This is a genomic window from Paenibacillus violae (assembly GCF_032461945.1).
Classification (GTDB): domain Bacteria; phylum Bacillota; class Bacilli; order Paenibacillales; family NBRC-103111; genus Paenibacillus_E; species Paenibacillus_E violae.
On the sequence record NZ_JAWCUD010000022.1, the window covers coordinates 1 to 57,667 of the forward strand.

Here is a 57,667-nt window from a genome sequence, read left to right on the forward strand (position 1 = left end):
AGCGTTATGGTCGCTTTCGGTTATCGGGCAAAAGAACCGCGTGATAAAACAAGAAGAACGATGGAACAAGTATCCGAATGGATTCTGTAACGTCCGTAAAGCCATAACCATGAACAAACAATTTAATTAGTATATAAACAAAGGACGTGACGATATGTTGAAGAGAAAAATGTTTCAAACAAGTTTGATTTTGTTATTTTAACTATTATTATTTCGGGATGCACGGATCAAAATAATCAGGCACAGCAAGCAGCTCAAGACCAGCAAGCAGTGCAAATCACTGAACTTGAACAGAGATATCATAAATTAGAAGACGTTGAAGAGATCAAAGAATTGAAGGCCCGTTATTTCCGTTTTATCGATGAAAAAAAATGGTCGGAATTTGCCGAGCTTTTTACACCTGATGCCAAAATTGAAATCGATGGCAATGTATTTACCGGCGGGGAAGCATTCGCCAATGGGGCGGGAGCTGTCATCGGTGCGGCGCCTACGGTTCACCACGGACATATGCCCGAGATTGATTTGATCGATATGGATAACGCGAAGGGAATCTGGGCAATGGAGGATATGTTGACCTACCCTGCCACGAAGGACGCTCCACCAGGGCATGATGGGTATGGTTCATATCGCGAAACATATAAGCGTGTGAATGGTGTCTGGAAAATTAACAGTTTGGTTCTAACCAGATTCCGTATGGACCCTCTCGCAAACTGGGATCCTAATACAAATCCTGTAACTGGGAAGTAACTCGAAATCTTTATTATATGATCAATTCTGATCGTTAAATTTCCTAATGGGAAAGAGCATAATATCATGTGGGCTGCCAATCTGGCGGCCCTTCATTATGCATACGGGAGTTGGGAGTTATCTTAGTTGAAGTGTGATAAAGTATGGGTATATTCAAGGTTGGTTGAGATGACGACGAAGGAGAAAAATAAGGCAGAAGCGTTAAGCTAAACATTCCTGTATAGCCTAAGAAATGGGCTTTGTCAAAAAAGGAGCGCCTCGGTATGATGGTCTTGTCGACGGGTAGATAACCAACACCACGGAGGACCGAGTTCGTTCTCCAAAAGGGCACAACCCCATCCGCTAAACGCTATCGGTCTCCACACCTTGGATAGGTGTAACGAAGGAATGTTAGGGCGACGACCCGTAGAGCCTTGAGATGGTCAATCTCCGAGGGAATTGTGGAGTATGCGTGCAGTAGAGTATGATATGGGGAAATATTCCATATGTTCCTCTGTTCCCGTATGACCAAAAAGGTTAACTTTACGTTCGCTGCAACTTAATATCCTTACGGCCGCTGTATTCCAAAGTGATGAAATCCTGCGAATGAGTGAGTTTACGTGAGATAAATCCTTAATACTGAGGGACGGCGAACGTTAGTTCAACATATTATTGAGCAATTTACCTGGCGGTAGCTGCTCAATTTCTTTAAGCTATAAGCTAAAGGGTAGCATAATGATCTGTAAATTAGGGGAAAAAGGTAATATATGTGTTGCGACGAAAGGTTTAAGAGTTAGAAGACTTTATGAATTTGCTTCATGGTGACAACTAACAATAGACTAATGCGATGGATAAAAATTTTTTGCAACAATTTCAACCAATCATGCGTTTGAGGTACTGTAAGCGAAAACTAAGCTCAACGAGGGGATAGAAACTCACGTAAGTAATAGAGAAAAATTATGGGGAAACAAAAAGAGGAGGAATTTACTTGAAGAAGAAATTATTAATTGCACTTGGACTTACTGGTGTTATCGCAGCATCTGTTGCTATTGGCGCTTATGCGGCAACGGATATTAAATTATTTATAAACGGGAAAATAGTCAATGCGGATTTGCAGATCGTAGATGGATCCAGCTATGTTCCTTTGAGGGTTGTTTCTGAGTCACTTGGAGCTAATGTAAAGTGGGACGAGGACAAACGGGAGATTAGTATTACGGGACAAATGGGTCAAGTAGGCCAAACCGTCTATGAGAATACCCAATATGGCTTCCGTTTCACGCTGCCCGACAGTTGGAAAGGGTACACGATCGTAACGGACAAATGGGAAGGTCGTTCTGTAGGGGATGCGCAAGGCGATGAGGTTAGCGGCGCGAGCCTCAGTATCCGCCATCCCAAATGGACCGCTGAACAGCCTAGACAGGATATCCCTATTTTTGTCTTTACTGTCGACCAATGGAACGAGCTTCAGCAGGATAAATTCCACATTGGCGCAGCGCCTTTCGGCCCAAGCGAACTGGCGCGCAATGACAAATACGTGTTCGCACTTCCGGCGCGCTATAACTTTGCCTACCCTGATGGCTACCAAGAAGTGGAAGATATTTTGAAGAGCAATCCGATTCAACCGATAAAGTAATCAAATACTTCAATAAAAGATTACCCTTTGCCGTATACGGCCTAGAGAACTAACTCCACAATTAATTAGCGAGGACAAGCCATTGTGGGTAAGCAATATGTAGACAAATGTTGTTGAGCTAACGGAAACGTAGTGGAAAATACTAACATTAGAGCAGCCGGCCAGAATGGTCGGCTGCTTTTTCATTGAAGTAAAAGGGCTGGATACTTCCAAATATGTATGAATATAAAGTTGACTAGCTCTCAACAACGCGTTCGTTTTAGGCCGTCAGCGTCTTTTGCGTTTGCCTTGAAATGGATAGTTGAATGATGACTCTGAGGAAGTTGAAAAATTCCCTAACGTAGTTATGTACGACGGACCTGAGGCTAGAAAGATTAGACTACTTGACGTGTTCGATCGATAGACTCAGTTTATAGTTGCCATACCTCAGCACTTCCTCCAACAGCTTGTTCAGCTCAGAACTGCCGTTTGTTAGAATGCGCAACCAATAGCATCCTTCTCCGCCTACGCGATATACTTCCTTCACAGACTCCGTCAACTGGACGAAGCTCCGGAAGGCTTGATGAGATTGGTTTGAATAAATGAACACGGTTAGAAAGGCATGAATGTTAAGTTCGATCTTTTCAGGATTCCAACGCAGCGTATATCCATCGATAACTCCGAAGTCTTGCAATTTGCGAATTCGCGCACCAACCGCCTGCCCTGTGAGGTGGACGCTCTCTCCAATCTCCTTGTGGGTAAGGAGCGCATTGTCGAGGAGCGTATATAGAATCCTCAGATCAATATCATCAATAGCTTGGTTGACCATTCGGGTCTTCTCCTTTCACTGTGTAAGTAAACCCGTCTAAACACATTCATTAAGTTATATACCAAGCTCACGCGTTAGCGTTATCATTGATATTATTACAAATTAATCATAAGGAGGAATGCACATCAATTTATTCGTCATGCGGCTTTTTGGTTGAATATGCAGGGAGTAACTTTTCTGATAAACCAGATGTTCAGTGATAAGTTGGCAAAGGAGATTCAAACCTCCATTATCTTTCTGACATAACCATTATTGCCATGTCAGACGAAACATATTACGGACAAAGCTTGCCATAAACCTATCAAGTCGACATTCCCGGAAAACGGTGATTGTGTATGAAGTAGATGGCTACCTTATGGATGCGCGGGGCAAGCAAAGCATGTGCTTGTGGTGTCTTCGTTAGGCGGAAGCATATGCTTTCGGTTCTTCAATAGAGGAACTTGCTAATTCGTTTTGCCTTTTTGTTTATGCGGTAAGAAAAATTATATATATCAAAATGAATAGCCCAAGGGAACAACTCCTTACGAGGCAAGTAGCTATAATAAACTTATCAGCCGGTTAGCAAGTTAAGATTCATCAAGAATTCTCACTAAGAAGGAGCCTACAAAAGATGAGTAATCAAAGCAAAGCAAATGTGATGTACAGAAATAATAACAATAAAATACATTCCTATTTCTTAGTGACGTAAATTCAATATTGGTAAGTGGGGACGATACGAACGGAGAGTTTTGCGTCGTGCATTGTGCTGTCAAGAAAGATGATGGACCTCCACTGCATTTGCATGAAAAAGAAGATGAATCTTTTTACGTTCTGGATGGAGAAATAGAGATGACGCTAGGTACGGAGACTATTTTGGTGAAAAGTGGAGAATATGTTTTCGCACCGCGCGGCATTCCACACACTTTCAAAGTAAAAATCAGATACAGCTAAGTTTCTGGTTACCGCGTACCCTGCAGGATTTGATTCTTTTGTGAAGGAACTTGGTGTTCCTTATGTTGAAGGGATGGAAGCTCATATAGAGCCACCTACTCCTGAGGCTATGCAAAATTTGTTATCAGTTTCCAAAAAGTATCATATTACTTATCCCGGTCTTTAATTTAGAGATAATATCCCAAATAAATGGCAGTTTTACGGCCAATAACCGAAAATAAAATGTAATCGGCCTGTGAGGCTATTGGTTATCTAGTGGAAACAATAGGCTACAGGTCGATGATTTTTGAGTAGTCCGGATCAAGCGGTAGGCTGGGGAGTTGCAGTTATTGACCGGTACATCAATGTCTGCATATTCGCTAAATGTTTCGTCATAAGCAAAGGTCGAATATTTTCACGAAGTATAGGTGTTTAAGCGTCCAGTGCTTTCTATACGAAGATGTGTAAACAAAGAAATGTAATATGAAATACGTACGGCTATTTTGTTTTTAAAAATGAACTGAAAGAGAGAATTTACATGACTTCATCTAATTTTCAAGCCTCCATTGATACACCAGTTATGCACGAGCTCGTCATTAATGGTATACGACAAGTTTATCATATTGCAGGAGAAGGTCCGATTTGTCTTGTTCATGCAGGAGGCCCTGGTTTTCATTGGGGCTATATGCGTATGCCATTGCTAGAAAAATCCATGACCGTTATCTATTTGGAGGCAGTAGGCACAGGAAATTCCGATAACCTTCCAGACGGAGACTACACGATGCCGAAATACGCTTACTTCGCTCATAAAGTAGCAGAACATATTGGAGCGCAACAGCCATTTTTCCTAGGTCACTCGCATGGCGGTTTCGTAGGCTTACAATATGCACTTGATTTTCCGGACGAACTCGGCGGCCTCATCCTCTACAGCTCGGCTCCGTGTATGAATCAAGATCTTGGAATGGAGCAGGTTCAACAACTCGAGAATTTCATCCAGCGTTGGGCGGATCTTCCGGAAGCTCAGGATGCAAAGCAAGCATGGATGGACATGATTACGGGAAAAGCGCAGGATAGAGAAGCCATATTGAAGGTTTTGGGGCGCTTGATGCCTGCTTTCTTCGGTAACTATTGGAAACTTACGGAAGGTATCGACGAGTGGCAAGCAAGTATGGATTTCTCTGTTGATCCGAATCGCAAGCCGTATATGTGGGATGTTCGTGCAACCTTAGAAACAATTCAAACCAGAACCCTGATTTTAGTTGGAGAGTACGATTTTAACTGCGGGCCGCGTTGGGCCAAAGAGATGGATGAGAAAATCCCAGCTTCGCAGCTCGTAATGTTCGAACAAGGTGGGCATTTGAACCATGTGGAGATGCCCCAAGAGTTTGTAAAAGCAGTGATTGATTTTGTTTCACAAGCCTCTAAATAATAAACATATAACTCTTAATTATAAACTTTGCTCATTTCCATAAACTCCTGAAAGTACTTAGGGTAGAAGAAGGATCTGCAGGAAGAACTAGCTATCCTAAAAAAGGCGCTGCACATCTTCAGGAATTAAGGACCATAAATAGCTAACTCTATACCAAAAGCTGCCGGAATTGTGCCAGCAGAAGTGGAGTGTTAAAAATAATCTTATTTAAAAAATGAAAAGAACAATATATTGTCGAGTGACAAGAATATAGACCCATTAATCTTCCGCTGAAAATGCGGATATTTTATTTTATCGGAACCACTGATTGTCAGATTCTGGTTGAACTAACTGAATGGGAAGCTAAATAACAACACCGGTGTGCAACGGAGCCGCGTCACGCTAAAGGGCATAATAAACGAAGTATATTATAATCTTTCTGCGAGGGAGATGTTACTATATCTAGTGCATAATGGTATATTGAAAAGATACCATAACAAAGCGAGCGCAAAGCCTGTGGTCCTCTGTCCCAGAGCACGTTCGGCAAGTCGCCCTGCCCGAGTTGCCGCAAATGCTCCAGCAACACCTGCGAGACCAAATGCCCAATCGCGGTATGTGAAAGAGATACTGGAGGCGAACTCAGGGGTAACACAGGGATGTCCAAAATGTACTAAAAGCAGTAAACAAAAGCAAGCGAAAATGGCTCGGATACGTTAAACTATTGCGGTATTTATCCGGATGAAGGCCCGACAGCAGTTCGCGAAGAGGTAGGGGAATACGGTCCTTATAAACAAACCGAACGAGCGAGCGTTTACCATGTCTTTATTAAGAATCTAGTCGCGCGGGGATTAGCATATCCTTGCTTCTGAGATGCGGAAGAGCTGCCAGCAAATCTGTGCTAAACAGCAAGCAGTGAAGCTCAATCCGGGCTATTATGGCAAATGGGCCGCTCCGGCGACAGGAAAGCCGTTGTCCAATGACATAAATGTGCCTACATAAACCAGAGCGAAAAAGCATGAGAAATCAAGCTTTTATTTTTTTATGTAGGTGAATTTGTGTCATCCAACTTCATACCATTGATATGTTATCTGCTTAAAAGTATTGAAGGTCAAAAATGAGAAAACGAGAGCATTTAAGAGCAAAGCGTTTCTCCATAGAGGGAGTTATGTAACGGAGTAAAAAGGATTATTTTCCTTGATGTCGAAATAACACTTATTCCTGCTGGACTACAATTGAATGTTATATAAAAAGGCATAGGATGGGTTAAACAATGATGTTGGATGAGGTAGACATAAATGATTTGCGTGTGACGCTATGAATATTACAATTTTATCGACGAAACTGTATAAGCCCTTGTCACGGACTAGAGTTGTCCAAAGGTCGCGCCTGATCGAGCAGCTGAATGAGGGCCTGGACCGTAAGCTGACCCTTATCTCTGCCTCTGCCGGCTTTGGTAAGACTACGTTAATCAGCCAGTGGGTTACCGATTGTGAACGTCTCGTCGCATGGTTGTCGCTGGATGAAGGAGATAACGATTCTGTACGCTTCCTGGCTTACCTTGTCGCTGCTCTGCAGACGATTGAGGAGAACATTGGAGAAGGTGTGGTTCGTGCACTCCAATCCCCGAGCTCGCCGTTAACCGAATCGATTCTAACGGTTCTACTCAATGAAATCTCAGCACTCCCGTACAAATTCGTTCTCGTCCTTGACGACTACCATGTTATTAGTGCCAAACAAATCGATGATTGGCTCCTCTTCCTGCTCGAGCATCTCCCACCGCAGATGCACCTCGTCATCGCCACCCGTGAAAATCCGCAACTTCCGCTGAGCCGGTTACGCGCACGGGGCCATCTTACCGAGTTGCGTAATGCCAACCTACGCTTTTCGCCAGGGGAAGCGGCCGAGTTCCTAAACCAGGTGATGGGTCTGGATATGACGCCGGGCGAAATTACTGCGCTAGAGACCCGTACCGAAGGCTGGATTACAGGGCTTCAGCTTGCAGCGCTTTCGATGCAGGGGCGCGGGGATATACCCGCGTTTATTCGGGAATTCGCTGGAGATAATCGGTACATCGTGGACTACCTGGTCGAAGAGGTCCTGCAGCTTCAGCCCGATTATGTCCGGAACTTCTTACTTCAGACTTCCATTCTCGACAGTCTGCATGGCTCGCTTTGCGATGCCGTCACCGGTCAGGAGGGAGGTGCCTTGCGATTAGAGTATCTGGAGCAAGGGAACTTCTTTGTCATTCCGCTGGATTACAGGCGCCAATGGTATCGCTATCATCAACTGTTTGCAGAGGTACTTGTTATGCATTTAAAGGCGGATCAACCTGATCACGTAGCTGAGCTGCATCGGCGCGCGAGCACATGGTTCGAGCAGCATGGCTCGGTGGCCGACGCGATCCGCCACTCGTTGTCCGCCGAGGATTTTACGCGAGCGGCGAACCTGATTGAAAAGGCGATTTCGGTTCTCAAGAGGAGCAGACAAGAGGCTGTGATGCTGGGCTGGATGAAGGCGCTCCCGGATGAGCTGGTCCGTTACAGGCCTGTGCTCAGTGTGTGGTATGCCGGGGCATTACTGGCAGGCGGCGAATTAGAGACCGTTGAGGACCGGCTGCGAGACGCCGAACAGTGGCTGGAAACAACGGCAGACATACGTGAGCGGCAGGAAAACCAACCGGCTCAGAAGGTCGTCATGGACGAAGAGGAATTTCACCGGCTCCCAGGTTTGATTGCCGTGTACCGAGCCGGACTGTCCTTGGTTCTCAGCGACGTACCCACCGCTATTATGCAAGCAAGATTGGCGCTCAGCCTCTTGCATAAGGACGACCGACTCCTTAATGGAGCGGCAATTGCGCTATTGGGACTTGCATGCTGGAGGAATGGGGAGCTTGAGGAAGCGAGTCGGATGTTCGGCGAGGGCTTATCCAGTGTGCAGCAGGCCGGGGCTATATCTGACGCGATCAACGGTGCGATCGCTCTGGCTGAAATATTGATAGTGCAAGGCCGGCTCCGCGAGGCGATGCATACTTATGAGCGGGGCTTGCAGCTTGCGGCGGATCAAGGCGAGCCTAATCTGCGGGGAACGGGAGACATTTATGTGGGTATGAGCGAGCTCTACCGTGAGTATAACGATCTGCATGCCGCTGAGCAGGTTCTACTGAGAAGCAAGGAGCAGGGCGAACACACCGGGTTCCCGCAATATAATTACCGTTGGCGCGTCGCAATGGCCCGAATTCGGGAGGCCCTAGGAGATCGGAACGGCGCGCTCGAGTTGCTCCAGGAGGCTGAGCACTTGTATATGAGCGATTTTTTCCTGGATGTGCGTCCTGTTTCGGCGTTGAAGGTACGGGTGTGGATCACGCAAGACAGGCTGGGCGAAGCGCTCGACTGGGCACGGGAGCAGGGGCTGTCCGTCAATGAAGACCTTAGCTACCCACGCGAATTCGAACATATCACCCTAGCCAGGGTGCTCCTGGCCCGGAATATGAGCGACCGTGAGGGCCGCTTCATGCTTGAAGCCGTGAGACTTCTAGAGCGTCTCCTTCAGGCAGCGGTGGAAGGTGGGAGGACAGGAAGCGCAATCGAAATCCTAATCGTCCAAGCCGTCGCTCACCATATGCAAGGCAACACTTCTGAGGCACTTGTACCGCTGGAACGTGCCCTGAATCTGGCAGAGGCGAGGGGGTACGTCCGAAGCTTCGTGGGCGAAGGGCAGCCTATGGCGGTTCTTCTGGAAGCGGCTGCGAAAAAGGGGATCACCCCAAACTATGTCCGGCGACTTCTGTCAGTCTTTTACAAGGATGAAGGCGGAGCTCCCTGTAAACAAATTGTGAGCAAGCGGCCGGTTCAACCTTTGAGTGAGCCGCTGAGCGAACGTGAACGCGGCGTGCTTCGGCTTCTCGAAACCGACATGAGCGGTCCGGACATTGCTCGCGAGCTTAGGGTATCCGTCAACACCCTGCGTACTCATACCAAGAATATTTACGACAAGCTTCAAGTGAACAGCCGCCGGGCGGCAGTCCGTCGTGCTGAGGAGCTCGATTTGTTATAGCGATTCTAATACGTTCCCACTTAGCCTAAGCTGGATTGCTTGGGCTTTTTTTTGCAAAACTTCCTATAAAAATCACCACATATGGTGATGCCGGCTCACCAAATGAAGCTGTATCTTAGGAATACGAAAGGAGTGCATGAATTTCAGTGAAGATGTAGCCATTGAAGCCGATGAAGGAGGTTAAGCATGAGTGAAACACAAGAATTAACGAAAGAACACCCCGAGCCTGAGCGCTACGAAATTCAGCTCAAGGGCTATCTGGATGCCGGATGGCACTGCTGGTTTGACTGGCTAAGCCTCACCCATGAAAGCGACGGAACAACTGTCCTCATTGTTCAGATAGCCGATCAACCCCCATTAAACGGCTTGTTTAGAAAGGTGCGCGATCTCGGCCTGCCCTTATGTCAGTCATCCCAAACAGGCGAACGGGCTGGGTGGCTCCGCGAGCATGAATCACAATTATTCGAGTAAAGAGGGACCAAACACATGAACACGAATCGAGAAACTTCAAAAGTGAAAGGCAGTCGCAGCGTGCACGCCAAGCGGCGAGCTGCAATAACAGTCCAACAGCTCATTCGCAGCTCCGGCTTAGTAGCTATGGCATCTGGAATGCTGTTCATCGTCATTCAGACGATCCATCCAGCCGATATTCTTTCGTCAGTCACCACTGGGCGGTGGGCCATCGTCCACTGTTTAGGCGTCGCCATGTGCTTCCTTGGCCTGATCGGCATTGCGGGAATCTACGCTAGGCAAGTGGAAGAAACCGGTTGGCTGGGTTTGGCGGGTTATCTCCTGCTAAGCCTATTCTATGTGCTCACCATGGCCTTTCAATTCGTGGAAGCCTTTATCTCGCCGGTGTTGGCGACCCATGCACCGAAGCTTGAGGAGAGCATCTTGGGAATCGTGATCGGGACCGTCAGCGAGGTGAACCTTGGGGCCATCGCAAAGGTATTTATGCTGACAGGAATCATGTATTTACTCGGCGGACTACTGTTTGGAATCGCTGTAATACGTGCCGGCATCCTATCGCGTTGGGGGGGTGGACTGCTTGTGTTCAGTACCGTTTTACCCCTCTTATTGTCTTCGTTGGTTCATCACCCATACGATCGGCTTTTTGCAGTGCCGATGGGAATAAGTTTGGTTTGGATGGGATATTCTCTCTGGCGCGAGCGGCTTGAGATAGGCTGATATGCAAACGAATGTCTGCACAGAAAATCAAGACCCCGGCGTGCCTCGGCAAAAGAAGGCTCGACAAAGCGGCTTAACGCCTCACTTCTCCTTCTAAGCGTCATTCCGCTCTCCGCGGGAGTTGGCGTATTCCAGTTTGCACCGGGTTTCCGGCGGCGCAGTCAGGGCTGGCACCGCACGGCCGGGCAACTCCTTGTTGTATGCGGCCTGTTGGTTGGGCTTACAGGGCTGTGGATGACGCTGTTCTTATGTTCGGCCCACCGGGTGAACTCGGCAAGGGCTTATGCCAATTCGAGTGTGACGTGTTCCGGACTCATTGAGTCGCAACTTTCTCCGGTTCGATCAAATAGAGAGACCCCTAGATCCTCCTCCACGCGCTTAGTGTCAATTGAGTAAGATGAAGACTTCCTGCAGCTTTGGTCACATGCTGCATACGGGCAACGGCGAGAAAATACTGCAGCTGAAGCAGTTCCATATCGTCCATCTCGATCATTACTTTAAGTGAATGAAGTTATAGTATAAAATGCGTTGGAGTATTTGAACGGGTTCAATTATGATTTATTTAGACAACACAAGGAGGGAGTCCAAAATAAATGCTCGGAGTAGATGGTTGATGATATCCGTGGGCCTTGGGATACTCTTGAACCATTTAAATTCTTCGATGGTTGCTGTTGCGATAGCCAGACTGCAAAATGTGTACCGCCTTGATTTTTTAACGTTGTTTCTTGGATTATTTTTTCATTCTACATTTCGAGCGCGATCGCTCAACCCATGATGGGTAAGGTCAGTGATTTATTCGGCCGCAGGAGGATATTTCTTGCCTGTCTTGCAGTTTCCTTTGTTGCATCATTACTAGCTCCGTTATCACCCAATTTTGGATGGCTTATCGCAGCGTGCGTTATGCAGTCGATCGGAACGAGCATGTTGGTTGCGGTCGGAATGGCGATCGTACGAATTCATATTTCGGAGAATCAACTGGCCGAGTTTAATCGAAGATATTCCATAAGCAATACCAATCTATTTACTTTCGACGGCAAACAAGGGTTCGACCTCTCTACACAAGATTTTGCGCCGGCTGTACGCTTTATGTAACCACCCAATCGATGGAACAGGATATCGTTATTCAAGTTGGGGGTTACGCACATGTAACTCTTGAAGGCGTGCTGCGATTACCGCAAAGCTGAATCTAAAAACAATGTTTGGAGTGAGTCCTATAATTGAGCTGATTAAAGACGTAATGGAAGACATGAATAAGCAACTCAGCCGAATCGAACGAAGTCTGAATCTGCTAAACGAAGAGCTAATCTGGAAACGATTGAATGATTCCACAAATAGTATCGGGAACATCTGTCTCCATTTGGCGGGAAACGAATATCAAAATTTTGTCAGCGCAATCGGAAACGAACCGTTCATCCGAGAGCGTTCGCGCGAATTTACGACGGATGAGGGGATATCAAAGGAAGAACTGACGGGTCTTCTACGCGAAACTCGATCCAAGTCGGAAAGCGTATTGTACGCCCTGCATAATGATGATCTATCACGGGAAGTTACCATCCGTTACGATCTCGAGGACTGGAAGCGAATGCACCGAATCGAGACACCTGTCCATGAAGCCAGCGATACAAAAGTAATCCGCCGACTACTTGTTCAGGTTTCCACACACTATGGATACCATGTGGGGCAGATCGTCTTGCTAACCAAGATCTTAACTCTTACGAATGAGCATATCACGGGGCAATACCACTAAAGTCAGTTAATTAGAAACATAGAGGGAATGATATTAGTGATCAAACTTGAACCTTTCGAACGTAATGATATTATTCAACTTATGGAATGGATCGATTCGCCAACGCTATTATTCCAATGGGGAGGCCAAACGTTCAGCTTTCCTTTAAATGAGCAACAACTAGAGAATTACATCAAAGAGTCCAATACCAATGCGGTCCAATCTCTAATCTATAGAGTGGTACATGAATCCAATAATGAGACCATTGGGCATATCAATTTACAAATTGATTGGATAAATAGATCGGCAAGGATAGGTAAGGTATTGATTGGAAACAAAAGCTCTAGAGGATTAGGCATAGGACAATTAATAGTAAAAAAGGTTTTAACCATTGCGTTCGAAGAATTAAAATTACATAGAGTGAGTCTGGGCGTGTTAGATTTTAATCATTCCGCAATTGCATGTTACGAGAAAGCAGGGTTTGTAAAAGAAGGACTTACCCGAGACAAACGAAAGATGGGCAACGAATTCTGGAGCGTGTGGGAAATGAGCATTTTAGAGAATGAATGGCTTGAAAAAGAACAATCAATAACGATTCAACCTTAAAAGATATAGAATAAAATGCTTAAGCCAAAAAATTATTTTACTTGGGATATTATTATCATTTAATTTCGGATCGCATCTGGTGGTTAGAGTAGTTGAAAAACATCTCATATGAAGCTGCCACCAAAAAATAAATATCCCAAAAGCCCAAAAGCGCTATTTTGCCCTGCCTTTGGGGCTTTTTGTTTTTAGAACGATATGAAAAAGATTAGAGTTGCCATCATAGGACAAGGGCGCAGCGGTCGTGATATACATGCCAATTCTTTAAGTCAGATGAAGGAGCAATATGAAATTGTTGCAGTAGCTGACATGCTGGAAGAGCGGCTGGAAAGAGCCAAAAAAGAGCTGAATTGTGATGTGTACCGTGACTACAAAGATCTGTTTAAGAGAAATGATCGAGGATTTCATGTATTGTCTGAGAAACCGCTTGCCAGAACGGCACATGAGGTTGATATTTTAATTGATAAGGCGATGAAAACAGGGAAATTGCTTGCTATTTTTCAGCAGTCCAGGTACGCACCCGCTTATCGCCAAGTGCAGGAAAATATCAAATCCGGCGTGATTGGACAAGTGGTTCAGGTCAATATTGCCTACAACAATTTTGCAAGAAGATCATGGATCGCGCGAATACGGCTGGAGATGCCGAGGACTACGTAAAGGTCATCCTGTATGGCCATGGGTGTTCTGTCATTGATATAGAAATTTCTTCCTGCTGCGCATATCTGAGTTTCACTTATAATGTCCAAGGGACTAGAGGCGGAATCAAAGGGAGCACAATACATCTGGACATTTCAATCAGGAGGAAGCGGGAGAACTGAAATTAGTGACAACGCCTATGGTCAAAAAATGGTACGAAGAGATCTGGGACATCCCCGCCGAACAGGGGAAAGATGTATTCCCTTCGATGGCAGTTGTCACATATTTCCATCGAATTTCATGGGATAATTTATCTTGTAAACACTTACAAAATAGTATAAGGAGTTGAAAAAACATTGGCTCATAAACTTGCGGCTGGAATCGTGATTATAGAAAATGAAAAGGTACTTTTGGTAAAAGATAAATCTGGGTGGAGTTTGTCGAAAGGCTCAAGTGGAATGGGTGAAACATTCTTAATGGCCGCAGAACGAGAAGCATATGTTTGCCAAAGCTTCGGCTGCCATTTTTTATACTTAATTTATCAATATCAATAAAAATACAAAAAATGGAATTTAGTAAAACTTAAATATCAACACTTACCAAATTTTATTTTATATTGAATTTGAATCGACAAAAAACGATCAATTAGAACAAGAAGAATCTATTAGGTATATGTGTGAACAATATGCAGGGCTCACATGGTCACCCGAGAGAAATCAATGCTTGCTTTAGATATATCCTATGATTTCAGAACAGATATGAAGGAGAAAAAGGTCGAATTTAGATGGAAAATATATCCATAAAAATGATTGACAAATATTCCCTCCAGTTTTAAGATTTGTATCAAGACACTTTGTTAGTCATCTTAACTATCAAAGGGGGTGAGTAAAGTGCTTGGACGCGGTCAAACTGGAAATGCCAAGTTAGTTAAACAAATGAATCGACATGTGCTTATAAGTCGGCTTAGGGAAAATAAGCGAGTATCCCGGGCGGATTTGGCTAAGCTTACTGAATTAAGTCGACCATGTGTGTCCTCTTTAGTGGATGAAATGATACGAGAAGGCCTCATCAACGAGGTCGGCATTGGTGAGTCCAAGGGAGGAAGAAAACCGATTTTACTTGAGTATAATTTTAAAGCTAAAGGTGTGATTGGCGCTGTATTTGAGGGTAGTACCCTACATATGTCCATAGCAGATCTTAGTGGTGAATTGCTTTATAATTACGAGACCCGTTTATCCCAGCCGACCAATGGGGAGACGGCGATTCACGCGCTGGAAGTTGGTGTGAAGTCCCTTCTGAAGCAAAGTGGATTTGATAAAGAACGTCTTCTAGGAATTGGGGTCGGACTTCCGGGTATCACGCAACGTACGGATGGAACGATTAGTTATGCGCCAAGCACAGGTTGGATGGGGCTGCCTGTTCAGCAAGAAATGGAAGAAAGATTGCGTATTCCAGTATTCATTGAAAATGACGTAAATTTAATGACCATTGGTGAATTTCATCAGGGGATTGGCTTTGGTATTCGTAACCAAGTTCATATGTATGTAGGTACAGGAATCGGTGCAGGAATTATTATTGACGGTCAATTTTATCGAGGCTTTCGTGAAGCTGCTGGTGAGATTGGTTATATGATGATTGGACCTGTAGGACGAACCCGACGCGGTGAATATGGCATTTTCGAAAGAAATTATTCGGTTTCTGGCATCATTGAAAAAGCAAGGTTGATTCTTACAGGCTGGAATGAAGATACGAGTGTAATCATCGAACTTATGAGGCAATCGGATTGCGGGAATCGGGAAGCGGAGCAGCTTTTGGAAGACATATACGTTCACTGGGCTCATGGCATGGTTAATATGATTAGTGTGTTGGATCCAGAGTTGTTAATCATTAACGGAGAAATGGTCAACATCGGCGAAAAGGGGATAAAGAAGTTAAACAGGCTTCTCGCTGAATGGGTTCCCTTTGTACCACCTGTCAAAGTTGCAGCATTAGGTATAAAAGCAGGAATTATTGGAGCGATTCAAATTGTTTTGGAAGCCCTTACATAAACCTACATAACGAATCACCAAAAATAATTTACTGGAGGAATTTAAACGATGAGAATGACAAAGGGGAACGTATCGAAATGGGTTACCAGCATACTTCTTTGCACTGTTATGACAGCAGTTACAGCGTGTGGGAGCGCGGTTCCTAGTGGTGGGCAAGCAACCAAGCAGCCGGATAAACCGGCGGAATCGGCTAAATCTGCCGAAACTCCAAAGGCCTCAGAGAAGCAAAAACTCGTCATTTACACAGCTAGAGATAAAAACGTTGTGGATGAGATTGTTCCAAAGTTTAAAGAGAAGAATCCCAATGTTGATGTTGAAGTGCTTACGATGGGCGCTCAGCAAATTATGGAACGTGTCCGTGGAGAGAAAGCTAATCCGCAAGCGGATTTCTGGTGGGGTGGAACCCAATCCTCGCTCATGACAGCGGCAGACGAAGGACTCCTGGAAAGCTTCAAACCTAGCTTCGGCGACAGCATACCGGCGCTCTATAAGGATGCGAAGGACCGTTGGTACGGCGAAATGCTGCTGCCTGAGGTTATTATGTATAACTCTAAAGCGCTGAAAAAGGAAGATGCACCTCAGGATTGGGATGATCTGCTTGATGCTAAATATAAGGGGAAAATTATCATTCGCGGTGTTCTTGCATCCGGTACGATGAGAACAATCTACTCAGCAATGGTTTTTAAAGAAGGTGGAGCTACAGATCCGAAGAAAGGCTACGACTGGCTGAAAAAGCTGGATGCAAACACGAAAGAATATGCGCAGGATCCTACAAACTTATATTTGAAGCTAGCGCGTGAAGAAGGAACTCTGTCTCTGTGGAATATGCAAGATATTATGATTCAGAAGGAATTGCAGAAGCAGCCATTTGACTTTATTTATCCGAAAAGCGGTGCGCCGATTCTGGTAGATGGTGTAGGTATTGTTAAAGGTGCAAAAAACATGGACGCAGCTAAAAAGTTTTATGAATTTCTATTTGACTCCAAGTTGCGAGTGGAATTAGCCGAGAAACTATTCCAAATTCCTACCAGAACGGATATTAGCAAAGATACGCTTCCTGCTTGGTTGAAGGGCGTTGAATTAAAGCCTATGCAACTGGATTGGACAGTTATGGCGAATAAGGAAAAAGACTGGATGCAGTACTGGGATGAAAACATCAGAGGTAAAGGCGGTAAATAAGTCAAATTGGATGGCGGAGGATCCCCTCCGCCACGATTACAACAAGGGAGGTGGCCTGCTTGATTGATGTGGCTTTGGAACAGGTAAGTAAAGAATTCGGCAAAGTAAAAGGTGTTCAAAATGTAGATGTCAGAATTAAACCAGGAGAATTTTTCACTTTTCTTGGTCCGAGCGGATGCGGGAAAACAACGACGCTTCGGATGATCGCCGGATTCTATTATCCGAGCGCAGGACGCATTGTTTTCGGGCATGAAGATGTTACGGTCCTGCCTCCGAATAAACGTAATACGGGGATGGTATTTCAAAACTATGCACTTTTCCCGCATTTGACTGTATTTGAAAACGTAGCGTTCGGCCTGGAGGTTAGAAAAAAGTCGAAACTGGAAATCGCCGAGAAGGTAGAGCGAGCCTTAAGACAGGTACATCTGGGTGATTTCGCACATAGAAGAATTGACCAATTGTCAGGCGGTCAGCAGCAGCGTGTTGCTCTAGCGAGAGCCCTTGTGATTGAACCCAAAATATTACTTTTGGATGAACCCCTATCTAATCTAGACGCTAAGCTCAGAGAAGAAACACGTTTAGAGATTAAGCGTCTACAGATTGAGCTTGGAATAACTACGATCTACGTTACTCATGATCAAGCGGAAGCGATGTCGATGTCAGACCGCATTATGGTCATGCATGGCGGCGTCGTTCAGCAAATTGGGACACCCGAGGAAGTATATCACCACCCGGTTAATCGGTTCGTAGCTTCGTTCATCGGTGAGTCGAATTTGTGGGAGGGCGTTATTGAGGAAATCCGTGGGGAGGAAGTCAATGTCCGAGTTGCCCCTGGCCTCGTGCTAACGGCTTTAGCACGTAATTGTTCACCTAACACAACATTGACAGTTGGCACAAAAATTACCTTATCCATACGTCCTGAGTCAGTTCGTGAAGCACTGCCGGAGGAGCAGCTTCGAACGAATGCGGTGATTGGTAAGGTGATGATTTCAGAATTTACGGGCATCAGCGTCAATTATTTGCTACAGGTGCAGGGGCTCTCGCTGAAAGCTATGTTTGTCAATCACAAAACACATGTCCAGCAGCGTGGGGACGAGTTATCTATCTATATTCCCAAAGAAAGTGTATACCTGCTGGGGTAGACGAGGGATCCGACAATGAAATCTGAAATGCAATCCTACACGCAGCCTGTCACTCGTAGACGTTCAATCGTACATTCACCTAATTTCGTTTATATACTAGTAGCACCTCTATTTCTTGTATTACTGGCATACGTGCTATTTCCCTTATGTCAGACCTTTCTACAAAGTGCCTTAGTGGATGGGCAGTTTTCGATGAAAAGCTACTCCAAGTTCTTTAGCTTGGAGCATACTGCAAATCTGGAAGCTCTTTGGACGAGTATTTATTTATCGGTTCTTAGTGTGATAACGTGCGCACTCGTTGGGATCACCATGGCTTTCTTGCTTGAGCGTTATGAATTCCCAGGGCGGAAAATATTAACCGTACTCGTTATGGTTCCAATGGCTTTGCCCCCGTTAATCGGTGTGCTGTCCTTTACGTTTTTATATAGTGAGAGCGGGATCATTCCCCGAGCCCTGAAACTTCTGCTTCATCTGGATCACGTCCCTTTTTCGCTTAAAGGTGTGTGGGGAGTGCTCGTTGTTCATACGTTTACCATGTATACGTATTTCTACATGACAGCTTCGTCCGCAATCAAAGGCTTGGATCCATCCCTGGAGGAAGCGGCGTCCAGTCTTGGAGCCGGAAGATTATATATTTGGCGGCGAGTTATTATTCCGATGCTGACACCAGCTATTATTGCTTCATCTCTATTGGTTTTTATGGTTTCTATGGCCTCTTATACGGCACCTCTCATCTTTGGAATAGAACGGACTATGACAATGCAAATTTACTTGTCGCGTACAAATGGCAATCTGGATATGGCTGCGACGCAATCGACGATTTTATCGTTCGTCTCTATTCTATTTTTGATTTTAATGCGATGGTACCAAAGTCTCCGTAATTATCAAAATTTGAGTAAAGGCGTCTCTGTGCACAGGACAGAGGTGAAAACGGTATGGGGTCGATATCTGGCGATGCTGCTTTCCTTCCTGGGTGTCATTGTCCTGCTTCTGCCGATTTTCGTCATTATTATAATCTCTTTTTCAGTTGATGGAAAATGGACTACGCAAATATTACCGCCAGAGTACACTTTTAAGCACTATGTGGAGCTTTTTACGGATAGCAAAACGTGGCGTCCGGTCGTTAACAGTTTCAAAATGAGCTCCATTGCCACATTAGGCAATGTCATATTTGGCGTAGCGGCTGCTTACGCGATGGTTCGTTTGAAATTCAGAGGAAAATCGGTAATGGACATTTTTATTATGCTTCCATGGGCGCTGCCGGGTACAGTTGTAGGTATTAATCTGATAGCTGCATTCAGTACACCGTCAGTATTCAGCTTTAACCAAGTACTGGTAGGAACCTTCTGGATTTTGCCTATCGCCTATTTTGTTCGCCATTTACCTCTGGTTTTCCGCTCGACATCCGCTACCTTGATACAAATGGACCCTTCTACGGAAGAGGCGGCACGCAATTTGGGGGCTACCTGGTGGTACAGCTTCCGGCGCGTGGTTTTCCCAATGGCGCTTAGCGGCATACTGGCCGGGACACTGCTTGCGTTCGTGGATGGCATTGGAGAATTTGTGGCTTCAATTTTGCTTTTTAAAACAAGTACCGTTCCCATCTCGGTAGAAATATTTCAGAGAATGTACTCTTTCGAATTCGGCACAGCTTGTGCATATGGCGTTTTACAGATCGTTCTGATTATCATTGTTCTCTTTATTTCGCGTAAGATTACAGGGGATAAAGCAGGTAGCGCATTCTGACCATCACTGATGATCTTCAAGCAGGCTCGGTCATATCGTGGGAACACCTAGGAGTTCACAACCACGTCATGATATACAGCGGGAAATTGGCCATTTCTTGCCGTGTGAGATAGGAATGATCAAAGGAGGAGTTCAATTGAGTGGTAAGTCGAAATCAAGCCCCAAATTAGTATCTATGATAACGAGCGTTGCGATCGCAGGAAGTATGCTCTTACCTGCAATAGCAAGTCCTGCTTATGCAGAACGAGGCGTAGTAGATCTATGGAAATCGATCAAGCCGTTAGCGACCATTGCAAGTGCCATGAATACCGGTGCCCATCCAGATGACGAGCACAGTGCTGTTCTTGCTTATCTATCTCTTGGCAAAGGCGTCAATACGTTCAGCGTTATTGCAAACCGTGGCGAGGGTGGACAAAATGAAATCGGCAGCGAACTGGGGAATCCCCTGGGAATCATCAGGACTCGCGAACTGCAGGAAGCCTCTAAAATCACTAACGTAACACTAGGTATGCTTAGTGAACAAATTAATGATCCGATTTTTGATTTTGGATTTTCTAAAAGTGTAGAAGAAACGCTCCAACATTGGGGAGAGTCCGTTGCGTACGAACGTTTGATACGTAAGATCCGTGAGGATCGTCCGGATGTCATCATTCCATCATTCCTTAATGAAGATTCGACGCATGGCCATCATAGAACGATTAACGTTCTTACTGTTCGGGCTTACAAAGATGCCGCTGACCCGAATGTATTCCCTGAGCAGCTAAAGAATGGTCTGCAGCCTTGGCAGGTTAAGAAGTTATATTTGCCAGCAGACGCCAAGAAATATAACGTCATGGTTCCAGTAGGCGATTATGATAACATCTACGGCGCTTCTTATGTGCAGTTGGGTGAGGAATCGCGCTTTATGCATAAGAGTCAAGGTATGGGCAGAGTCGTAGATGAAGGTCCCTCAGGTAATTACTATACGCTAGAATCAAGTACGGTAAAAACGAATGATAAGGAAGCAAGTTTCTTCGATGGAATTGCCTTCACTTTTGCCGACCTGGCTAAAGAGGTTGAAACCAAAGGCAAAGATAATAAAATAACGAAGGACTTACAGCTGCTGCAAAAAGACAGTGAAGAGGTTATTAAGGCGTATCCAAACTTTACGGAAGTGGCCCGGGAAGTTCACGAAATGAAAAAGGATGTCCAAAACGCCTTAGCAGATGTGAAGTCTTCCAGTCTTGATCAAGCCGTGAAGGATGATTTGTTCTATCGATTGAATGTGAAAGACGCACAATTGAACAAAGCTAGCATGGAAGCCACTTCGTTGGTTGTTAAAGTGAAACCAGAAACGGGAGAGTTAGTAGCGGGGCAAACGGCCAAGGTCGTGGTTTCTGCTTTCAACGGTGGCGATGTGGACCTGAAAAGCATTCAATTAAACTTGAATGTTCCGCAAGGGTGGGAAGCGAAGGCCGCAGGGCCGGTTACATTCGATTCGATTGGCAGGAACCAAACGGTTTCCGTTACGTACAATGTGACCGTACCTAAGGATGCTGCTGAGTTCAAGCCTTATGCCGCACCGAATCTAACGGCTGATGTTACATACAAGGCGTTTGATACATCAAGTACGGTTAGAGCAGTTCCGCAAAATGCGGTTGCCGTTCTTCCAGCGTATGCGATGTCTCTTAGCCCTAGTGCAACTGTATTTAATACATTGAAATCGGATGAGGCGATTCCGGTTAAAGTTACAGTACGTAACTATACGCCAGGAGCTTCCAAGGCATCTATTTCTTTGAACTTGCCGGAGGGCTGGACGACTGAGCCGTCTGTAGAAGATATAAGTTTTGCTACTAAAGGCGAAACAAAATCCGTATCCTTCACGGTCAAAGGCTCCTCCAAAGTGGCCACAGGTAAGTACTCAATTACGGCGGTAGCTAAGAATGAAAATGTTCAAAGCAATGAAGGCGTTCAAGTGATTTCATATCCGCATATCGGTACAACGTATTTAATTCAGCCTGCCGAACTGAAAATTCAAGCGTTTGATTTGGTTGTTCCACAAAACTTAAAAGTTGGATATGTATCAAGTGGTTTTGACAACATAGATGAATATTTGCGTCAAGTAGGTGTTAATGTTGTGAAGTTGGATGACAAGGCTATCCAATTCGGCGATCTCTCGCAGTATGACACGATTGTTCTTGGCATTCGTGCATATGCTTTCCGTCCGGAGCTGATTCCGAGTAATCAACGTCTGTTGGATTATGTGAAGAACGGCGGAAACCTTGTGGTTCAATATCACAAGCCCGAAGATAAATGGAAGCCTGAGCTTGCGCCTTATCCGATTAAGATTGGTGAGCCGCTAATTAAATGGCGGGTAACCGATGAAAATTCCAAGGTTACGATGCTGGCCCCGGATCACCCGATCTTCAATTACCCAAATAAGATTACAAGTGCAGATTGGGATTCGTGGATTCAGGACCGTTCCGCTTATAATCCTGCAGAATGGGGTAATGCGTACACGGAGTTGATTTCTAACGGAGATCCGGGTGAAAAAGAATTCACAGGTACTTTCTTATCAGCTCCTTACGGAAAAGGTGTTTACACCTACAGCTCACTGGTTTGGTATCGTGAAATTCCAAATTTGGTTCCGGGCGCAATTCGTGTGTTCGTTAATATGATTAGCCAAAAACAGTAATATAGCAATGAGCTAACCAATTACATATGGAGGTCACGATCAGTGTCCTCCATATGTATCATGATTTGGAGGTTGTTCAGGGAATATGAATGTAATGAATGTTCATGGGCGAGAGATAGATGAAGTTAAGAATACAGCGCAATTTGCTGTGGTTCCACTGGGTTCTTTAGAATATCATGGACCACATTCACCGTTGGGTACGGATGTTATCTTGGCTGAGGGCTTTGCACAAAAGGTAGATTTTGCTCTTAAGCCCTTAATCTATCCTGTAATATCATATACGCCTTGTCCAGGCAAAACCAAAGATTATTCTGGTACGGTTTCGGTCCGCCCCTCTGTTTTTATTGATTACTTATCAGACATCGTAGACGGAATTTGTCAGTTGGGCATTCGAAATATCGTCTTACTCAATGCTCACGATGGCAATATGGGTCCTTCCAGGACCGTAGCCGAATCCATCACCGGTATCTATCAAGACGCGAGCTTCTTGTTAATCAACTGGTGGCAAATGGTTGAGACTGGCTTTCCTGAGCAAATGGGGTTATTTCAAGGGACTGCGGGCAGAGGCCATGGGGGTCCATACGAAATGTCTGCCGTTAAGGCTTTTCGACCGGACTTGGTTTCCGTACAGGATTCAGATTTGGAATTAGATTCATATTCACCTTTAATTTCAATACCCTATGTTTTAGTGGAGGGCACACCCCAAGGATGGGATGGATATACAGGTAAAATTAGGCAAACTTCCTATGAAGCTGGGGATACGATCGTGGAAGAAGCCGTCCGGAATATGAATCAATTAATCGCGAATTGGCTTGAGATGAGAGCAAAACAATGATAGGAAAGGACGAATTGCATAATGAGATATCGTGAACAATTGCTGCAATCGGAAGGATCTTCTTTTCCGGGAAAAACGTATACGGAGGTTGTACTGGAGCCAGCTTTCAATGAAGCCAAAGAAAATCTGCTTAGCCCCATGATGGCAATCAATAAAGCACATCTGATCATGCTAAGTGAGCAAAAACTGATCACGGAAGAAGAAACCAAACAAATAGCTAAAGCCATTCAGAGTCTTGATACGGAGGCTTTGCGACGTAGCACCTATACCGGAGAGTTCGAAGATTTATTTTTTCAGGTCGAGCATCAGCTGCTGGTACATGCTGGGGATATTGCTGGAAATTTGCATCTTGCGAGAAGCCGCAATGATATGGGAATTGCGATCTATCGAATGGTGCTCAGAGAGAAATTAGCGGTAACACTGTCGTCTGCACTTCTGTTGAAGGACCATTTACTGGATTTTGCAGAGGAACATTTGGGCACAGTGATGATTGGCTATACACATACGCAGCAGGCTCAGCCAACGACTCTCGCTCATTACATGACGGCTGTTATCGATTCCTTAAATCGTGATATTCGACGCATGAAGGCGGCTTATGCCAACTGTAACCGAAGCAGTATGGGAGCAGCGGCATTGACGACATCAGGATTTGCTATCAGCCGGGAACGTATGATGGAACTGCTTGCTTTTGATGAACTTATCGAAAATTCATACGATGCAATAGGCGGAGCTGATTACTTAGGAGAAATCGCGACAGCCATTCAGCTGGCGGCTATTAATTTAGGGCGGGTTGTGCAAGATCTTCTCTTGTGGTGTACGCAAGAGTTTGCGGTGCTTAAGGTAGGAGCTCCTTACGTACAAATCAGCTCCATCATGCCACAGAAACGCAACCCCGTCTCACTCGAACATATGCGGGCGTTATTGTCGAGCTGTGTCGGTAATACGAATACGATTCTTTCCATGATTCATAACACGCCTTTCGGAGATATTGTAGATACCGAGGATGATATGCAGCCGTATGCTTGGAAAAGTTTAGATATATTGGATAAAATGTATAGATTGTTAGCCGCCGTTATGGGCACAATGGAGGTCAACAAGGAAGTGCTTCGCCAGAGGACGGAAGGAAGCTTCGCAACAGTCACCGAGCTGGCGGATACATTAGTAAGATCGGATGCGCTGTCATTCAGAAAAGCCCATCATATTGTCAGCGATGTGGTGAAAAAAGCGCTTGCTAATGGTTTAAACGCGAATCAAATCACGCTTCAATTGGTGAATGACGCTGCAAGACAAATCATTGGGCGGGTTGTGTCCCTGAATGAGGAAGACTTGCGCAGAGCGATGGATCCCGTTCATTTTGTGGACATCCGTACGTTGCCGGGAGGCCCAAATCCTAAAGAAATGAAAAGAATCATAAATGACCGCAGGCTTCAATACTCGTCACATTTTCAATGGCTGCAAGAGGCGCGGGAGAAGAGCCGGTGTGCCATTCAGCATCTAGATGAAGTCATTCTTCAATGGAGTGAAGCCTTATGAAGAAATTAAGAGTTCCACTACTTGCTTTTGATGGAGGAGGTACCAAAAGCATTGTCGTTCTCACGGATAGGGAAGGAAACGTTTTAGGACAAGGAAAAGCAGGTCCATGTAATTATCAAGGGGTTGGCAAGAAAAAGGCGGTGCGGGAAATCGCTCATGGTATTCGCGAGGCGATACTGGATCTTGGTATAAGCGAGGATCTCGCATTACTCCCTTCAATCGAGATCGACTGCGCTGTTTTTGGAATCGCCGGCTTGGATACGGAATATGACAGGAAAGTGATTATGGAAATGGTGCAGGAAACCCTCTCCCTTCTGACTATCCAAGTAGGGCACTTATTGGTTCATAATGACGGATTAGCCGCATTATTAGGCGCAACCGAAGGCCAGCCCGGAGTGCTTGTCATTGCAGGTACAGGCTCGATCGTATTTGGTATCAACGAGTTCGGTCAAACGGGTAGGACTGGCGGATGGGGGCATCGGGTAGGGGACGAAGGAAGCGGCTATTGGATCGGCAAACAGGCCGTGACAGCAATCCTTCGGATGAATGATGGTCGGGGCGAAGCAACTAAACTACAAGAATGGGTGCTGCCGCATATGGGTTTTAACCATGTGGAAGAACTGTTCAATTGGGTCTATAGTGCGGACTACTCCGTGGATAAATTAGGAGAATTATCTCAGTTGGTTAGTTTAGCGGCGATAGCCGGTGATCATGAGGCTAAACGCATTTTATCCGCAGCCAGCGAGGAATTGTTTGTGAGTGTACGTGCTATCATTCAGCAATTAATGCTAACGGATAAACCGTTTAAGCTAATCCTGCAGGGCGGCGTTCTGCGTAATATTAGCCTCGTTCGGAAACAGTTGATTTCCCAAATCGAGGAATATGCACCCCAAGCTCAAATTGTTGACATGCAGGGGGAACCGATAAACAGCATTATTTCGATGGGGCTAGTTTATCTAAAGTCTTCGATCAGCGAATTGAATTGAAGGAAGGAGTTGAATGATGTGAGTAAGAAATTATTATTCGTGTTTGCTCATCCTGATGACGAATCCTTTGCAGCCGGAGGAACCATGGCTAAAGCCCATAACCAGGGGCACGAGGTGTTTTTAATATGCGTCACTTCGGGCTGTAAAGGGAAGTCCGGTGAATTTCAATTTAGCTCGCGAGAACAGTTAGCATTGCACCGCGAGGAAGAATTACGGAAGGCATGCTCCATACTTGGCGTTACCGATTTAATTTTATATAGATATCCAGACGGGACTCTCAAGGATCAAGATCCGGATATACTGGCCGAGCGAATTAGTCAAACGATTATTGCTTTAAAGCCAGATGTAATCTTATCGTTTCCGCTCGACGGGGTCACCGGACATCCGGATCATATTGCCGTTTCACACGCATCAAAAAAGGCCGTAATCTTATCGGAGGCCTATTATCCCCCAGATCAGCTGCCCAAATTTTATTATATATCCGTTCCTCACTATTATGATCATTGCAAGGATGTAGGACCACTGAGTACATGCATCATTACAGGAAAAGTAGATATCAGTGAATTCAGATCATTGAAGGGGCAGGCACTGCAATCTTATAAGAGCCAAATCTACTCGGTAAACCGGGCCTACCCGGGTGTGATGCAGAACGATTTTTCGGTTATTGGGCCTTATGAATACTACACCTTAATACGTGCCAACGGTAATCAGGTCGACCTGACGGCAGAAAAGTTCTCAAACAAATTAATGATTATCGATTTATTTGATAAATCTAGCTTTTAAAAGGATTATTAAATGCATATCAATCAAGCAAAAAACGAAAAGGAGCTCACTATGAAAGCACTCGTCACTGGAGCAAATAAAGGAATCGGTTTCGAAATCGCTCGAAGTCTTGGTAAGCGTGGCTATGACATTCTCGTTGGAGCGCGTGATGAAGCCCGTGGGCAGGCAGCAGTCGAAAAACTTGCCGCAGAAGGCATATCAGCAACGTTCATCAAGATTGATTTGAATAATCTTGACAGCTTGCACGCAGCGGCTAAAATGGTTAATTCGCTCGATATTTTGGTCAATAATGCTGGAATTCCTGATAGTGTCAAGCCTGGGCGCGCGGCGCTCGACCTCGTAAAGCGCACATTTGACTATACAACTGAGGATTTACGTACGACGATGGAAACGAATTTTCTCGGCACACATGAGCTCATCAAAAGTCTGCTGTCATCTCTGACAGACAACGCGAAAATCGTCAATATCACCGTTCCGATTTCGCCGACCGACTTTTGGCACCCGCTCGCTTACATTACGAGCAAAGCAGCACTCAACGTGATGACACTGACTTACGCTTACGAGTTTGAAAAAATGGGCAGCCATCGCCAGATTTTCGGCATCATGCCTGGCGCAGTCGCAACCGACTTGAACGGCATGGAAGCTGGTGCGCACGGCGGATTCGTCAAGTCTCCCGAAGCCGCTGGGCAGATAAGTACCGACATTATCCTGTCTGATAAGAATCAAAATGGTCAAATTATTCAGTACGATGGAAAGATTGTTACAGATTATGAGATTCAACTGAGAGGTTAGAAACATCAAGTTCTGTCAGTGGTACTACTTCGACTGGCACTTTAGTTACTTAGGGCTAGCTTAATGGTTTACACAGCCTCTCCGATAGGACAAAATTTCGTTTCAATCGTCACGTTCGAGCACTTCAATGGGGATATAAGTTTATCCCAAGCATCACGGCCTCTAGCTCCACGAAGGGACCAATCCTTTCATGGCGCATTTTTATGAATGTCTTCCCTAGATTGGTGAACTGAACGACTTTTTCATTGATGGAGATACCATTTGTTTCTGGATTTCTTCTTGGGCCTTCCGACTCTTAACTAAAAGTGAAATGGTAGTTTTATTCATAATGGTGTCATTTCAATTCCCTTCTTCAATGTATAACTAGACAGTCATTAACTTATTATAAATTTCAAAAAAGCATTCTCCAAAAGGCTTCGAATCCAGCCATACAAAGTCTGTCAGCGTTAGCCGAGTCACAGATCATGAAGTCGGTCGTTACTTCCGCTAATGGATAACGAAAGCGGAAAAGGTAGGGAGCAGCACGCCACGCGGCAGATGTTCCTTGTTTTCGTTAAGCAAAAGGGCAGGATTCCTAAATAGACAAAAGAATTTATTACTTCTGATATATTTAGAAAGAATATAAAAAGGGGTTGTACATTTGAGAAACGATATATTGGATATGGTTAACTCATTTCCATTTAAAGAGGTTTCTGTCGGTTACCGAACAGTGACTTTATTTTCATCTGACGAATTAGAAAAAGCACAAATTGGATATTGCATTGATACAAACGGACAGTCCCTTACTGGTAATGGTGATGGAGATTGGCTGCAATCATGGCTTGTCATTGGTTATGAAGACGAAACAGGAGACCCCATTTTCATAGATATTTTTTAACAACAAAACCGCTACAGAGTAAAAAAACAACTTATTATTTTTTTTCAGAAAAGAAATGGCATATGGTGTTTTGACATGTCGGTTGTCAAGAACATTGTCCGAATGAGGTCCGCATAAACCGCGGGCTTTTTTAGTTATCAGATCAAGTTCTTGTCATTTGGCGATGACAAGAACTTGATCCGATTACCGATTCGTGACAAGAACATTGTCCGATTGCCGACAAGCAATACGCCTGTAACTTACTAAACTAACGAGGAACTTTTGTTCAATAAACACAGCAATAGGAGGCTGCCAGTATGAACGGCAGCCTCCATTACATTAACGGGCAGTTTAGCGTGGTGATTGGCTCAAAAAGTGAAGTAAACTATTGGTACTAAGGGTACTAAGAACCAAAAATGGGGTGTCGTTTCACTCGAATGTTCTCATATCGAAACGAATTTATATTAGAAGGAGGAGAGTAATTGGATAATTATCCAAAGTACGTAACGAAGGAAGCCATTGAAAGTCTTGTTGAAAAAGTTAAGTTTACCTGAACCAGGGCCATTTACCCAAGATTGGGAATACGAAGTGGCAGATGATACAAGAATAAATGAATTTCTTTCCTTTTATGAAAGCTCAAGTCTTAATGAAGAGGAAAAATTTGCTTTGATGATCATAATTATTGGTTCGATCAATGATGCTATTGAAAAGACGGATGTTGATGAATCACTATTGAGAAAAGCGAAAGAGCTACTATTAAAAGATATAGTTATCCATACAAATACAATATTATATTGGTCATTAGAAAATCAGGATTTAGAGGATTGTTTTGCTATAACTCCATTCATTAGGTGTGTTAAAGAGATGATATAAACCGTACCGGTTGGAATGAAGGATGTGCAAGCATAGAGAAGGAGAAATTGGTCCGAGGCAGTCTAAGTTGAGCTAAAGAAGAACGACAGCATAATAAACAGGGAGCAAACTGCCGTGACAAGCTGCTCCCTGTTTTCATTCAAGTAACGGGCAGTTTAGTTCCAATATGTGTTAAAATGAGCGGGACTAAAATTTGGAGTTGAAGTAATGACAATTAGCAAAAAGGGTCAAGAAAGATTATTGTCGGGCAAGAGCCATTCAGATGGGTAATCACTCCATCAGCAAGAGGTATTATTACGTTAACCGTTCAGCATGATGAAGTGAAAGGGCAATTGCTCCGAGTTGATATAGAGTCAGACATCTACGAATTCTGGGTGGAGTTTCCGAATGTTGAATCACTCAATAATAAAATCGTGATGCCTGCTGAAATAGCTTTAATTATTTCGGAGGCAATCATACAAGGTTGGAAACCTAGGGAGAAAGGTGCGTTATTAAGTTTCAAACATTCAGAAAACAAGCTGTTATCGTTGAAATAATGGGAGAGCTTAGTTCCAAAACGAGATAACGACAGCAGGCCAGTCAGCTTAGTCCAACCAAATTGGATATGTAACTTTTAATGAGGAGAATTAATACTATTGAAGCTTTTTACAAAGGAATTCAAGAAAATTGTAGTCGACGATTATCCATTTCTTTGTGTAATCGACCAAAGGTCTGAAAACGAGCGCATTAGTTTTAAGATTTATCCATCCAGTACGAAAACATCATATTTCTTGAATTTCTTCTCTTGGAAAAAAAATCAATTGGCAACGAATCTTTGCCAACCAATGATTTGTGCTAAGTTAATTCATTACGCCATTAGCAGTGGCTGGGACTATAAATCTGAACGCGCTGTGCTCAAACTCCAAGATGGAGACATTCTGGTAGAACGGCTCAGTTTGGATGAATTAATTCGGTAAAGGTACGCGTTTTGGCTATCGTCTAAACTAACGCAGAACGATATCTCAATAAACACGAAGAAACGGCAGCCGCATAAGGACTGCCGTTTTCTCAACTAAACGGGCGGGATAGATTAAGATTATACGTAGGGAAACGTACTATAAGTAAGGGCAAGTTATATATCTTCCGCGCCTTGATTATAGCCGCTGTCGATCGCGACGTGCTGAATGGACGCGATCAAGGCCACTTCTCCGAAGTCGCCTCTCACTCGGACGGAAGCGGTGACTGCCCGACATTAATAGTGGGGGGCATATGGGAAGGAATCGTTCCTTCCGGCATCTCGCCGTCAATGCCCAAGAAATAATGCCGGATCGGCGATAATTGCTCGTTCAATTCGTACACGAGCGGGATGCCGGTCGGTATGTTCAGATCGGCGATCCCGTCGGCAGGGACTCGATCCAGATGCTTCACCAACGCCCGTAACGTATTGCCGTGAGCCGCAATGAGAATGTGCTTGCCGGACGAGAGAGCGGGGGCGATTATCTCCTCCCAGTACTTTAACACTCTGCACTCCGTATCATCGAGATTTTCCGTTAACGGAAATTCCCCTTCTTTTAAATTCCGGTAGCGTGGCGCGGACGCTTCGTATCGGGCATCGTTTTGATCCAATGCAGGCGGGCGAACGTCGACGGACCTGCGCCACAAGTGAACTTGTTCTTCTCCGTATTTCTCGGCCGTCTCGGCTTTGTTCAATCCTTGCAGGGCGCCGTAATGTCGCTCGTTCAGCATCCAGCTTTTGAATTCCGGAATCCACGTCAAATCCATTTCTTGAAGAATGATCCACATCGTCCTAATCGCACGCTTCAGAACGGATGTATGTGCTGCGTCGAAAACGTAACCCTGCTTTCTCAGGATGATTCCGGCTTGTCTTGCTTCTTCGAGACCGTTCGGAGACAAATCCACGTCTGTCCAGCCCGTAAATCGGTTCTCGAGATTCCATTCGCTCTGTCCGTGGCGGATCATTACTACTTTGATCATGCGGAATTCTCCTTGTATTAGGATAAGTTGCCCAACTCCATCATAGTTGTCAGCTTTGGCGAAAGCAAATGACCATAAAAATGGTCAGTATATAGTAATAGCGTCTACTTCCGAAGATTTAGTGCGAGTGGATACGAGAGATTTTATTAGAACTATTATAATTAATGATTCTTGTTGCCGTTTCCTGGCTACGAACGAACGTTCAGAAGGTGTGCTCATCAATCAATATAGTTATCTAAGGGCACAAAAGTAAGACATTTGTGCCGCGAGCAAACGACACAAATATGGGCACATTGTATGTATATGACACAAAAGATGGGACATTGCAGTGACTTTACGGATAATCGTCAAGAATTGATACTAAACTATTCCAGCTAATAGCTTGTCAATATTTAATTATAAAATGCAGAATCATACGGTGGTATACTGAGAAAAGGGCATAGGAAAGAGCCGTCCTACATAGCACGGAAACACATTCCATATACTTCCATTATACACTGTTTACTCTAAACGGAATGTTTCCTTAGTAGTCAAAATAGCAAAAATCCAGTGGATGAGTTTATTCACACAAGCAATTATTGCTACTTTGAACAGCTTTCCCTCAGCACGCTTTTTATCATAATAAGCTCTTAGTTTTTTGTTTCTATTACTACGGATACCACATCGTACCGCTTGATATAGGGCAGTACGAAGCCTTCTGGACCCGTGTTTAGTTATTTTATTTATGGTTGCTGTAAACTTGCCTGAAGAAAAGACACTAGGATCTATACCAGCAAAGGTAACAAGTTTCTTTGCATGATTAAACCGATCGATTTCCCCAATTTCAGCTAAAATTGTTGCAGCAATTTTAGTACCAATACCGGATATCGATTGGATTAAATCATACTCAATCAACTCTTCAGCCAGGGCTTCTACCGATTTATTAAGGTCTGTCTGCTAGATGGTCCTGGTATTGAAGAAGCAATTTGATGAGCAGCTGCATGGAGATTAGATGACTTGGAAAAGCTGTCTGTTTAAAGGGATTTCGCTTTGCAGCAGCTACCAAGATTTGAGCTCGCTCCAGACACCATAAAGCCGATTTGCCGCGTCCCGTAAGGTATCCTATAGTCGCAGCAATCTCTTTCTCATCCAGTTCCAAAACCTCTCTAGACGTTGGGTGTAAGTCTAGAAGTCGAAGGGAAACTTTTGAATAAAGGTCACCAAACACGCCATGATATTCCGGGAAAACTTGATCCAATATGGCCTGAAATTGTAGTTTAGCTTGGACATACATACCTGTTAATGATTCATATTGGCGAGTTAAGTAGCGTAATTTCATGAGGTGCTGACCCCGTTTTTTGTAGGGTTCAAACTCTTCTTTATAAAACAACGCCCCTAAAAGAAGGGCATCAGCGGCATCCGTTTTCAATCGTCACAAATTGGTTTTCTTGGCGTTATGTGAGATTAAAGGATTAATGACGATATTTAGATACTGATGCTCATCAAGAAACTGAACAACTGGACTATGATAATGGCCTGTTGCTTCCATCACAATCGAATGACGTATTCCTGCAGCTGATTCCACCATTCTTATATAATTCAGAAAAGATGCTAGTCCATCAACATCATGATTAAACCTAAAAATCTTTCCATGAGGTACTCCACGATCTAAAAAAGCCTGTGCATGGCTTTCTCCCTTGGACACATCCAAACCAATTACTGGATTCATTTGATCAACTCCCATAACATTTTAACCGGAAACCCCTAACCCTCTTGTCTTCCACACTATCGCATGTGATACGGGATCAACCGTCCCAACCAGCCTAGCCATGGTTGAACAAGTAGGGGGGATGAACTGAATAGCTCTCGGGATCCAAGTCCCACGGGCAGAAACGTTCGATCCCCGGCTACTGCTATCTTACGACCTTACAAAAAAGAGGTCGACCAGAAAGATCTGGTGACCTCATAATACGAACGGGCAGGATAGTTACAATATATGGTAGAATGGGATGAGTAAATTGAATGGAAGTTTGGAGGGAGAAGAAGCGTCAACTATCATGAGTAAAATAAATTCAAAGCATATCTTCATTCTGTATTTATTCGGCTTAGTTAACTTTGTGATTGTAAAATTCTTCGTTGATATAAAAAGGGTAATCGATAGGGTTGCTAGTAATAAAGCACAGAAAGCTATGGTTTATTGGAATTTAGAATTGATTCCCTTTAGGACGATATTTTCATCTATTGATTCTTACATCCGAGTAGGAATGGTGCCTTCATCGATCAATCTAATCGCGAATATTGCTTTATTTGTTCCTATGGGGTATTTAATTCCGATCGTTGATTCAATTTGCAACCTATTTGGGATCAGCGGATATTGATGATGTGCTACTAAATATAGTTGGCTGTGTAATGGGATATGCTGTTTATATGATTTCTAGAGCACTTCAGAATAAACTGACTAAGGGTATCGCAACTAACGGGGAACGATAGCTCATACACCAACCAAAGATACTTGATTAACCGGAAGCCTTGCTGCACATGAAAGTTAATGAAAGTATATGTGAAAAAGGTTTATTATTACTTATGTGGAGGAATGCATTTGAACCTAGAAAATCAGGAATTGCTTTTCAGTATTTTCCACGATGGTGGTGTAGAAGACATCAGGAATACCGTTGACGGCATTGAATGTACCATCGACATTATGTATCTTGCTGAACTAATTAAGCCACAATTTCGAGGCATTATTATAAAACTTATTTATCCTGCTGAGTTGTACTTAGAAGACGTTGACACGAGTGAGACGATTCGGGACTTTAAGGAACTAAACAAACTTCATATTGAAATCTTGAAGGCACAAGTAATTGAGGATAAGGTAAAGGCTTTTTGCAGTATCAACGAAGGGCAGTCCTTTGGATATCTTAACGTTAAAGCAAGTGAAATCTACATTTATGACCCCGAGCGTAATTTAATTTCACTTGAAGACTTAAAAACAATTTGTAATCAATATTGGGATGACTTTAGCAACCGAGCCTGATGATTATCTAATATAGTGCAACCCCTACGCGGATGCTGCAAGTCGGCGACCGTCGTTGAGCTAACGGCGAACGAGAGTTCAATTAAGAGATAGACTTCACAGGTTATTAAAGGGCTTTCGGAGATAGATAAGAACAATAAAATTAGGAGTAAGTACTATGACAATGTTAGATTACATTAAGAAATTCAAATCACTAATAAGAGGCTCTTACATCAACCAGGCTAATGAACTTGATGAAAATGAAGGAGTATTTTTAAAGGAGATTACATTCGAAGTTAAAGCCAATAAAGAGGATTTAGATACTTTCCCTAATGGACTAATCTCTTGGATCAGTATAGAATCACCTGAAGATGAACTTGCACGATTGAGGAAAAAGAACGAAGTAGTTTTAAATTATAAAAGCATCTATATAGTCATAGACTACCCATTAAAAAAGCCCAAAGTATTTGAAATAAATAATTCCAGATTATTAAGATCAGACTTAATCAATCAGATCAGTAAAATATATCATAATATTTATCAGTAAGAAGAAGATACGTCCAGCATTAAAACAATTCCAGTGATGGAGAGAGGGAAACTTAAAAACAGGAATGAAACAAACGGCAAATACGGTATCTGGGGTCATGATCTTCGAGATCTAGATTTAGGTTCAGTCAATGTCGTTAAGAAAAATAATGGAGAAATTTATTTATACCTTAATATCGAATCTTAAAGAAAAAATTAATTGTGAATGCTTTTTTTTAGAGCATTAATTATCATAACCGATACGCCATTGAGCTAACGAGGAACTATAGTCCAATCATAAAATGACGGCAGCTGGCACAAGAACCGCTGCAGTTTTCCGTTGGAGTAACGTAAGTATAGTTAAGCATTCTTGTGGGAAATTATAGTACAATGGCACTCATTGAAGGGAATGATATTAATAAGCCAATGGAGGATGAGAGATATACATAAACCAAATATGGGACTAAGAATTGCTTATATCATTCCAAATGTCTTTATGTATATTTTAATCTTTGGTCTCTCAGTGTTTGTGTTTACGAGTGTAGAAGAGCTAAAAGATGTCAATCGACTGGAAATATGGCTTTTTAACCTTGTTATTTTATTGTTAGCTGCACTTTTTGGTTCTTACCGAATTTGGTCTTGGGTAAAGCGGGGAAAGCTGTAGTATGAATTCTAAACAAAGGATAAGTATTTACTAATTAGATCGTACTTTTAGTTAAGCCTTTGCACTAAAGAGAGAACACTAGCACAACTCACAACTTATGCGTTAAGGTTAAACCCTCCCAATTCTAGTGTAGAACATTTATGACACAAACATGACTAGTTGAGAAATCGATATTGCGATAAGTGAACATTATTGGAAAACTTTCCATTTAAGGCGTGTTAAGATTGATGGATAAGGCTTCTTGTCATGTCGGGCCCCAGTTCAATCAACTGACAGAAAAGCAAATAAACGCGCTGTTGGTGCGAGTTGTGCAGGTTATGGTATTAACATCGCAGCAGCTATGTTGGTGCTTGTGAATTTGTACCATCTTATAACACCCAGAAAAATAACCACGAATTCCCACTATGTGCCCACGCATTATTTTACAGCTTGAATATTATATTTTAACCCGTCACAGCCACTCATCTTATATTTCACCTTAAAAAGGTCATCTTGAGATTAAGATGGGTGATTTTTTTATGATAAAAGACAACGAGAAGAAACGAACGGTCCGCATTCTATTTAGCGGCCGCATTTTCTCGTTGTTCTTTGTGTTGGTTAAGGAATTACCATACAAAAGCTGATGTGATGATAACCAAAAGAATAAAAAGAATCAAACTAGCTGCGGCGCTTGAACCGTAACCTGCTAATAAAGCGAGAAACTTGAATTGGTTCTTCGAAATGTAAAAAGCATTAGATAAAGAAAAAAGCAGTCCGTTCCACGTCAAATGGCGGGCTGCTTTGATCTATCAACTTGACCATTTGCTTCACATTCATTTGTTCCTTAAACAAGAGGTGCTTGAATCAATGTAGCGAAGTTAAATTGGTGAACATGACCATCATTTAGTGTAGTTTGGCCTGTAACAAAATGTACATGTTTACCATTCCCTACTGAAATAGCTGGTCCCGTTCTAATTCTTTTCAGATTATGAAAATGGTTTAAGAAATCGGTCTTCGTGAGATCAATTTCATGGACATGACTATTTCCAACGCGAATCGCTTGCCCTGTAACACCTGCAAAGCGATGGTTGTGGCGGTCTGAGCCTCGTTCAGCCAGTTTCGTACTACCTTCAAACTCATGAACGTGCCTCTGCACTATGGCCGCTATTTTCATTTTTATTTTTATTGTAGGTTTTTTCTTCTGCATCGTTTACATTGCCTCCTTTTGGGATGTTGACTTCACAACATCCTATTAAGGTATATCTATATAAGTGCTAGGCAAACATAAACGTTCTTCAGATTTTTTTGTTTTGTCATTCCTATTTCAGAAACAAACCAGCAAACCCTTGAGTTTACTGGTTTGTTTCACTTCAAAACCAATCAATTTGTCACCATACAATTCTTATTGGTTTACAAATAAGTCTTGAAGTGTAGACAATAAAGTTTTGATGTATAGAATATGACGTATCTGGGATCTTTTTTAGAAACAATCCGATTGATGTCGGTTAAAAATAGCGTATCTTCGATATCTTACACTAGACAAGCAATAAAAGAAATTCTGAGCAGTACATAACCTAGCCTAGACGGAGGCAGATGCGGAGCCGGTTAAGTCGACTGGGGGGAGTGTTAGGGGCAACCCGACCATTGGGCGGTTGGGGATCGTCTTCAAATGCTTCAAAAGCGACGGAGAGGTTGCGTCGAGTCCGGGTTCCACGTTTCACAATTATTTTTTGTCCTAGTTTTAAAAATCAAAAATATCGTCCCTTGAAGTAAATAATTACAAGGACTGTTAGTAATTAAGTGGGTTCAAGTTGAATTGATTCAGGTATTTTCTTGTCTTGATTTTCTACGGTTTTTATGATTTCAGGGACGGACTTGGGTATTTTCTTGTCGTTGTACTGACTTGTCGGGTGACAAGAACATTGTCTCATTAAATGCCGCTTAAATAGCGGCTTTTTGTGTTTATCTTGTCAAAACCAAATGACAAGAACTTTATCCAATTCCCGACGGGGGGAGGGTAGAGGTGATGAAATTGTAATCATTCTGGACATATTCATTGAACTAACGGGCAGTAGAGCGTGGTGGGATGGCTATTTAATATCACCGTCTATTAGTGATACGGGTCACCGTAATGTATCTAAGTGCAAAGTTCATTTTGACCACAATATATATATCAGCATATAAAGACAAAACCACTCCTGCCAATGGAGTAGTTTCTTTGGATAGAACTTCTCTTTTATTTAAGAACTAACTTACCTAAATTAATACATCGGTAAAAGAGTAAAGTCAAACTTAGAGTAAATAAATAAATTGGGATTGAAAATATTATTGAATATCCATTCTTGTATGTGATCATTTTAAAAACAACACTGATCCATTCGACTCCTAGAGATAAAATACACCAAACAACTACGTATAATACGACACTTTTCGTTTTTATTCCAAACAATTCATAAAAATAAATAAAGAAATAGGAAAATGGAGAATAAAGAAAGTAAGAAACTAAGTCAAACATGTCGTAATGAGGCGAATCGTTTACTTCATAAAAGTCAAACACCCCTCCTCCGATCGTAAAATCCCAAAACTTCGCTACAGTGAACCCCCACAAAAAAAGCAGAAAGCTAATTTCTGGTTTTAATTTCCTTGGCAGAAAGTACGAGAAAGTATACGTACAAACTATAGCAATGGTGATAAACCACTCGTTCATATCAAAATGTTCATATGGAGTCAGATTCATTGAGCACCCCATCTTTTTTTTGTCCAAAAGTATGGCGATACCAAGCAAGCATCACGTATGCAATAACCATTAAAATAATGTAACAAATAGACGAGTAGCTTAAAAACCAATTGATATATGTAATGATTTTATAATGCAGAAGTAACGATTCAAGCAAAAGGAGCAAAATTACATATCCCGAGCCAACTAATACTTTACTAAAAGGCGTTCGGTAAGCAAGGAGCAAGCGGAGAAAAAATAATACTACAAAGGGAATTGTGACACTGCGATATAACAAAAATGCGATATATTCAGGGATCTTCTGAGATATTACAATCAACTTCATCTCTTCAGTCATAATCCATGTAGCATCAATGATGACGTTGAGGATAATCATAAACAAAAAAAATTCCTCTTTCTTTTTAAGTTTTCTAGAAAAAATAAAATATGATGTAACAAATAACCCAGTTATTAATATAAAAATGATTATTCCAACCAACTTTAGCATTCCTCATCTCCTAAATACTTTAAGGACTCAGATCCATTCAAAGAATTTCGTAATAATTTTCATTCTCGCCATTATCCCTGGTATTATTCAACTGAATGCATGCGGTGATAAATTCCAAACGGTACAAATTCTTTTAACTCGACACTCGTCTAAAATTATTGACCACATCCGAGATAGATCGGGATGTTTTAACCGTAGGGGTAAACCTCTGTGTTTTTTGTGTAGTAAAAAGTGAGATATGAAGAAACTAAAACCAACGGAAGTGTAGCAGTGATCAGTCATGTTGTATTGTTAGAATTAATCTTCATTTTTCTTGCCTTGTTTACAATGTGGTACGCGGTGACTAACTTCACTAATTTCAAGCGGTGTCAAAAAAAGCCACTCCCTAGAGGGTGGCTTTTTCATGCTATCTTTGTGACGGTATTTTAAATTGCAATAAATGCTGGGCTAGTCAAAGCCTTATTGTGGTTTCGCCAACATTTTAACGAAAAATATATGCTAAGCCAATCGCGACTGACTTAGCGCTGAGTCGTAAATGGGTTTTTGAAATAGGCAAATACCTAAAACAAAAATAAGCAGAGTGAATGTATATGAAAATAAGGGGCGAAGAATAATAACTCCCCCTTTGAATCGAATCATACACAATGTCTTTGTGAATGATTGGCTTGAGATAACGCGCGTTTCATTAACGGAGAATGATAGCTGAATAAAGACACCGCGGCAGCCGGCCATGATTGATCGGCTGCCTTTCCACGCTAACGGGCAGAGTAGCGCAATGCCATTCCGTGATTGCACCTTTAGTAAAACTAAGAAATTAGTTTAGCTATTAGAAAAGCAAAGCCTGCCGCTAGCCCCCCTACTAATGTTGTTTGCCAGGCACTTTTGATTTGTTTGGATCCGGTGAATTTTCCCTTAATAAAGCCAAATATAAAAAGAGCAATTAGTGTGACAAAAGCAGAAACGACCAGTGCAGATTGGGGCTTTTGAATGAAAATATAAGGAGATAAAGGAATGATGCCGCCTACAATGTAAGACAATCCGATCGTTAATGAACTATTTCGAGCTCTTTTAGGTTCGGGTTCCTCCAGTCCCAGTTCGTGTTTCATCATGAAATTAACCCATACTTCCGAATCTTCGCTAATCGCTTTTACTACAGCGGTAACTGTTGGCTCAGGAAGGTTCCATTCGCGCAAGATGTCTGCTACCTCTTCCCGTTCCCGTTCGGGTAATTCAATAATTTCTCTTCGTTCACGTTCCAATTCGGATAAATAATGTTCCTGATCCGTACGCGCAGCAAGATATCCACCTAGTCCCATAGCAATAGATCCTGCCGAGATTTCTGCCACTCCCGCAATCACAACTAGACTTGTGTTAGAAATGGTTCCGGATAATCCGGCAGCAAGGGCAAATGGGACGGTCAATCCATCCGCCATTCCGATCACAATATCCCGAATAAGGTCTGAAGCCAAAAAGTGTTTTTCTTCATGCCTCTCTTTTTGCATAACATTCTCTTTTTGTTGCATAACTTTCTCCCTTCGTTTAGTTCGAGGCATTTGCAAGCTCGCTTTGTTATTATGTAAATAAAGGGATAATTTTATTTTTAAGGCTGATTGGCTGTCGTTGGAAAGGTGGATGAAGAGGTTTTCATTGGACAGATTTTGTTAACGAGGAACGTTAGTTGAGCGAATCAGGAGGAGCAGTTTCCGCGGCTGCTGCTCCTTTTGTCATTAAGCTATAGGGCAGTATAGCGTGGTAGAAGGACTATTTATCATCGCTCCTATTGTGATACGGCTCACCGTGATATAACCGATTGTTCCAATTATGGCTCAGATAAACATTGGAACTGCTAAATTTAATAGATGCTCGGCATAAACCTAATTATCGTAAGAGGTTTAATAACAAATTGGGAAGTCATGTGGAGATTACTATTGAAGGAGCATTTAATTTGTGGTAGAGGCTAACTATTTTATTACTGTTGGGTTATTGGGTAGATGGGTCCTATATAGAAAAAAGGAAAGTGCGGACCAACTTTTGTTGATGCTTTTTTTACTGTAATAGTTCCCTAGTTGGTTTGTTTTTTAGGTGTGGCTTATAGTTTGTGGATTTATAAGATTAATTATTTCACTGTGCGAGGTTAGCAAGGAAATGCACCCTAAATGCAGGAATTGCAAGTACAATATCCACATTTGCAATGGGGGTTGACGAAATATAAAAAAATTATTATAGTATTAACATACCCCTACGGGTATAAGTATATATCAAAAGTGGGGTGACTAATGGCACTAGTTCATGCCACAGATTATTATTACACTCCATGAAGCTAATTCTTTCTGCAAACTTACTCAAGCTCAATGGGTGACTATGCAAAAAAACAAATTGAGAAATGGCAATTTTTTTTGCTCAAAAATATACCCTATGGGGTATATGGGATTGGGTCATTTGAGCATGATAAATAGGAAATATTGTAGAAAGGCAGGAGTCTATGGATATAACGTGGATATTAACCATTTTCGTGATTGGCTTCCTTGGTTCATTTATCTCGGGTATGGTGGGTATCGGCGGATCAATCATCAACTACCCGATGCTGCTATTTATCCCTCCGGCATTAGGCTACGCAGCGTTTTCGCCTCAGGAGGTATCGGCCATCAGTGCGGTTCAGGTTTTCTTCGCAAGCTTTTTGGGGATGCTTGTTTTCCGCAAAGGAGGACTTTTACACAAACAATTAGTTGCCTACATGGGTATTTCCATCATTATTGGCAGCTTTTTGGGAAGCTTTGTTTCAAATTCCTTGTCAAGCGCAGTTATCAATATGGTTTATGCGGTATTAGCACTAATTGCAGCAATCATGATGTTTTTACCGAAAGAAGGCAGCGATTCACAGGATGTTAGCAAAGTTACGTTTAACAAGCCCTTAGCTGTTAGTCTCGCGTTAATTATTGGAACCGTGTCAGGGATTGTGGGTGCCGCGGGGGCTTTTATTACCGTGCCGGTTATGCTCGTTGTACTTAAGATTCCGACAAGAATAGCGATTGCATCGTCGTTAGCTATTACTTTTATATCATCCATTGGTTCAACCACAGGTAAGCTAATGGGAGGGCATATGCTATTAATTCCTTCCATCGTACTTGTATCTGCTAGCCTAATTGCTTCGCCAATAGGAGCCAAGTTAAGTAAAAAAATCAACACCAAAATGCTTCAATGGATTTTGGCTCTGCTCATAACAGCAACTGTGGTTAAAATTTGGATTTCAATCTTATTTTAGGAGGAATATAAACATGGTGAATCAAGTTCAATTGCAAGGGATGAGCGCGGCAGAATTAGCGAAAAAGGTTTTAAATAACGAGTCGATTTTTATCTTAGATGTACGTAATGAAAGCGACTTTAATGATTGGAAGATCGAAGGTAAAAATGTTCATGTATATAACACGCCATATTTTGATTTGATCGACGGGGTAGAGGCTGTGTTAGATCAAATTCCAGATGATAAGGAAATCTTGGTCGTTTGTGCCAAAGAAAACTCATCGAAATTTGTTGCGGAACAATTGATCGAACAAGGTAAACAACATATTTCTTACCTGGTTGGAGGCATGAAATCCTGGAGTGAACATTTGGAACTCGTTAAAATCGGTGATTTGAAAGATGGAGGAGAAATTTTTCAATTTGTCCGTATTGGTAAAGGTTGCTTATCCTACATGGTGATCTCGAACGGTGAAGCTGCCGTCATTGACGGCGTTCGGATGACAGAAGTTTTTGAAAACTTTGCAAAAGATAAAAACGTAAAAATTAAACATACGATCGATACGCATCTTCACGCTGACCACATATCTGGGGGGCGGCAATTAGCTGAAAAAACAGGAGGTACGTATTGGTTGCCGCCCAAAGATGCAGATGAAGTGGTGTTTCACTTTGAGGGGCTTGAAGAAGGAAACAGTCTTGTCGTGGGCGATACCGAAATTAAAATACAGCCTATTTATTCCCCGGGGCATACGATCGGAAGCACATCTTTAATCGTTGATAATCAATTCTTACTGTCTGGTGACATTTTATTTGTAAAGTCAATTGGTCGCCCTGACTTGGCGGGTAAAGCGGTGGATTGGGTAACAGATCTTAGAACAACGTTGTATGAACGCTATAAGCAGTTGTCAAATGACTTAATCGTGCTTCCTGCCCATTTTGGCAAGGTAACAGAGCTAGGCGAAGGAGGCAAGGTATCTGGACGTCTCGGTGATCTGTATAAGGCAAATCCAGGATTGAATATAGAAGATGAATCGGCATTCCGTCGGACTGTTACAGAGAATTTACCGCCACAGCCTAATGCTTACCAAGAAATACGGCAGACCAATATGGGCAAGATTACGCCAACTAACGAGGAACAAAGAGAGATGGAGATTGGACCCAACCGTTGTGCAGTTCATGATGCTTAAAAAGTAAATCATTATAGAGGAGGAACAATGGCGATGTATAAAGAGCAGCTCCCGGAAGAAGTTTTAGGAAGAATCAACAGGAAAGAAAATGTAGTTATTCTTGATGTGCGGGAACATGATGAGTGGGAGTCCGGTCACATTCCAGGTGCCAAACATATTCCGTTAGGGCAAATCGCAAGAGCGCTAAACGAAATCGACAAGAAGCAAGAAACGGTCGTCGTCTGCCGTAGCGGTAACCGAAGTGGGCAAGCGTGTGATTTCCTCTCTTCAATGGGCTATAACGTGCTCAATATGCCAGGCGGCATGTCGAAGTGGACTGGGGAAATAGCTTACGGTAAATAAGCATTTTATATAAACGGAGGTTATGATCATGACAACGCTACAAGTGAATCGCCTGTTAGAATGTGAAGGGCTTGCCTGTCCGCTGCCCGTAGTTAGAACTAAAAAGGCGATGGATGAAATGAACGCAGGCGAAGTATTGGAAGTGCGTGCAACAGATAAAGGATCGATTGCCGACCTTAAGAGTTGGTCCAGCCGTACAGGACATCAGTACCTAGGGTTAAAAGAAGAAAACGGCGTGTTTCACCAATTTATTCGCAAAGCTGAACTAGCGGATACGAAAGCAGAAAAAAAATACCCGCATACTGCTACAAATGAAGAAGTTCACACAAAAATTTCTTCAGGAGAAGCAATCCAAATCATTGATGTGCGGGAACCCGCTGAATATGCGTTTGGACGTATCCCAGGAGCCATTTCAATTCCTTTAGGTCAGTTTGAAGAAAAATTAAACGGGCTTGATCCGAGCAAAGCCTATTATGTTGTATGTCGTACCGGAAATAGAAGTGATATGGCCTGCCAAATCCTATCAGACAAGGGATTCCAGAATGTTAAAAATGTAACTCCTGGTATGACTGAGTGGAGTTATGATCAAGAGCAAGATTAAAAATAAAAATAAAAAGGAGACGAATAAACATGACAAATAAAAAAGTAGCTCTTATTGCATCAACGGGTGGCCTGGAGACGGCATATAAAGTTTTGAATATAGCTACAGCGGCAGCGGCATTGGATGCGGAGGTAGCCATCTTCTTCACTTTTGAAGGCTTGTCCATCATTCATAAAGAATCTGAACAATTGCTACAGCTTAAACCAGGCAACGAAGGACTGGAAGAAGGCTTTAAGAAAGCCAATGTTCCATCGGTTAAAGAACTTATTGAAATTGCCAAAGATTCGGGAGTGCGTCTTATTGGTTGTCAGATGACGATCGATGTAATGGGGTTGGATAAAGAGCATTTTATCGAAGGAATTGAACTCGGAGGCGCTGCGACATTCCTAGACTTTGCTTTTGATGCCCAAGTGAGCTTGAACTTCTAGGAGGAAATTATCGCTATTAATCGCGGTAAATTCATGTCGAACCTTGAACATGCAGTAGAACTAGGACTGAATCGCTGTGAAGTTCATTATCTTGAATGATTAGACAAGGAGAGATCATATAATGTCAAACTTAGTTGTAGATGCAAAAGGACTTGCTTGTCCTATGCCGATTGTTAAAGCGAAAAAAGGGATTGATTCCCTGGAACCTGGACAAATTATGGAGTTGCAAACAACCGATAAAGGTTCTATGAAGGATTTTCAGGCTTGGGTAAACCAAACCAAACATGAACTCATTGAATCCAAAGAAGAGAATGGCGTATTCACCTTTATTGTTAAAAAGGGATAAAGAAAGTTGAAAAAGGCTACCACTTTAATCAGTGGTAGCTTTTTAAAAATCTCAAGAAATGAGGCTATGGTCATGAACAGAAGTCGAATGATCTACTTTGTTACATTGAGCCTCAAACGCATCAATCGTTTTGAAGCAAGCTATTGATCAATCTTCACAAAATGAAGTCTTTATTTTTTTGATTTAGATGGCTCCAGGGTTTTGGATAAACGTTATCTTCATGAACTTAAAGAAAAAGAGGCAATTGATTTTAGCGACTTGCTGCATAAAGCATTAGATAAAGGAGTCAAGCTGTACAGATGTCAGATGAACATTATGTTTCAAAATGGTTTGGAGTGTATAGATGGAGTAGAACTCGCTGTTGTTGCTACATTTCTAGATCTAGCCTATGACGCGGATGCCGTTTTAAGTTACTAGAGGGAGTGGAATGAAATGGATCCTAAAAAAGTAATTGTTTTCGCACTGCATAACGAATTAGAGTCCGTATATCCACCTTTGAATATATCTATAGGTGCTGCGGCAACAGGTGCTGATGTCCTTTTAGCCTTCTCTAGAAGCGGTGTAAATATTTTGGATCACCATTATATCCCTATACCTTCAAGGGGCAAAGAATATCTAGCCAATGCTATACACGATTTTAAGGCTTCTTCTATTGGAGATCTTTTATCGATAGCTGTTAATTTAGGAGTTCGTTTTGTTGTTCCAGATAGTGACGATCCAGATAGTAAGATTGTATCTGAGCTGCCTTTTGAAAAAGTACCTTTAAAATGGCTATTAAACGAAGCTGCTACCGCAAATTTATTTGTACATTTTTAAAATTGTTTATTTCCAAAACTGCTATCATACATTCATTGTGCATATACCTATAGGGGTATATAATTCATCTTGTGAATATAGTAAATGGAATAGGAGGCTACTAATTGATTAAATATTTTATATTATCGATCTTCTTCGTTTATTTTATTCAACGATTAAGACCTGTAAAAGGTCTAAAAAAAATAAAAGCAATATCGTTTTCTTATCTTCTAAAGGACATACCGGCTAATTTGAAAATACTTGATGTTAGGGATCAGGTTGATTTCTATGCTGGTCATATTGAAGGAGCATTCAATATCTCTCTTGGAAGATTACCTTTTGTTAAGAAACAGGAAATACATGTTGATGATGAAATCATAATCATTGCGGACTCGAAGTACCAATCTAAGAGAGCAGCAAGAACTTTGAAAAAAAGTGGGCACCACCATTTAACATATCTACAGAATGGTATGTCGGCTTATAAAAAATTTCAGAAGAATCAACAGAGCTATAGTAAGCTTCAAACATGTGTGTGCATGTAAATTTTTTTGCTTTGTTTAATACCCATACTAGTATAAGTAGTAATGAGAGGATGAATTTCATGTTAGAAACCAAAGTAAAATCAACGATCGTACTTTTTATGGTGAATTAGATAAGGCTATTGCAGCATTTATTATTGCAAACGGTGCAGCTGCTTATGACCACGAAGTTACAATCTTCTTTACCTTTTGGGGACTTAAATGCGCTGCGTAAGGATGAATCAGTTCTTATCAAAAAAGGATGGTTGGAGTCCATGTTCGCTAAAATGATGCCACGTGGTGCGAACAAGCTGGGATTATCCAAAATGAATTTCGGGGGGCTAGGTCCCCAAATGATCAAGCATGTTATGAAAAAGCATAATACTCCAACATTACCGCAACTAACTGAATTAGCTCAAGAGCAAGGGGTTAAAATGGTGGCATGTACGATGACGATGGACCTGCTTGGATTGCAAAAGGAAGAACTTCTCGATGGTATCGAGTATGCAGGGGTTGCTGCTTATTTAGGTGATGCGGCAGATGCAAAAGTGAATTTATTTAATTAAACTTTTTACTTCTTATATAAATGAGAGGGAGGACATTCAATGCAATACGATGATGATGTGAAAAAAAGATTAAAAAGAGTAGAAGGTCAAATTCGTGGTGTTTTAAAGATGATGGAAGAAGAGCAGCCTTGTAAGGATGTTGTAAGCCAATTGTCTGCTGTAAGAAGTGCTGCTGATAAAGTTATTGCCTATATCGTTGCCGTAAATTTAGAACAATGCATTTTAGAAGAAAAAGAAGCAGGAAGAGACTCGAGTAAAATGGTCAAACAAGCAATCGATTTGCTAGTGAAAAGCCGTTAAGTACGAAGAAAAGAGCCTGAAATGAATTGTTCTCCTCGTCTGGTTTGTTTATTCTAGATTTGGCGGAGTAAAAGGTCTTAAGAATTTAAAGCCCGATCAATTTCAAGGTGAATTGAAGGGAAACCGTTATAGAGTATTAATTGATGTCCGTGAACATGGTGAAGTAAAACAAGGTTATATTGCGGGAGCGATAAATATTATCTCAAATAAAACAACGACATGGAGAGATCCCAGTAGATAAAATTGTTTATTTATATTGCCGAAGCGGTATGAGAAGCAAACAAGCAGTACGAATTCTTCAAAAAATGGATTTCGAGAGCATGCACACTTGCAAGGCGGAATTATGTCTTGGAGAGGGAAATTAACAAAATGAATAAAAAATCATTAGCTCATGGAGATGATGCTAATGATTTTTTTTGTGCTCTACATATATTTCAACCGTTTGCAAATACTTATGTTGTTACAACCTTATAATGCTCTACGTAGCCCTCTAAGGATGGTATGAATTCCTTTTCGTAATGATCTTTTGGGCAGGACTTAATAATATGCGAAAGTAATGCATTTGATTTATGGGTGAGAAGTGTATCTTTGCAAATAGGGCACTTTTCTTTAGTGAACTTAATTATAAATCCCATTCAACATACCTCCAAATTCCGATTAGTATACTATGAATTATACTATGGAGCCGGATTAATTGTAAATAAAGAAATTGAAAGGGAGTTAAAACGAATATGTTTCATTACACCGTTGAAACAAGAAAGACAGTAGAACAAGTCATTGAAAGTCTCGAACTTAATTTAAAGGAAGAAAAATTCGGTGTTTTATGGCACTTAGATATGCAGGAGAAGTTAAAGGAAAAAGGAGTTGAGTTCAATCGGAGATACCACATTCTTGAAGTCTGCAATCCAATTGAAGCGAAACGTGTCCTAAGTGAAAATGCAATTGTTGGATATTTTTTACCATGTAAAATAACTGTATACGAGGATGAAGGAAAAACAAAAATTGGATTTCCCAAACCAACAGCATTAATTGGAATGGTCGATAGCGAAAAGCTTCAAAGTATTGCGGAGGATGTTGAAAAGCGATTAATTTCTTGTATTGATAAAACCATATAGTCTAAGTAGCCAAAGAGACCGATAATGTAGTTAATTTATGAATTAAACGAATGTTCCATTACACGGTCGAAAAAAATAAAACGGTAGAAGATGAAGTAATTGCAAAACATGGAAGGGTCTCGATTTTAATCTAAGTTATCACATACTTGAAGTATGGAACCCCCTTGAAGCAAAACGTGTATAAACTGAAAATGCCATTGTGGGATTTTTCATATCTTGTAGAATCACTGTATCCGCTTTTTATCATTGTAGTGAAGATAAATGCCAGCAAGGATACATAAAATAATGACACCCATCTGAGGCTTATCCCCGACAATGTGCTTAGTACAAGATGAAGACGGGATGTGTCCAATGACACAAATGTGCCAACATAAACCAGGGTGAAAAAGCTTGAGAAATCAAGCTTTTATTTTTTTATGTAGGGAAATTTGTGTCATTTAAAAATGCACAAATTTCCCTATATTGTAGTCTTGTGACACAAAACTACCTACATTCTAGCTCCAACCTCCTAGAAGGTAGAAGACTCGATTAAAGGTGTTTCAGAGAGTAGGCTTTAAACTAATGTGCAGACTTGCGTGGTAGCAGCATAAGCAAAAAGTGCAGGATACATTGGGACAACCGACTGAACATTGTACAATTGATGTACAAGACAATTTGTTAAGGGCCTAAGGACGAGTATCGAACTATGGTTCAGATTTATTAATCGATGCTGTCAAACAGTTTAATTTATAAAAGTCCGGGAGTACCTTTTTAGAGGTGTTCCCGGACTTGTCTTTTAATATGCTCTAGAATTAATAGACTTCAAGTTCGAACAAGGAGTAGCCGTATTGTGTGGTCCGCTCAGTTCCCGTTACTTTGACGTAACGAGCTTCTGTTCGTTTGATAAGTAGATTAGCAATACCCTCGTGACCATTATTTGTCGCATATACTGTCGTCCAAGTTGCGCCGTCTGAAGATACCTCTACTTTGTAAGATTTAGCGGCAGCGTTCTCCCAGTTTAGTACAACACGTTTAATTTCAGTTGCTTCACCAAGATCAACGGTGATCCATTGTGGATCAATGCCGTGCTGGGACTCCCAACGTGTATCTTTCTTACCATCTACTGCAAAGCTGCTGTTCTGCAAAGAACTTTCAGACGTTGTTGTTGATTTGTTTAACGCCAGGTTTTGCGATGATCCTAGTGTTAGAGATTGTACAACCGAGTCATTTTTATAACCTGTTGCGCCAATTGTAATTGTATAAGGTTTAGAGTCGATGAACAGGGAGGCATCCAATGTAAGTTTGCTTGCTTCCAATTGATATTGGGAAGGGCTCAATGCTACGCCATCCAATTCGATGGAGTTAACGGCATTTCTCCACGCCGCGTTATCTGCGAAAGTAAGTTCGACAGGTTCTCCAATCGTAGCAGTCGTACTAACCGCCAGAGTTGGACTTTCAATTAAGTCAGCAGTGCCAGCATATACTTCGAACTCCCACAAGGAGAAGCCGTAAGGTGTACCGCGTTTAATACCGTTCATTTTCACATATCTAGCTTCTACGGGCGAGAAGGAGATGTCGTCAATGTCACCATTTCCGTTGTCAGTAGAGTAAACCGTATGCCATGTTTCACCATCGATTGATACATCAATCGTGTAGGCTTTGCCGTAAGCATTCTCCCAGTTAAGAAGAACACGGTTAATGGTTTGCTTGGCGCCAAGGTCTACGGTCATCCATTGGTTATCCGCGAATGCAGATTCCCAGCGGCGATCCAATCTGCCATCAACTGCGTCAGCACTAGAACGATGGTAATCAGGTGAAGATGCAGTCTGCTTATTCAAAGCAAGATTGCTGCCAGGGTTCGCTGGTGGACTCGTCGGGTCTGTAGGCGGATTTGTCGGGTTTGTAGGTGGATTTGTCGGATCCGTGGGCGGATTCGTTGGTACACCAGGGTTACCTTTAGGAAGAACCGTTTGGTATACGACTGTATTTCTAAATCCTGTAGCCTGGACAGAAATCCAGTAGGTCTGTGCTTCCGGAAACAATGAGCTGTTAAGTGTCAATTGACCTGCTTTAATTTGATATTGAGAAGGACTGATGACCGTGTTGTTTACTTTTACTTCGCTAATCGTGCTTCTCCATTCCGCATCATCTGCAAACGTGATATCAATCGGTTGACCGGCTTCATCGGCTGTAGTATCTGCATATAATACAGGTGCCGACTCTATTCCGGAGAACGCGTCACCGTATACTTCCATTTCCCGTAACGAGAAGCCGTAGTCTGTTGTCCGTGTATGACCGTTCATCCTTACGTATCTTGCTTTAGTGGGCTCAAAATATACGTTATCCAATAGGCCAGGTTCTCCTTGGTTGGTCGTATAAACGGTCGTCCATGTCGAACCATCTACAGATAATTGAACATCGTAGCTTTTGCCGGAAGCATTTTCCCAGTTAAGAACGACGTGGGTAATATCATCGTACACCGCACCTAGATCGACTGTGAGAAATTGGTTGTCAGCAAATTTCGATTCCCATCTTGTTGCAGGATTTCCATCTACGGCATTATTGCCTGCTTGCAGCGCATTGTCTGATGTGAACACTGGTTTATTCAACGCAAGGTTTTGTGAATAGAACGATAGGATAGGCTGCATAACGTCCGTACTCGAATAGCCCGCTGCTTCAATGCTTATGTTGCGTACAGACTCACTGCCGAAATAGATGCCATGCACTGTGATTTTACCTGGTGTTATCGAATAACCGGATGGATCTTGAAGCGAATACCCGTCTATTTTGACGGCAGTGATCGCAGCCCTCCATGCGGGATCATCTGGAAACTCAATGTCAATATCCCGTCCAACCATATTCCTCGTGCTATCCGGAATCAACTTCGGCGGATTCAGTAGCAATTGCGCACTATTTGCGCTGCTTACGATCGGCGAAGCCTTGTAGGATTGCATGTTGGATGCTTCGGCAGCCTCTGAGACAGACGCCATGTTTAAGGTACTCAGTAGCACGGATAAAGCGAGCGATGTTGAAGTAACGATGAGTGCTTTTTTTCGTGTAATACTTGGCAATTCTTTCATTCCTAATTTCCTCCTAAAATAATTATCTAAATTAATCACGAAATCCTAAAAGTTAACTTGAAACTATTGGAAATGAGATTGGGGCTATTATATATTGTCGAAATAATAATGAACAATAGGACTTATCTCCTGTGCAAACACAATGTTTAGGTCATGGTGGATATGTTGAACATCACTTTTAAAATGCATTATGAATCTTTTGAACTATTAGATTTTTCGCAAGTTAGCTAGGAAAATAAAGGCAAGAAAACCAGATGAATAAGAAAAAAACGTCTATTTTATTAGCGAAAAGCCATGTTTGGTAACTATAGTGCGTATTTCCTAAGAAGAGAACGGCACGAGGCAGGGGTGAGTGAAATCTTAATTTATTGTAAACATATGAAAATACACAGTGGCGTCAATGTAAAATATTGGGGGATGGATTTCTTTTTCACCTAAATTGACTCTAATCTATCCGGATGCGAATCACAGCTTGTTGTACTAATACCCGCGTAAAAGAGGCTAGTGTGCTTCGTTCGCATTTTAGAAATTGGAGCTAGGTGAATTCTTTTTATGGGAATGAATGGTTTGAAAATATTCTTTACTATTCGTTCCCGAAATGCTATTATGTCGTCGGGAGGTGAACGTGAATGGCAAGAAACAAGGAATATGACGAGAAAAGGCAACTCCTGCTTGTTCGGAAGTCCTGCTCTAGATGGATTGTAATCTTGTCGGGTGTTCACGATACGTAAGACTTACGTGCAGATATAGAACTATCAACAATCCTGTCAAGGTATTCACTATATATCCTGGCAGTTTGATAATAAGAAAGTTTCTTATGATCTTATGAGAATGATAATTCTCATAAACCGAGTTGGTTAGACTTATCACTTTAATTATTACCCATTCATGAATATAAATAATTAAATCAATTATTATTATCAATTAGAAATATCGTTAATGTAGGGGTATGCTAATACTTGTGATCGAAAATAATTATTTTTTACCGTGAAAACGGGAGGAGAGATCTAAATTGTCAGCGACTCAGAAACTAATTTTTGAAAATATGGTCCGCGCTTACGAGAAATTGAGTCAGCTTAGCCAAGTTTTCACATTCGTGGAGACGAATCGCACGCAACGATTTGAGTCCGAAATCCCATATGGACTATTCAATAGCGTTTTTACATACAAACGTTCTGAAGAGATCAATCCCGAGGATGAGATGGCATCAATCAAGTCCTTTTACCATAATCGCGGCCATAAATTGGCCTGGTTGACCACCTCGCACGATCAGGATGAAGTCATTAACCAAGCGCTTGCGACTAATCATTTTCATCAGGTTGGCGTCATTTCGGGTATGGGGCTTTCACTGAAAGACTGGCGTTCGGAATTGCCGGAATTGCCGGGGCTGGAAGTCCGAGCTGTACGTGAAACTCAAGAGATTGAAGAGTTCCGAAGGGTCATACTAGCAGGGTATAACGTTCCAGAGCCAATGGCCGATATTTTTTGTAAAGTGTTTGTGGATGGCCCCAATCAAGATATCACCACGGTTCAACATTATCTTGCTTATATGGATGGAGTACCTGTAACTACACTTACGACCTTTACCGAGGGCGATGTCGCAGGCTTTTATAGCATAGCAACCTTAGAAGCCTATCGTTCGAGAGGAATAGCCCGTACTATGCTTGCTCATGTATTGCACATTGTGCAGCAAAAAGGTGTGAATTTAGCTGTTATTCACGCAACTCCAATGGGACGAAGTGTTTATCCGAAAGTTGGATTTAAAGAAGAACTGAGCATAAATATTTTCTCCAGCTAATGCGGATTCGTTTCATTAAAGTTCTTGTCATTTGTTTTTAATAATCGACACGATAAAGGGCTGCCACACGGCAGCCCTTTATTATTCTTATGAACGGCGTTAAGCATTGGACAATTATTTTCATGAAAACTTGAGACAAATCCTTGCCTTAATACAACAGAGGCTTAGTCTATTAAATTGCTTTCTCTATAAGCGCCACTAATCAAACCGCCATATATTGACGCCCAGGAAGTTCAACACGGAACGCCCCTTCAAAAAATGGCTCAAAGAGGGGTATATGGAGGAAGGGAAGTACCACGAGGATTCTGGAACGCCGCAAGGCGGCGTCATTTCTCCTCTTCTGGCAAATCTGTATCTCAATGAACTAGACTTGAAGCTTGAAGAACATGGAGTCCGATTTGTGCGCTACGCAGATTTCTGCTGTTCGCCAAAACCGAAGAGGCGATACATAAAGCCGCTGAGATTACCAAGGAAACGTTGAAAAGGTCAAAGCAAAGACGCGGAAGACGCTCACGTTAAACAAGAAAGCATGGCTTGAAAAAAACGAAAAGTATCGAATTATTAGAAGATTTATTTTGCAGTTACTCAGAATAGAAAAATCAATAAAAGATTATTCCGTCAAGAATATATATAGAAATTGTCGGGTGACAAGAACATTGTCTCATTAAGTGCCGCGAAAATATCGGCTTTTTTTGTTTTATGGGATAAAGTTCTTGTCAAAACCAAATGACAAGAACTTTATCCCTTCCCGATTATGACAAGAACTTTATCTCATTCCCGACGGAAGACCAAGGGAGTATTTTCCAAATGATTAAACTAACGGGCAGCATTCCTATTATGAGGAAATATGAGGTTTGAGAAATAAAAAGACTCCTTGGTATGATGTTTATGGGTCCCAGATGCTGGCCAGCGTCGGATCCAAAAACAAAACCAAGGAGACTACAACATGCATTCTACTCAAAATGAACGAATTAATCAAATTACTTTTTCTACTTTAATTATCGGAGTCGACATCGCAAAATTTAGGCATGTGGCGAGAGCCCAAGACTTCCGCGGGGTCGAGTTCGGGAAGCCACTTACGTTTGAAAACAATCGAGAAGGCTTTGAATTATTCGTTAGCTGGTTCAGGAAGATTGCGACGGAGCAGGGGTTCAAGGACGCCATAGTTGGTATGGAACCAACGGGTCACTACTGGCTAAACCTAGCTCATTTTCTAAAAGAAAAGCAAGTGAAATATGGTGTAGTAAATCCACTGCATGTTAAGAAAAGCAAAGAACTCGATGACAACTCGCCAACGAAGAATGACATGAAGGACGCAAAAGTGATTGCACAGTTGGTCAAAGACGGGAGATACGCTGTACCGAGCCTTCCTCAAGGCGTTTATGCCGAACTGAGGGAAGCCATGAAAATTCGCGAGCACCTGACAACTGACCTTTGTGTTGTGCAATTACGTGTCCATAATTGGCTAGATCGGTATTTTCCAGAGTTTTTGACGGTATTTAAGGACTGGGAGTGCAATTCTGCCATCCAAATGCTAAGCCTTCATCTACTGCCACATGAGCTTGTTTCTGTGCCTGACGAGACGTTGCTGCAGCATTTAAGAGAAGCTGCAAAACATGGGCTTGGTCTAGGTCGAATACAGAATCTGAAGGCAGCAGCCGGCTGTTCTGTTGGCATCAGGCAAGGTTCTGAGTTGGCTAAAATGGAGCTAAAGTTGTTGCTGACACAGTACGAATGGCTTAAGAACAAGCTTGAGGAATTGGAAGCAAAGTTAGATGAACTGCTAGCGCAGATCCCTCATGTAAAGCAAGTATTGGCCATGAAAGGAATTGGGAGGGATACGATCGCTGGCTTTTTAGCCGAGGTAGGTAACATTGACCAATACCGACATCCAAAACAGATCAAAACTTGCTGGACTGAATTTGAAAACAAATTCATCCGGCACACATATAGGACAAACCAGGATCACAAAGAGAGGCAGGAAACGCCTTCGTGCTCTGCTCTTTAGAGTGATGATGCCGCTAGTCGCTAAAAATTCAGCCTTTCGAACCCTATACGAGTATTACACCAAACGGCCTGTGAATCCATTAAAAAAGATGCAGTCTCTCATCGCGTTATGTAACAAGCTTATACGCATCCTTTTTGGTATCTTACAGAAGGGTCATGAGTTTAGTGAAGAAAAAATGATCAAGGATATCCCTCGATTTACGGAGATACCACAAGCAGCTTAATTTTCGCTTTTATATGATGATGATCTAGGTAGACAAGATAACAACAAGAAGCACGGATGAGTCGGAAAGGCACTAAACTTACGGACAAAGATCCTGTCGGGCAGCATATCTGACCTCCACCTCATGGTAGGTTGAATGAAGGAATGTGGGAGCGTAGACTCTGCGAGATGTGGGAGGGTTGACCACCATGAGCTCATGTGGAGATCCAAAGGTGCAACCATACATTACAATGCCATCCGTTATTTACAAAAGATGGTTTAGGTAGAGAGTCTTTTGTCCCTCAGCATATCCATAAATTTCTTCCTCTACAACTTCATACCATTGAATGTTATCTGCTAAAAAGTATTTAAAGGTCAAAAGCTGAGAAAACGAGAGTATTTGAGAGCAAAGTGATTCTCCAAAGAGGCAGTTTAGTTCCAATTATGGTATTATTAAGAAAATATTTTTTTGGCAGGATTACAATAGATCTGGTTAACAATGCGCTAGTTATACTAATGCCAAAGGGGAAAATCTTTAATGCAAAGGAATGCTCAATTAGACATAAGGGGAACTGTTTCTGACTTGAACGATATCATAGAAAAAATAAATGGTAAGGTGGACGAAATTAGTTCTCGTACTATTGCTTATGGTTTAATTACAGTAAAAACCAATGAAGCTCGGGAAGGGTATCAGGAGTTACTTAAAATGCTTGAGGAACGTAATCTCGAGTATACTTTTGCAGAAGGACGGAAATACACAAAAAAAGAAATGGACTCAAGTTATTTCTTTCATGTGAATGTTCCATTTCCATGGGAACATGAACCGTTAAAAAATGCAGCCTATTATGGCACAGTCTATGAAACATTAGAAGTAGACTGTGAATGTCAATTACAGCAGATATCTGAGTTGAGACTGGATGTAAAGAAGATGAAAAAGAGTCATCTTATCACGATCTACCCTCAGTTGATCGTTACTGAGCATGCTAAAAATATCATTATTCAGAATGAATTAACAGGCTGTGAGTTTCTCCCAGCCAATGATTATAAAGAACGTGAATTAGGTCAAGTGTTTGAAATGAGAGTAATTAATATTCTCCCTCTATTAAGTGAGAGAACTAGACTGGAAAAAGTAAAGCTTAAACATTGTTCCCGGTGTATTGCCGGTGCTGTTTTGAGATCAGAATTGATTTATGAAAAAGCAGATCTTAAATTGGTGTTGGATTTCAATTTGACAACTGAACGGTTAAACGCGTATGATGCTAGGCAATTGGTAGTTAGCAAGAAAGTCAGAGATGTTTTTAATGAGAACAAAATAAAAGTTTATGGTTATGAACCAGTAGCCTTTCACGAGACGTGTTAAGCTATCGGGACACGTTAGTTGAACGGATATTGGAGTAGTTTGCCGCGTCAGCTGCTCCATTTTTCAATACGTCTAATGAGAAACGATAGTTGAGGAGCGTGCTACGGGGCAGCTCCTTTTTCGTTTTTTTAGTAACGGTTAGTGAAATAGATTGTGTTAAAATATTGTTGATAATATCTTTTGGATTGGGTAGGGGGAAATTTAGAGATTATATGGAATGCTTAATCATGAGCATCCCTATATTAAGTATACTGCAGCTATTTACTTGCTTTCTAGGAGAATCGATCTTTGTATGAAATCCATTGGTATTTATTATTCTTAATGATAAAGATATTGCGAACTCGATTGAGCCTAAATTTGAAAGGACAATGATAAGGCCTGTGAGCCTAATATTGATTAGTAAAGGATGAATTAAACAAATACAATGGGAATGGTGATAACATGGAGAAGGAAAACACAAAAGATTTAAAAGAATACGCAGGACGAATTCAACAATTGGTTGAAAATTTTCAAAGCAATATACATGACCATTTAAATGAAGATTATGCAAAATCAACAAAATGGTCAGATAAACTTGCTGATAATGTAGCGGAGTTTGTTGGAAGTTGGAAATTTATTAATATCTTCATTGTATTTTTGGCAGCTTGGGTTATCTTAAACACATTGGCGATCACTAAGGTCATTCATTTTGATGAACCACCTTTTATTTTATTAAATCTTTTATTATCCTTTCTTGCTGGATTCCAAGCTCCAATTATCATGATGAGTCAGAATAGACAGTCAGCAAGAGACAAACAAGAAGCTATAATTGATTTTGCAATCAATTATAAAGCGGAGCAAGAAATTGATGATATGCAGGGTCATCTGCATAGACTTGAGGCAGATTTTGCTGAGTTTAGGAATGAAGTGAAAGAAGATTTGGCGGAGATTAAAAAGCTTTTACAGGGGAAATAAAAAGACTTTTTTAAGAAGAGAAATTATCGAAAATTTCAATTCTCCTATAGCCCTGATTTAGTTAGGTTGGGGTTTAATCTCGGAAATCTTGTGAAAAACAGAGAACGGCTCTTACGCTCGCTCTTGATGCGAACGGAGCCGTTCTTTTATCATTGTTCTACGGAAGTAAAATCGGCTTCCACTGCGGGATTGGGCGAATAGCAGGCTTGAAAACGCAGAGAGGATTGAACTAACGGGCAGCATTCCTATTATGAGGAAATACGAGATTTGAGAAATAAAAAGACTCCTTGGTATGATGTTTATGGTTCCCTGATGCTGGCCAGCGTCGGATCCAAAAACAAAACCAAAGGAGACTAC

Annotated in this window: 52 protein-coding genes and 8 pseudogenes; 51 read left to right on the forward strand and 9 right to left on the reverse strand. The window is 42.1% G+C overall.

The genetic code is table 11. The features are described 5' to 3' along the window. From RQP52_RS34880 to RQP52_RS34890, 3 genes and pseudogenes are all read left to right on the forward strand, one after another. A pseudogene (locus RQP52_RS34880) lies at nt 1-90 on the forward strand (NAD(P)H-dependent oxidoreductase); the annotation flags it as partial. Between the two features lie 180 nt (nt 91-270). Beyond that, complete coding sequence (locus RQP52_RS34885; protein ID WP_315956056.1) at nt 271-747, forward strand: nuclear transport factor 2 family protein; 477 nt, start codon at nt 271-273, stop codon at nt 745-747. 967 nt (nt 748-1,714) lie between these two features. Next, nucleotides 1,715-2,359 (forward strand): copper amine oxidase N-terminal domain-containing protein, encoded by a 645-nt coding sequence (locus RQP52_RS34890; protein WP_315956057.1) that lies wholly within the window; start codon nt 1,715-1,717, stop codon nt 2,357-2,359. Nucleotides 2,360-2,738: 379 nt separating this feature from the next. Here the strand turns inward: RQP52_RS34890 and RQP52_RS34895 are convergent, their stop codons facing one another. After that, nucleotides 2,739-3,167, reverse strand: coding sequence for an Lrp/AsnC family transcriptional regulator (locus tag RQP52_RS34895; RefSeq protein ID WP_315956058.1), 429 nt, complete (start codon nt 3,165-3,167; stop codon nt 2,739-2,741). A gap of 735 nt (nt 3,168-3,902) precedes the next feature. Here RQP52_RS34895 and RQP52_RS34900 point away from each other — a divergent pair. Beyond that, entirely contained in the window at nt 3,903-4,097 is a 195-nt protein-coding gene (locus RQP52_RS34900) for a cupin domain-containing protein (RefSeq protein ID WP_315956059.1), read from the forward strand. 517 nt (nt 4,098-4,614) lie between these two features. Next, on the forward strand, nt 4,615-5,505 hold the full coding sequence (locus RQP52_RS34905; RefSeq protein ID WP_315956060.1) for an alpha/beta fold hydrolase: 891 nt from the start codon (nt 4,615-4,617) through the stop codon (nt 5,503-5,505). Between the two features lie 422 nt (nt 5,506-5,927). On the opposite strand, the pseudogene RQP52_RS34910 reads toward RQP52_RS34905, so the two are convergent. Continuing rightward, nucleotides 5,928-6,177 (reverse strand): annotated as a pseudogene (locus RQP52_RS34910) (MFS transporter); the annotation flags it as partial. Nucleotides 6,178-6,212: 35 nt separating this feature from the next. Here RQP52_RS34910 and RQP52_RS36575 point away from each other — a divergent pair. The 5 genes and pseudogenes from RQP52_RS36575 to RQP52_RS36580 form a co-directional block, all read left to right on the forward strand. Beyond that, nucleotides 6,213-6,353 carry a hypothetical protein gene (locus RQP52_RS36575; RefSeq protein WP_379175087.1) on the forward strand — a complete coding sequence of 47 codons (141 nt, stop codon included), beginning with the start codon at nt 6,213-6,215 and terminating at the stop codon, nt 6,351-6,353. Nucleotides 6,354-6,798: 445 nt separating this feature from the next. Continuing rightward, nucleotides 6,799-9,537 (forward strand): LuxR C-terminal-related transcriptional regulator, encoded by a 2,739-nt coding sequence (locus RQP52_RS34915; RefSeq protein WP_315956061.1) that lies wholly within the window; start codon nt 6,799-6,801, stop codon nt 9,535-9,537. 186 nt (nt 9,538-9,723) lie between these two features. Further along, the gene (locus RQP52_RS34920) at nt 9,724-10,008 is read left to right on the forward strand and encodes a hypothetical protein (protein ID WP_315956062.1); all 285 of its coding nucleotides are present in this window, start codon (nt 9,724-9,726) and stop codon (nt 10,006-10,008) included. 15 nt (nt 10,009-10,023) lie between these two features. Beyond that, nucleotides 10,024-10,725 (forward strand): hypothetical protein, encoded by a 702-nt coding sequence (locus RQP52_RS34925; protein WP_315956063.1) that lies wholly within the window; start codon nt 10,024-10,026, stop codon nt 10,723-10,725. A gap of 102 nt (nt 10,726-10,827) precedes the next feature. After that, a pseudogene (locus tag RQP52_RS36580) lies at nt 10,828-10,965 on the forward strand (DUF2306 domain-containing protein); the annotation flags it as partial. A gap of 60 nt (nt 10,966-11,025) precedes the next feature. Here RQP52_RS36580 and RQP52_RS34930 read toward each other — a convergent pair. After that, a pseudogene (locus tag RQP52_RS34930) lies at nt 11,026-11,200 on the reverse strand (LysR family transcriptional regulator); the annotation flags it as partial. Nucleotides 11,201-11,314: 114 nt separating this feature from the next. Here RQP52_RS34930 and RQP52_RS34935 point away from each other — a divergent pair. The 18 genes and pseudogenes from RQP52_RS34935 to RQP52_RS35020 form a co-directional block, all read left to right on the forward strand. Beyond that, nucleotides 11,315-11,700 (forward strand): annotated as a pseudogene (locus RQP52_RS34935) (MFS transporter); the annotation flags it as partial. A 229-nt stretch (nt 11,701-11,929) separates the two neighbouring features. Next, nucleotides 11,930-12,472: a DUF1572 family protein gene (locus RQP52_RS34940; protein ID WP_315956064.1), complete on the forward strand. Its 543-nt coding sequence runs from the start codon at nt 11,930-11,932 to the stop codon at nt 12,470-12,472. A 36-nt stretch (nt 12,473-12,508) separates the two neighbouring features. After that, complete coding sequence (locus RQP52_RS34945) at nt 12,509-13,057, forward strand: GNAT family N-acetyltransferase (protein ID WP_315956065.1); 549 nt, start codon at nt 12,509-12,511, stop codon at nt 13,055-13,057. Nucleotides 13,058-13,252: 195 nt separating this feature from the next. Further along, nucleotides 13,253-13,711 (forward strand): Gfo/Idh/MocA family protein, encoded by a 459-nt coding sequence (locus RQP52_RS34950; protein ID WP_315956066.1) that lies wholly within the window; start codon nt 13,253-13,255, stop codon nt 13,709-13,711. 335 nt (nt 13,712-14,046) lie between these two features. Further along, nucleotides 14,047-14,244 (forward strand): NUDIX domain-containing protein, encoded by a 198-nt coding sequence (locus RQP52_RS34955; RefSeq protein WP_315956067.1) that lies wholly within the window; start codon nt 14,047-14,049, stop codon nt 14,242-14,244. 336 nt (nt 14,245-14,580) lie between these two features. Beyond that, entirely contained in the window at nt 14,581-15,738 is a 1,158-nt protein-coding gene (locus RQP52_RS34960) for an ROK family protein (protein WP_315956100.1), read from the forward strand. A gap of 48 nt (nt 15,739-15,786) precedes the next feature. Next, nucleotides 15,787-16,917 (forward strand): extracellular solute-binding protein, encoded by a 1,131-nt coding sequence (locus RQP52_RS34965; protein ID WP_379174926.1) that lies wholly within the window; start codon nt 15,787-15,789, stop codon nt 16,915-16,917. Between the two features lie 59 nt (nt 16,918-16,976). Next, nucleotides 16,977-18,059 (forward strand): ABC transporter ATP-binding protein, encoded by a 1,083-nt coding sequence (locus tag RQP52_RS34970; RefSeq protein ID WP_315956068.1) that lies wholly within the window; start codon nt 16,977-16,979, stop codon nt 18,057-18,059. A gap of 15 nt (nt 18,060-18,074) precedes the next feature. After that, on the forward strand, nt 18,075-19,805 hold the full coding sequence (locus tag RQP52_RS34975) for an ABC transporter permease (RefSeq protein WP_315956069.1): 1,731 nt from the start codon (nt 18,075-18,077) through the stop codon (nt 19,803-19,805). A 175-nt stretch (nt 19,806-19,980) separates the two neighbouring features. Then, on the forward strand, nt 19,981-22,479 hold the full coding sequence (locus RQP52_RS34980; RefSeq protein ID WP_315956101.1) for an NEW3 domain-containing protein: 2,499 nt from the start codon (nt 19,981-19,983) through the stop codon (nt 22,477-22,479). An 85-nt stretch (nt 22,480-22,564) separates the two neighbouring features. After that, nucleotides 22,565-23,314 carry a creatininase family protein gene (locus RQP52_RS34985; protein WP_315956070.1) on the forward strand — a complete coding sequence of 250 codons (750 nt, stop codon included), beginning with the start codon at nt 22,565-22,567 and terminating at the stop codon, nt 23,312-23,314. Nucleotides 23,315-23,335: 21 nt separating this feature from the next. Continuing rightward, nucleotides 23,336-24,847 (forward strand): argininosuccinate lyase, encoded by a 1,512-nt coding sequence (gene argH, locus RQP52_RS34990; RefSeq protein ID WP_315956071.1) that lies wholly within the window; start codon nt 23,336-23,338, stop codon nt 24,845-24,847. Then, the gene (locus RQP52_RS34995; RefSeq protein WP_315956072.1) at nt 24,844-25,833 is read left to right on the forward strand and encodes an N-acetylglucosamine kinase; all 990 of its coding nucleotides are present in this window, start codon (nt 24,844-24,846) and stop codon (nt 25,831-25,833) included. Before argH ends, RQP52_RS34995 begins: the two co-directional genes overlap by 4 nt. Before the next feature lie 18 nt (nt 25,834-25,851). Then, the gene (locus tag RQP52_RS35000) at nt 25,852-26,616 is read left to right on the forward strand and encodes a PIG-L deacetylase family protein (protein ID WP_315956073.1); all 765 of its coding nucleotides are present in this window, start codon (nt 25,852-25,854) and stop codon (nt 26,614-26,616) included. Nucleotides 26,617-26,628: 12 nt separating this feature from the next. Further along, nucleotides 26,629-27,408: an SDR family NAD(P)-dependent oxidoreductase gene (locus RQP52_RS35005; RefSeq protein WP_315956074.1), complete on the forward strand. Its 780-nt coding sequence runs from the start codon at nt 26,629-26,631 to the stop codon at nt 27,406-27,408. Between the two features lie 640 nt (nt 27,409-28,048). Continuing rightward, nucleotides 28,049-28,285, forward strand: a complete 237-nt coding sequence (locus RQP52_RS35010) for a hypothetical protein (protein WP_315956075.1) — start codon at nt 28,049-28,051, stop codon at nt 28,283-28,285. Nucleotides 28,286-28,795: 510 nt separating this feature from the next. After that, nucleotides 28,796-29,137 (forward strand): hypothetical protein, encoded by a 342-nt coding sequence (locus tag RQP52_RS35015; protein WP_315956076.1) that lies wholly within the window; start codon nt 28,796-28,798, stop codon nt 29,135-29,137. 635 nt (nt 29,138-29,772) lie between these two features. Next, entirely contained in the window at nt 29,773-30,093 is a 321-nt protein-coding gene (locus RQP52_RS35020; protein ID WP_315956077.1) for a hypothetical protein, read from the forward strand. A gap of 244 nt (nt 30,094-30,337) precedes the next feature. Here the strand turns inward: RQP52_RS35020 and gpmA are convergent, their stop codons facing one another. After that, nucleotides 30,338-31,111 (reverse strand): 2,3-diphosphoglycerate-dependent phosphoglycerate mutase, encoded by a 774-nt coding sequence (gene gpmA, locus RQP52_RS35025; protein WP_315956078.1) that lies wholly within the window; start codon nt 31,109-31,111, stop codon nt 30,338-30,340. A 501-nt stretch (nt 31,112-31,612) separates the two neighbouring features. After that, a pseudogene (locus RQP52_RS35030) lies at nt 31,613-32,819 on the reverse strand (IS110 family RNA-guided transposase). A 280-nt stretch (nt 32,820-33,099) separates the two neighbouring features. Between RQP52_RS35030 and RQP52_RS35035 the strand changes: the two are divergent. The 5 genes from RQP52_RS35035 (at nt 33,100) to RQP52_RS35050 (ending at nt 35,292) form a co-directional block, all read left to right on the forward strand. Continuing rightward, nucleotides 33,100-33,468 carry a VanZ family protein gene (locus tag RQP52_RS35035; RefSeq protein WP_315956079.1) on the forward strand — a complete coding sequence of 123 codons (369 nt, stop codon included), beginning with the start codon at nt 33,100-33,102 and terminating at the stop codon, nt 33,466-33,468. 4 nt (nt 33,469-33,472) lie between these two features. Further along, nucleotides 33,473-33,580, forward strand: a complete 108-nt coding sequence (locus RQP52_RS36585; protein WP_379174928.1) for a hypothetical protein — start codon at nt 33,473-33,475, stop codon at nt 33,578-33,580. Between the two features lie 109 nt (nt 33,581-33,689). Continuing rightward, nucleotides 33,690-34,124: a hypothetical protein gene (locus tag RQP52_RS35040; protein ID WP_315956080.1), complete on the forward strand. Its 435-nt coding sequence runs from the start codon at nt 33,690-33,692 to the stop codon at nt 34,122-34,124. A 157-nt stretch (nt 34,125-34,281) separates the two neighbouring features. Further along, nucleotides 34,282-34,650 (forward strand): hypothetical protein, encoded by a 369-nt coding sequence (locus tag RQP52_RS35045; protein ID WP_315956081.1) that lies wholly within the window; start codon nt 34,282-34,284, stop codon nt 34,648-34,650. A gap of 411 nt (nt 34,651-35,061) precedes the next feature. Further along, nucleotides 35,062-35,292: a hypothetical protein gene (locus RQP52_RS35050; protein ID WP_315956082.1), complete on the forward strand. Its 231-nt coding sequence runs from the start codon at nt 35,062-35,064 to the stop codon at nt 35,290-35,292. An 823-nt stretch (nt 35,293-36,115) separates the two neighbouring features. On the opposite strand, the gene RQP52_RS35055 is transcribed toward RQP52_RS35050, so the two are convergent. The 3 genes from RQP52_RS35055 to RQP52_RS35065 all read right to left on the reverse strand — a co-directional run bounded on the left by RQP52_RS35055 (nt 36,116) and on the right by RQP52_RS35065 (nt 40,018). Next, the gene (locus tag RQP52_RS35055; protein ID WP_315956083.1) at nt 36,116-36,478 is read right to left on the reverse strand and encodes a YmaF family protein; all 363 of its coding nucleotides are present in this window, start codon (nt 36,476-36,478) and stop codon (nt 36,116-36,118) included. A 1,510-nt stretch (nt 36,479-37,988) separates the two neighbouring features. Next, nucleotides 37,989-38,495, reverse strand: a complete 507-nt coding sequence (locus tag RQP52_RS35060) for a hypothetical protein (RefSeq protein ID WP_315956084.1) — start codon at nt 38,493-38,495, stop codon at nt 37,989-37,991. Nucleotides 38,496-39,301: 806 nt separating this feature from the next. After that, nucleotides 39,302-40,018: a VIT1/CCC1 transporter family protein gene (locus RQP52_RS35065; protein WP_315956085.1), complete on the reverse strand. Its 717-nt coding sequence runs from the start codon at nt 40,016-40,018 to the stop codon at nt 39,302-39,304. Between the two features lie 959 nt (nt 40,019-40,977). Between RQP52_RS35065 and RQP52_RS35070 the strand changes: the two genes are divergently transcribed. From RQP52_RS35070 to RQP52_RS35130, 13 genes and pseudogenes are all read left to right on the forward strand, one after another. Beyond that, a complete protein-coding gene (locus RQP52_RS35070) occupies nt 40,978-41,757 on the forward strand; it encodes a sulfite exporter TauE/SafE family protein (RefSeq protein ID WP_315956086.1) in 780 nt (259 codons plus the stop codon). A 13-nt stretch (nt 41,758-41,770) separates the two neighbouring features. Beyond that, a complete protein-coding gene (locus RQP52_RS35075) occupies nt 41,771-42,919 on the forward strand; it encodes an MBL fold metallo-hydrolase (protein WP_315956087.1) in 1,149 nt (382 codons plus the stop codon). Nucleotides 42,920-42,946: 27 nt separating this feature from the next. Then, the gene (locus tag RQP52_RS35080) at nt 42,947-43,261 is read left to right on the forward strand and encodes a rhodanese-like domain-containing protein (RefSeq protein WP_315956088.1); all 315 of its coding nucleotides are present in this window, start codon (nt 42,947-42,949) and stop codon (nt 43,259-43,261) included. Between the two features lie 28 nt (nt 43,262-43,289). Further along, on the forward strand, nt 43,290-43,862 hold the full coding sequence (locus RQP52_RS35085; RefSeq protein WP_315956089.1) for a sulfurtransferase TusA family protein: 573 nt from the start codon (nt 43,290-43,292) through the stop codon (nt 43,860-43,862). 29 nt (nt 43,863-43,891) lie between these two features. Continuing rightward, on the forward strand, nt 43,892-44,290 hold the full coding sequence (locus RQP52_RS35090) for a DsrE/DsrF/DrsH-like family protein (protein ID WP_315956090.1): 399 nt from the start codon (nt 43,892-43,894) through the stop codon (nt 44,288-44,290). 121 nt (nt 44,291-44,411) lie between these two features. After that, nucleotides 44,412-44,636 carry a sulfurtransferase TusA family protein gene (locus RQP52_RS35095; protein WP_315956091.1) on the forward strand — a complete coding sequence of 75 codons (225 nt, stop codon included), beginning with the start codon at nt 44,412-44,414 and terminating at the stop codon, nt 44,634-44,636. 201 nt (nt 44,637-44,837) lie between these two features. Further along, entirely contained in the window at nt 44,838-45,053 is a 216-nt protein-coding gene (locus RQP52_RS35100) for a DsrE/DsrF/DrsH-like family protein (protein ID WP_379175275.1), read from the forward strand. Nucleotides 45,054-45,068: 15 nt separating this feature from the next. Next, entirely contained in the window at nt 45,069-45,452 is a 384-nt protein-coding gene (locus RQP52_RS35105) for a peroxiredoxin family protein (protein ID WP_315956092.1), read from the forward strand. A 104-nt stretch (nt 45,453-45,556) separates the two neighbouring features. Further along, the gene (locus RQP52_RS35110; protein WP_315956093.1) at nt 45,557-45,973 is read left to right on the forward strand and encodes a rhodanese-like domain-containing protein; all 417 of its coding nucleotides are present in this window, start codon (nt 45,557-45,559) and stop codon (nt 45,971-45,973) included. Between the two features lie 59 nt (nt 45,974-46,032). Next, nucleotides 46,033-46,515 (forward strand): annotated as a pseudogene (locus tag RQP52_RS35115) (DsrE/DsrF/DrsH-like family protein). Between the two features lie 39 nt (nt 46,516-46,554). Next, entirely contained in the window at nt 46,555-46,815 is a 261-nt protein-coding gene (locus RQP52_RS35120; protein ID WP_315956094.1) for a metal-sensitive transcriptional regulator, read from the forward strand. A 25-nt stretch (nt 46,816-46,840) separates the two neighbouring features. Beyond that, complete coding sequence (locus tag RQP52_RS35125) at nt 46,841-47,056, forward strand: rhodanese-like domain-containing protein (RefSeq protein WP_315956102.1); 216 nt, start codon at nt 46,841-46,843, stop codon at nt 47,054-47,056. A gap of 490 nt (nt 47,057-47,546) precedes the next feature. Beyond that, complete coding sequence (locus RQP52_RS35130; RefSeq protein ID WP_315956095.1) at nt 47,547-47,930, forward strand: DUF302 domain-containing protein; 384 nt, start codon at nt 47,547-47,549, stop codon at nt 47,928-47,930. A gap of 791 nt (nt 47,931-48,721) precedes the next feature. On the opposite strand, the gene RQP52_RS35135 is transcribed toward RQP52_RS35130, so the two are convergent. Next, nucleotides 48,722-50,989 (reverse strand): discoidin domain-containing protein, encoded by a 2,268-nt coding sequence (locus tag RQP52_RS35135; protein ID WP_315956096.1) that lies wholly within the window; start codon nt 50,987-50,989, stop codon nt 48,722-48,724. Between the two features lie 1,012 nt (nt 50,990-52,001). Here RQP52_RS35135 and RQP52_RS35140 point away from each other — a divergent pair. The 5 genes and pseudogenes from RQP52_RS35140 (at nt 52,002) to RQP52_RS35160 (ending at nt 57,310) form a co-directional block, all read left to right on the forward strand. Beyond that, entirely contained in the window at nt 52,002-52,787 is a 786-nt protein-coding gene (locus tag RQP52_RS35140) for a GNAT family N-acetyltransferase (RefSeq protein ID WP_315956097.1), read from the forward strand. Nucleotides 52,788-53,064: 277 nt separating this feature from the next. Continuing rightward, nucleotides 53,065-53,268, forward strand: a complete 204-nt coding sequence (locus RQP52_RS35145; protein WP_315956098.1) for a reverse transcriptase domain-containing protein — start codon at nt 53,065-53,067, stop codon at nt 53,266-53,268. A 465-nt stretch (nt 53,269-53,733) separates the two neighbouring features. Next, a pseudogene (locus RQP52_RS35150) lies at nt 53,734-55,018 on the forward strand (IS110 family RNA-guided transposase). A 516-nt stretch (nt 55,019-55,534) separates the two neighbouring features. Next, on the forward strand, nt 55,535-56,356 hold the full coding sequence (locus RQP52_RS35155) for a hypothetical protein (protein WP_315956099.1): 822 nt from the start codon (nt 55,535-55,537) through the stop codon (nt 56,354-56,356). A gap of 441 nt (nt 56,357-56,797) precedes the next feature. Further along, the gene (locus tag RQP52_RS35160) at nt 56,798-57,310 is read left to right on the forward strand and encodes a DUF1003 domain-containing protein (RefSeq protein ID WP_127458603.1); all 513 of its coding nucleotides are present in this window, start codon (nt 56,798-56,800) and stop codon (nt 57,308-57,310) included. Nucleotides 57,311-57,667: the final 357 nt, after the last annotated feature.

Coding starts and splice junctions, on each gene's coding strand:
- RQP52_RS34895 (WP_315956058.1), bottom strand. CDS start 3,167: ATGGTCAACCAAGCTATTGATGATATTGATCTGAGGATTCTATATACG.
- RQP52_RS34905 (WP_315956060.1), top strand. CDS start 4,615: ATGACTTCATCTAATTTTCAAGCCTCCATTGATACACCAGTTATGCAC.
- RQP52_RS34915 (WP_315956061.1), top strand. CDS start 6,799: ATGAATATTACAATTTTATCGACGAAACTGTATAAGCCCTTGTCACGG.
- RQP52_RS34920 (WP_315956062.1), top strand. CDS start 9,724: ATGAGTGAAACACAAGAATTAACGAAAGAACACCCCGAGCCTGAGCGC.
- RQP52_RS34925 (WP_315956063.1), top strand. CDS start 10,024: ATGAACACGAATCGAGAAACTTCAAAAGTGAAAGGCAGTCGCAGCGTG.
- RQP52_RS34950 (WP_315956066.1), top strand. CDS start 13,253: ATGAAAAAGATTAGAGTTGCCATCATAGGACAAGGGCGCAGCGGTCGT.
- RQP52_RS34965 (WP_379174926.1), top strand. CDS start 15,787: ATGAGAATGACAAAGGGGAACGTATCGAAATGGGTTACCAGCATACTT.
- RQP52_RS34975 (WP_315956069.1), top strand. CDS start 18,075: ATGAAATCTGAAATGCAATCCTACACGCAGCCTGTCACTCGTAGACGT.
- RQP52_RS34980 (WP_315956101.1), top strand. CDS start 19,981: ATGATAACGAGCGTTGCGATCGCAGGAAGTATGCTCTTACCTGCAATA.
- RQP52_RS34985 (WP_315956070.1), top strand. CDS start 22,565: ATGAATGTAATGAATGTTCATGGGCGAGAGATAGATGAAGTTAAGAAT.
- argH (WP_315956071.1), top strand. CDS start 23,336: ATGAGATATCGTGAACAATTGCTGCAATCGGAAGGATCTTCTTTTCCG.
- RQP52_RS34995 (WP_315956072.1), top strand. CDS start 24,844: ATGAAGAAATTAAGAGTTCCACTACTTGCTTTTGATGGAGGAGGTACC.
- RQP52_RS35005 (WP_315956074.1), top strand. CDS start 26,629: ATGCATATCAATCAAGCAAAAAACGAAAAGGAGCTCACTATGAAAGCA.
- gpmA (WP_315956078.1), bottom strand. CDS start 31,111: ATGATCAAAGTAGTAATGATCCGCCACGGACAGAGCGAATGGAATCTC.
- RQP52_RS35035 (WP_315956079.1), top strand. CDS start 33,100: ATGAGTAAATTGAATGGAAGTTTGGAGGGAGAAGAAGCGTCAACTATC.
- RQP52_RS35045 (WP_315956081.1), top strand. CDS start 34,282: ATGACAATGTTAGATTACATTAAGAAATTCAAATCACTAATAAGAGGC.
- RQP52_RS35050 (WP_315956082.1), top strand. CDS start 35,062: ATGAGAGATATACATAAACCAAATATGGGACTAAGAATTGCTTATATC.
- RQP52_RS35055 (WP_315956083.1), bottom strand. CDS start 36,478: ATGCAGAAGAAAAAACCTACAATAAAAATAAAAATGAAAATAGCGGCC.
- RQP52_RS35060 (WP_315956084.1), bottom strand. CDS start 38,495: ATGCTAAAGTTGGTTGGAATAATCATTTTTATATTAATAACTGGGTTA.
- RQP52_RS35065 (WP_315956085.1), bottom strand. CDS start 40,018: ATGCAACAAAAAGAGAATGTTATGCAAAAAGAGAGGCATGAAGAAAAA.
- RQP52_RS35070 (WP_315956086.1), top strand. CDS start 40,978: ATGGATATAACGTGGATATTAACCATTTTCGTGATTGGCTTCCTTGGT.
- RQP52_RS35075 (WP_315956087.1), top strand. CDS start 41,771: ATGGTGAATCAAGTTCAATTGCAAGGGATGAGCGCGGCAGAATTAGCG.
- RQP52_RS35080 (WP_315956088.1), top strand. CDS start 42,947: ATGGCGATGTATAAAGAGCAGCTCCCGGAAGAAGTTTTAGGAAGAATC.
- RQP52_RS35085 (WP_315956089.1), top strand. CDS start 43,290: ATGACAACGCTACAAGTGAATCGCCTGTTAGAATGTGAAGGGCTTGCC.
- RQP52_RS35090 (WP_315956090.1), top strand. CDS start 43,892: ATGACAAATAAAAAAGTAGCTCTTATTGCATCAACGGGTGGCCTGGAG.
- RQP52_RS35095 (WP_315956091.1), top strand. CDS start 44,412: ATGTCAAACTTAGTTGTAGATGCAAAAGGACTTGCTTGTCCTATGCCG.
- RQP52_RS35105 (WP_315956092.1), top strand. CDS start 45,069: ATGGATCCTAAAAAAGTAATTGTTTTCGCACTGCATAACGAATTAGAG.
- RQP52_RS35120 (WP_315956094.1), top strand. CDS start 46,555: ATGCAATACGATGATGATGTGAAAAAAAGATTAAAAAGAGTAGAAGGT.
- RQP52_RS35130 (WP_315956095.1), top strand. CDS start 47,547: ATGTTTCATTACACCGTTGAAACAAGAAAGACAGTAGAACAAGTCATT.
- RQP52_RS35135 (WP_315956096.1), bottom strand. CDS start 50,989: ATGAAAGAATTGCCAAGTATTACACGAAAAAAAGCACTCATCGTTACT.
- RQP52_RS35145 (WP_315956098.1), top strand. CDS start 53,065: ATGGAGGAAGGGAAGTACCACGAGGATTCTGGAACGCCGCAAGGCGGC.
- RQP52_RS35155 (WP_315956099.1), top strand. CDS start 55,535: ATGCAAAGGAATGCTCAATTAGACATAAGGGGAACTGTTTCTGACTTG.
- RQP52_RS35160 (WP_127458603.1), top strand. CDS start 56,798: ATGGAGAAGGAAAACACAAAAGATTTAAAAGAATACGCAGGACGAATT.